At 66.4% G+C, this 57,012-nt stretch carries 49 protein-coding genes, 1 tRNA gene and 1 other RNA gene (1 of these 51 cut by a window edge); 21 read left to right on the top strand and 30 right to left on the bottom strand.

The features are described from left to right. The 3 genes in view from purL to purS are tightly spaced (at most 38 nt apart) and all read right to left on the bottom strand, a layout consistent with a single transcriptional unit that may run on beyond the window. Positions 1–1,880, bottom strand: partial view of a phosphoribosylformylglycinamidine synthase subunit PurL gene (gene purL / locus J2T21_RS07945; protein WP_307580494.1) — the 5' portion only. Its footprint begins 406 nt before the window's first position; the window shows 1,880 of its 2,286 coding nt (coding positions 1–1,880); the start codon lies at positions 1,878–1,880; its stop codon lies off the left edge, out of view. A gap of 38 nt (positions 1,881–1,918) precedes the next feature. After that, entirely contained in the window at positions 1,919–2,674 is a 756-nt protein-coding gene (gene purQ, locus J2T21_RS07940) for a phosphoribosylformylglycinamidine synthase subunit PurQ (RefSeq protein ID WP_307580248.1), read from the bottom strand. After that, positions 2,674–2,925 carry a phosphoribosylformylglycinamidine synthase subunit PurS gene (purS, locus tag J2T21_RS07935; RefSeq protein ID WP_071214694.1) on the bottom strand — a complete coding sequence of 84 codons (252 nt, stop codon included), beginning with the start codon at positions 2,923–2,925 and terminating at the stop codon, positions 2,674–2,676. The genes purQ and purS overlap by 1 nt, the downstream gene beginning before the upstream one ends. 201 nt (positions 2,926–3,126) lie before the next feature. On the opposite strand from purS, the gene J2T21_RS07930 reads away from it, so the two are divergent. Next, a complete protein-coding gene (locus tag J2T21_RS07930) occupies positions 3,127–3,528 on the top strand; it encodes a YchJ family protein (RefSeq protein WP_307580246.1) in 402 nt (133 codons plus the stop codon). A 129-nt stretch (positions 3,529–3,657) separates the two neighbouring features. Here J2T21_RS07930 and ald read toward each other — a convergent pair whose 3' ends face one another. Beyond that, entirely contained in the window at positions 3,658–4,776 is a 1,119-nt protein-coding gene (ald, locus tag J2T21_RS07925; protein WP_307580244.1) for an alanine dehydrogenase, read from the bottom strand. A 258-nt stretch (positions 4,777–5,034) separates the two neighbouring features. Here ald and J2T21_RS07920 point away from each other — a divergent pair, with 258 nt between their 5' ends. Further along, positions 5,035–5,976: an NADP-dependent oxidoreductase gene (locus J2T21_RS07920; protein ID WP_307580241.1), complete on the top strand. Its 942-nt coding sequence runs from the start codon at positions 5,035–5,037 to the stop codon at positions 5,974–5,976. 164 nt (positions 5,977–6,140) lie between these two features. Here the strand turns inward: J2T21_RS07920 and J2T21_RS07915 are convergent, their stop codons facing one another. The 3 genes from J2T21_RS07915 to J2T21_RS07905 form a co-directional block, all read right to left on the bottom strand. Next, positions 6,141–7,121, bottom strand: a complete 981-nt coding sequence (locus J2T21_RS07915; RefSeq protein ID WP_307580239.1) for a phospholipase D family protein — start codon at positions 7,119–7,121, stop codon at positions 6,141–6,143. 78 nt (positions 7,122–7,199) lie between these two features. Beyond that, on the bottom strand, positions 7,200–8,771 hold the full coding sequence (locus J2T21_RS07910; RefSeq protein WP_307580236.1) for a Na+/H+ antiporter: 1,572 nt from the start codon (positions 8,769–8,771) through the stop codon (positions 7,200–7,202). 154 nt (positions 8,772–8,925) lie between these two features. Then, positions 8,926–10,353 (bottom strand): CitMHS family transporter, encoded by a 1,428-nt coding sequence (locus tag J2T21_RS07905; protein WP_307580235.1) that lies wholly within the window; start codon positions 10,351–10,353, stop codon positions 8,926–8,928. A 200-nt stretch (positions 10,354–10,553) separates the two neighbouring features. On the opposite strand from J2T21_RS07905, the gene J2T21_RS07900 reads away from it, so the two are divergent. Together J2T21_RS07900 and J2T21_RS07895 are read left to right on the top strand one after the other, a co-directional pair. Then, on the top strand, positions 10,554–12,254 hold the full coding sequence (locus tag J2T21_RS07900; protein WP_307580233.1) for a sensor histidine kinase: 1,701 nt from the start codon (positions 10,554–10,556) through the stop codon (positions 12,252–12,254). Beyond that, positions 12,251–12,916, top strand: coding sequence for a response regulator (locus J2T21_RS07895; RefSeq protein ID WP_307580231.1), 666 nt, complete (start codon positions 12,251–12,253; stop codon positions 12,914–12,916). The genes J2T21_RS07900 and J2T21_RS07895 overlap by 4 nt, the downstream gene beginning before the upstream one ends. A 28-nt stretch (positions 12,917–12,944) precedes the next feature. Here J2T21_RS07895 and J2T21_RS07890 read toward each other — a convergent pair whose 3' ends face one another. Next, on the bottom strand, positions 12,945–13,436 hold the full coding sequence (locus J2T21_RS07890; RefSeq protein WP_307580229.1) for a hypothetical protein: 492 nt from the start codon (positions 13,434–13,436) through the stop codon (positions 12,945–12,947). Between the two features lie 48 nt (positions 13,437–13,484). Beyond that, positions 13,485–14,390 (bottom strand): 3-methyladenine DNA glycosylase, encoded by a 906-nt coding sequence (locus J2T21_RS07885; RefSeq protein ID WP_307580227.1) that lies wholly within the window; start codon positions 14,388–14,390, stop codon positions 13,485–13,487. Between the two features lie 317 nt (positions 14,391–14,707). On the opposite strand from J2T21_RS07885, the gene J2T21_RS07880 reads away from it, so the two are divergent. Beyond that, the gene (locus J2T21_RS07880; RefSeq protein WP_307580225.1) at positions 14,708–15,967 is read left to right on the top strand and encodes an HNH endonuclease; all 1,260 of its coding nucleotides are present in this window, start codon (positions 14,708–14,710) and stop codon (positions 15,965–15,967) included. A gap of 148 nt (positions 15,968–16,115) precedes the next feature. Here J2T21_RS07880 and J2T21_RS07875 read toward each other — a convergent pair whose 3' ends face one another. Then, the gene (locus tag J2T21_RS07875) at positions 16,116–17,402 is read right to left on the bottom strand and encodes an aspartate kinase (RefSeq protein ID WP_071214704.1); all 1,287 of its coding nucleotides are present in this window, start codon (positions 17,400–17,402) and stop codon (positions 16,116–16,118) included. A gap of 323 nt (positions 17,403–17,725) precedes the next feature. Between J2T21_RS07875 and J2T21_RS07870 the strand changes: the two genes are divergently transcribed. The 5 genes from J2T21_RS07870 (at position 17,726) to J2T21_RS07850 (ending at position 23,731) form a co-directional block, all read left to right on the top strand. Continuing rightward, positions 17,726–18,706, top strand: a complete 981-nt coding sequence (locus J2T21_RS07870) for an ABC transporter ATP-binding protein (protein WP_307580221.1) — start codon at positions 17,726–17,728, stop codon at positions 18,704–18,706. Further along, entirely contained in the window at positions 18,703–19,800 is a 1,098-nt protein-coding gene (locus J2T21_RS07865) for an ABC transporter permease (protein ID WP_307580219.1), read from the top strand. Before J2T21_RS07870 ends, J2T21_RS07865 begins: the two co-directional genes overlap by 4 nt. A 96-nt stretch (positions 19,801–19,896) precedes the next feature. Continuing rightward, positions 19,897–20,706, top strand: a complete 810-nt coding sequence (locus tag J2T21_RS07860) for an IclR family transcriptional regulator (RefSeq protein ID WP_307580217.1) — start codon at positions 19,897–19,899, stop codon at positions 20,704–20,706. Between the two features lie 176 nt (positions 20,707–20,882). Then, positions 20,883–21,227 carry a Rieske 2Fe-2S domain-containing protein gene (locus J2T21_RS07855; protein WP_307580215.1) on the top strand — a complete coding sequence of 115 codons (345 nt, stop codon included), beginning with the start codon at positions 20,883–20,885 and terminating at the stop codon, positions 21,225–21,227. Between the two features lie 11 nt (positions 21,228–21,238). Beyond that, positions 21,239–23,731 (top strand): GcvT family protein, encoded by a 2,493-nt coding sequence (locus J2T21_RS07850; protein WP_307580213.1) that lies wholly within the window; start codon positions 21,239–21,241, stop codon positions 23,729–23,731. Positions 23,732–23,759: 28 nt separating this feature from the next. Here J2T21_RS07850 and recR read toward each other — a convergent pair whose 3' ends face one another. The 5 genes from recR to J2T21_RS07825 form a co-directional block, all read right to left on the bottom strand. After that, positions 23,760–24,422: a recombination mediator RecR gene (recR, locus tag J2T21_RS07845; protein ID WP_071214710.1), complete on the bottom strand. Its 663-nt coding sequence runs from the start codon at positions 24,420–24,422 to the stop codon at positions 23,760–23,762. A gap of 99 nt (positions 24,423–24,521) precedes the next feature. Further along, positions 24,522–28,070 carry a DNA polymerase III subunit gamma and tau gene (locus J2T21_RS07840; RefSeq protein ID WP_307580210.1) on the bottom strand — a complete coding sequence of 1,183 codons (3,549 nt, stop codon included), beginning with the start codon at positions 28,068–28,070 and terminating at the stop codon, positions 24,522–24,524. Beyond that, on the bottom strand, positions 28,067–28,987 hold the full coding sequence (gene gluQRS, locus J2T21_RS07835; RefSeq protein WP_307580208.1) for a tRNA glutamyl-Q(34) synthetase GluQRS: 921 nt from the start codon (positions 28,985–28,987) through the stop codon (positions 28,067–28,069). The genes J2T21_RS07840 and gluQRS overlap by 4 nt, the downstream gene beginning before the upstream one ends. 63 nt (positions 28,988–29,050) lie before the next feature. Beyond that, positions 29,051–29,147: signal recognition particle sRNA small type (gene ffs, locus J2T21_RS07830), an RNA gene on the bottom strand. A gap of 70 nt (positions 29,148–29,217) precedes the next feature. Further along, on the bottom strand, positions 29,218–30,684 hold the full coding sequence (locus J2T21_RS07825; RefSeq protein ID WP_307580206.1) for an HNH endonuclease signature motif containing protein: 1,467 nt from the start codon (positions 30,682–30,684) through the stop codon (positions 29,218–29,220). Positions 30,685–30,961: 277 nt separating this feature from the next. Between J2T21_RS07825 and J2T21_RS07820 the strand changes: the two genes are divergently transcribed. After that, positions 30,962–31,046: transfer RNA gene (locus J2T21_RS07820), tRNA-Ser, on the top strand. Positions 31,047–31,196: 150 nt separating this feature from the next. Further along, complete coding sequence (locus J2T21_RS07815; RefSeq protein ID WP_307580204.1) at positions 31,197–31,979, top strand: response regulator transcription factor; 783 nt, start codon at positions 31,197–31,199, stop codon at positions 31,977–31,979. Here J2T21_RS07815 and J2T21_RS07810 read toward each other — a convergent pair. The 3 genes from J2T21_RS07810 to J2T21_RS07800 all read right to left on the bottom strand — a co-directional run bounded on the left by J2T21_RS07810 (position 31,969) and on the right by J2T21_RS07800 (position 35,594). Next, positions 31,969–32,373 carry an Hpt domain-containing protein gene (locus tag J2T21_RS07810; RefSeq protein WP_307580202.1) on the bottom strand — a complete coding sequence of 135 codons (405 nt, stop codon included), beginning with the start codon at positions 32,371–32,373 and terminating at the stop codon, positions 31,969–31,971. The two genes, J2T21_RS07815 and J2T21_RS07810, sit on opposite strands and share 11 nt — an antisense overlap. A 325-nt stretch (positions 32,374–32,698) precedes the next feature. After that, positions 32,699–34,465 carry a sensor histidine kinase gene (locus J2T21_RS07805; protein WP_307580200.1) on the bottom strand — a complete coding sequence of 589 codons (1,767 nt, stop codon included), beginning with the start codon at positions 34,463–34,465 and terminating at the stop codon, positions 32,699–32,701. 103 nt (positions 34,466–34,568) lie between these two features. Beyond that, positions 34,569–35,594 (bottom strand): isopenicillin N synthase family dioxygenase, encoded by a 1,026-nt coding sequence (locus J2T21_RS07800; protein ID WP_307580198.1) that lies wholly within the window; start codon positions 35,592–35,594, stop codon positions 34,569–34,571. A 180-nt stretch (positions 35,595–35,774) separates the two neighbouring features. Between J2T21_RS07800 and J2T21_RS07795 the strand changes: the two genes are divergently transcribed. Further along, positions 35,775–36,074: a type II toxin-antitoxin system VapB family antitoxin gene (locus J2T21_RS07795; RefSeq protein WP_307580196.1), complete on the top strand. Its 300-nt coding sequence runs from the start codon at positions 35,775–35,777 to the stop codon at positions 36,072–36,074. Positions 36,075–36,082: 8 nt separating this feature from the next. After that, positions 36,083–36,787 (top strand): LytR C-terminal domain-containing protein, encoded by a 705-nt coding sequence (locus J2T21_RS07790; RefSeq protein WP_307580194.1) that lies wholly within the window; start codon positions 36,083–36,085, stop codon positions 36,785–36,787. Here the strand turns inward: J2T21_RS07790 and J2T21_RS07785 are convergent. Together J2T21_RS07785 and J2T21_RS07780 are read right to left on the bottom strand one after the other, a co-directional pair. After that, complete coding sequence (locus J2T21_RS07785; protein WP_307580192.1) at positions 36,784–37,491, bottom strand: DsbA family oxidoreductase; 708 nt, start codon at positions 37,489–37,491, stop codon at positions 36,784–36,786. The genes J2T21_RS07790 and J2T21_RS07785 overlap by 4 nt on opposite strands. 307 nt (positions 37,492–37,798) lie before the next feature. After that, complete coding sequence (locus J2T21_RS07780; RefSeq protein ID WP_307580492.1) at positions 37,799–39,163, bottom strand: amino acid permease; 1,365 nt, start codon at positions 39,161–39,163, stop codon at positions 37,799–37,801. 340 nt (positions 39,164–39,503) lie between these two features. Here J2T21_RS07780 and J2T21_RS07775 point away from each other — a divergent pair, with 340 nt between their 5' ends. Continuing rightward, positions 39,504–40,172: a YoaK family protein gene (locus J2T21_RS07775; protein ID WP_307580190.1), complete on the top strand. Its 669-nt coding sequence runs from the start codon at positions 39,504–39,506 to the stop codon at positions 40,170–40,172. Here the strand turns inward: J2T21_RS07775 and J2T21_RS07770 are convergent, their stop codons facing one another. From J2T21_RS07770 to J2T21_RS07740, 7 genes are all read right to left on the bottom strand, one after another. Continuing rightward, positions 40,173–41,384, bottom strand: coding sequence for an MFS transporter (locus tag J2T21_RS07770; RefSeq protein ID WP_307580188.1), 1,212 nt, complete (start codon positions 41,382–41,384; stop codon positions 40,173–40,175). 195 nt (positions 41,385–41,579) lie between these two features. After that, the gene (locus J2T21_RS07765) at positions 41,580–42,224 is read right to left on the bottom strand and encodes a hypothetical protein (RefSeq protein WP_307580186.1); all 645 of its coding nucleotides are present in this window, start codon (positions 42,222–42,224) and stop codon (positions 41,580–41,582) included. 259 nt (positions 42,225–42,483) lie between these two features. Next, positions 42,484–44,118, bottom strand: coding sequence for a malate synthase A (aceB, locus tag J2T21_RS07760; RefSeq protein WP_307580184.1), 1,635 nt, complete (start codon positions 44,116–44,118; stop codon positions 42,484–42,486). A 134-nt stretch (positions 44,119–44,252) separates the two neighbouring features. Continuing rightward, on the bottom strand, positions 44,253–45,554 hold the full coding sequence (aceA, locus tag J2T21_RS07755; protein ID WP_307580181.1) for an isocitrate lyase: 1,302 nt from the start codon (positions 45,552–45,554) through the stop codon (positions 44,253–44,255). A 384-nt stretch (positions 45,555–45,938) separates the two neighbouring features. Continuing rightward, on the bottom strand, positions 45,939–46,676 hold the full coding sequence (locus tag J2T21_RS07750; RefSeq protein WP_307580179.1) for a dTMP kinase: 738 nt from the start codon (positions 46,674–46,676) through the stop codon (positions 45,939–45,941). Between the two features lie 57 nt (positions 46,677–46,733). Continuing rightward, complete coding sequence (locus J2T21_RS07745) at positions 46,734–47,108, bottom strand: PH domain-containing protein (RefSeq protein WP_307580177.1); 375 nt, start codon at positions 47,106–47,108, stop codon at positions 46,734–46,736. Positions 47,109–47,155: 47 nt separating this feature from the next. After that, positions 47,156–48,145 carry an ArsR/SmtB family transcription factor gene (locus J2T21_RS07740; RefSeq protein WP_307580175.1) on the bottom strand — a complete coding sequence of 330 codons (990 nt, stop codon included), beginning with the start codon at positions 48,143–48,145 and terminating at the stop codon, positions 47,156–47,158. Positions 48,146–48,238: 93 nt separating this feature from the next. Here J2T21_RS07740 and J2T21_RS07735 point away from each other — a divergent pair, with 93 nt between their 5' ends. The 3 genes from J2T21_RS07735 (at position 48,239) to J2T21_RS07725 (ending at position 50,539) form a co-directional block, all read left to right on the top strand. After that, complete coding sequence (locus J2T21_RS07735) at positions 48,239–48,475, top strand: hypothetical protein (protein ID WP_307580173.1); 237 nt, start codon at positions 48,239–48,241, stop codon at positions 48,473–48,475. A 212-nt stretch (positions 48,476–48,687) separates the two neighbouring features. Continuing rightward, positions 48,688–49,812, top strand: a complete 1,125-nt coding sequence (locus J2T21_RS07730) for a YkvI family membrane protein (protein WP_307580171.1) — start codon at positions 48,688–48,690, stop codon at positions 49,810–49,812. A gap of 172 nt (positions 49,813–49,984) precedes the next feature. After that, entirely contained in the window at positions 49,985–50,539 is a 555-nt protein-coding gene (locus J2T21_RS07725; protein WP_307580169.1) for an amino acid permease, read from the top strand. Between the two features lie 16 nt (positions 50,540–50,555). Here the strand turns inward: J2T21_RS07725 and J2T21_RS07720 are convergent, their stop codons facing one another. Continuing rightward, the gene (locus J2T21_RS07720) at positions 50,556–51,389 is read right to left on the bottom strand and encodes a hypothetical protein (protein WP_307580167.1); all 834 of its coding nucleotides are present in this window, start codon (positions 51,387–51,389) and stop codon (positions 50,556–50,558) included. Between the two features lie 381 nt (positions 51,390–51,770). On the opposite strand from J2T21_RS07720, the gene J2T21_RS07715 reads away from it, so the two are divergent. Continuing rightward, complete coding sequence (locus tag J2T21_RS07715) at positions 51,771–52,322, top strand: hemerythrin domain-containing protein (RefSeq protein WP_307580165.1); 552 nt, start codon at positions 51,771–51,773, stop codon at positions 52,320–52,322. 127 nt (positions 52,323–52,449) lie between these two features. Here J2T21_RS07715 and J2T21_RS07710 read toward each other — a convergent pair whose 3' ends face one another. Then, entirely contained in the window at positions 52,450–53,472 is a 1,023-nt protein-coding gene (locus J2T21_RS07710; RefSeq protein WP_307580162.1) for an LLM class flavin-dependent oxidoreductase, read from the bottom strand. Between the two features lie 66 nt (positions 53,473–53,538). Further along, positions 53,539–54,723, bottom strand: a complete 1,185-nt coding sequence (locus J2T21_RS07705) for an MFS transporter (protein ID WP_307580490.1) — start codon at positions 54,721–54,723, stop codon at positions 53,539–53,541. Between the two features lie 209 nt (positions 54,724–54,932). Between J2T21_RS07705 and J2T21_RS07700 the strand changes: the two genes are divergently transcribed. After that, positions 54,933–56,246, top strand: a complete 1,314-nt coding sequence (locus J2T21_RS07700) for an MFS transporter (RefSeq protein ID WP_307580160.1) — start codon at positions 54,933–54,935, stop codon at positions 56,244–56,246. Continuing rightward, complete coding sequence (locus J2T21_RS07695; RefSeq protein ID WP_307580157.1) at positions 56,243–56,923, top strand: FadR/GntR family transcriptional regulator; 681 nt, start codon at positions 56,243–56,245, stop codon at positions 56,921–56,923. Before J2T21_RS07700 ends, J2T21_RS07695 begins: the two co-directional genes overlap by 4 nt. Positions 56,924–57,012: the final 89 nt, after the last annotated feature.

Here is a 57,012-nt window from a genome sequence, read left to right as displayed (position 1 = left end):
AGGTCGACCTTCGGCGGCAGGCCGCCGAGGTGCCCGCGGATGTTCGCGAATTCCGAGCCGTCCAGCTCGTCGAAGGTGGTGCCCAGCAGGTAGATGGCCTGTCCGTCGGCATCCGCGCGCCAGCCCGAAGGGGTGCGGCGTGCGACGTCGTCGAACTTGCCCAGCATCGCCACGACCGGGGTCGGGTGGATCGGGGTTGCGCCGGTCTGGTTGTACAGGGACACGTTGCCGCCCGTGACCGGGACGCCGAGCTCCATGCAGGCATCCGAGAGGCCGCGGATGGCCTCGGCCAGCTGCCACATGACATCCGGATCTTCGGGGGAGCCGAAGTTCAGGCAGTCGGAGACCGCCAGCGGCACGGCGCCGGAGGTGGCGACGTTGCGGTAGGACTCGGCCAGGGCCAGCTGCGCGCCGTGGTACGGATCCAGGAAGGTGTAGCGGCCGTTGGCGTCGGTGGCCAGGGCCACGCCCATGCCGGTTTCCTCGTCGACGCGGATCACGCCGGCATCGTCCGGGGAGGCCAGCGCGGTGTTGCCGCCAACATAGCGGTCGTACTGGTTGGTGACCCAGGACTTGGAGCACATGTTCGGGCTGGACATCAGCTCGACCAGTGCGGCCTTCAGCTCGTCTCCGGTGGCAGGCAGGTTGGCGCCGGCTTCCGAGGCCTTGAAGGTGTCGGCCTGCAGCGCATCCTGCCATTCCGGGCGGGCGTACGGGCGGTCGTAGAGCGGTCCGTCGTGTGCCACGGTGCGCGGGTCGACGTCGACGATGACCTCGCCGTCCCACTTGATGACCAGGCGGTTGGTGTCGGTGACCTCGCCGAGCCAGGAGTACTCCACGGCCCACTTGTCCATGACCGCCTCGAAGGCTGCCACGTTTTCCGGGGAGACCACTGCCATCATGCGTTCCTGCGACTCGGACATCAGGATTTCGCCCGGGGTCAGCGAGGGATCGCGCAGCAGCACGGAAGTCAGCTCGATGTCCATGCCGCCGTCGCCGTTGGAGGCCAGTTCCGAGGTGGCGCAGGAAATGCCCGCGGCGCCGAGGTCCTGGATGCCCTCCACGAGGGATCCCTTGAACAGCTCGAGGCAGCACTCGATGAGCACCTTCTCGGCGAACGGGTCGCCCACCTGGACGGCCGGGCGCTTGGACGGCTTGGTGTCGTCGAAGGACTCGGAGGAGAGGATCGAGGCGCCGCCGATGCCGTCGCCACCGGTGCGTGCGCCGAAGAGCACGACCTTGTTGCCAAGGCCGGAGGCGTTGGCCAGGCGGATGTCCTCGTGGCGCATGATGCCGACCGCGAGGGCGTTGACCAGCGGGTTGCCCTGGTAGACGGAGTCGAAGACGACCTCTCCGCCGATGTTTGGCAGGCCCAGCGAGTTGCCGTAGCCGCCGATGCCGGCCACGGCACCGTGGATCACGCGCGCGGTGTCCGGGTGGTCAATCGCGCCGAAGCGCAACGGGTCCATCACGGCCACCGGGCGGGCGCCCATGGAGATGATGTCGCGCACGATGCCGCCGATGCCGGTTGCGGCGCCCTGGTACGGCTCGATCATCGTGGGGGAGTTGTGCGACTCGATCTTGAAGGTCACGGCCCAGCCGTCGCCCAGGTTGGTCACGCCGGCGTTTTCGCCGATGCCAACGAGCATGTCCTTCTTCATTTCCTCGGTGACCTTGTCGCCGAACTGGCGCAGGTGGTTCTTCGAGGACTTGTAGGAGCAGTGCTCGGACCACATGACCGAGTACATGGCGAGCTCGGCGGCGGTCGGGCGGCGGCCCAGGACCTTGACGACCTCTTCGAATTCGTTCTGCTTCAGGCCAAGCTCGGCCCACGGAAGTTCGGTGTCAGGGGTGGCCGCGGCGTTGGCCACGGTGTCCATGTTGAACTTCTTCTGCTCTGCGGTCTGCTCTGCGGCGCTCACTTCTGGCCTCCAACAAGGTGGGTCAGGACGGAGGTGAAGAACCCAAGTCCGTCGGTTCCGGTGTGGTCGGGGCCGAATCCGGCCTCCACTGCGTGCTCCGGGTGCGGCATGAGGCCGACCACGTTGCCCGCGGCATTGGTGATGCCGGCGATGTTGCGGCGGGACCCGTTGGGGTTCCAGCCGACGTAGCTGAAGGCCACGCGGCCCTCGGCCTCGAGGGCGTCGAGGGTCTTCTCGTCGGCGACGTACTGGCCGTCCTGGTTCTTCAGCACGATGGTGATTTCCTCACCCAAGCCATACTGGTTGGTCCAGGCGGTGGTGTTGTTTTCCACGCGCAGGATCTGGTCGCGGCAGAGGAACTTCAGGTGGTCGTTCTTCACCATGGAGCCCGGCAAAAGGTGCGATTCGGTCAGGATCTGGAAACCGTTGCAAATGCCCAGGACCGGCAGCTTGGCATCGGAGTTCGCGGCGTCGATGATGTTGCCCATCATCGGTGCGAAGCGGGCGATGGCGCCGGCGCGCAGGTAGTCCCCGTAGGAGAAGCCACCGGGGATGACGACGGCGTCGACGTTCTGCAGGTCGTGGTCGGCGTGCCACAGGGACACGGCCTCGGCCCCGGTCAACCGGATGGCGCGAGCGGCGTCGCGGTCATCGAGGGTTCCGGGGAAGGTGATGACGCCGATGCGGGCGCCGTTCAGCTCGGGGACAGGCGTCGTGTAGTCGCCGATCAAGGGAAGTTCGGTTGCGCTCATTAGTCTGCGACAACCTCGACGTTGACCACGTCTTCGATGACCGGATTCGAGAGCAGGGTCTCGGCCGCGGTGCGGGCCTGGGCCAGGATCTCCTCGGTGACCTCGCCCTCAACGGTCAGTTCAAAGCGCTTGCCCTGGCGGACCTGGCTGAAAGCGGTGAAGCCGAGGCGGGGAAGTGCGCCAACGATGGCCTTGCCCTGCGGGTCAAGGATTTCGGGCTTGGGCATAACATCAACAACGATCCGGGGCATCCGGGTTCTCCTGTGCGCGAGGGGTGGTTAATCGCCCGCGGACGTGCCGTCTCACGCCAAGGGTGGGGGCGCTCCGCGAGCTTGCCTGCTAAGTCTACCGGCACGGGGTAGCTTGACGGATTTCGTGTCCGCGATTCGACGTTTTGCTGGAGGGGCGATAGGGAGGTATTTCGAGCTTCCTGCTGCCCTTAAGCTGGTTCAATGGAAAAAGACTCGCGATGCCCCTGCAATTCGGGGGAATCCTACGAATCCTGCTGTGGCCGATATCACCAGGGATTCAACAATGCCGACACCCCTGCCTGGCCCGGAACCGCTGTCGCGTTGATGCGCTCGCGCTTCAGCGCCTTCGCACTGGGCCTGCCGGAATTCCTGTTGGCCACCTGGCACCCAGACACCCGCCCGGCTGAGCTGGAACTCGATGAAGCCATTGTCTGGCAGGACCTGGACATCATCCGTACCGAGGCCGGCGGACCCTTCGACAGCAACGGGATTGTTGAGTTCGAAGCCCACTACCGTCTGCTCAACCAGTCCAACTCCCAGCACGAGGTCAGCGACTTCGTGCGCGAGGGCGGGCGCTGGTACTACCTGGACGGGGACGACTAGGGCGAGCGCGGGGCACGGCTGCATCACCCAGCCGCACCGCTACCCGCAACACTTACTCGCACTACTCACACCATCTACTTCAACCATGGTGTGAGTGGTGACAGTTGTAGTTGAAGTTGGTGGTGCTCGTCAGGCCCCGGCCAGCACGCTCTGGATCGACACGTGCCCAAGGCCCAGGGCCTCGGCCACCGGAGCAAAGACCACCGATCCGGCGTGCGCCATCAAGCCGTTGGCCAGGCCTTCGTCTTCGGCCATGGCCTGCTTCCAGCCCTTGTCCGCGATGCGCAGCGCGTAGGGCAGCGTGGCGTTGGTCAATGCTGCGGTCGAGGTCTGCGGGACGGCGCCGGGCATGTTGGTCACGCAGTAGTAGAGGGCATCGTGCACCTTGTAGGTCGGGGCCGCGTGGGTGGTGGGGTGCGAGCCCTCGAAGCAGCCGCCCTGGTCGATGGCGATGTCCACCAGCACCGAACCCGGACGCATCTTTTCGACCATGTCCAAGGTGACAAGCTTCGGGGCGGCGGCACCGGGGATCAGCACCGAGCCGATGACGAGGTCGGCGTCGGCAACCTCGCGGGCAATCGCATGCTTCGAGGAAGCCAGCGTCTTGATTCGGCCGCGGTAGTCGGTGTCGATCTCCTTCAGGCGTGCCAGGTTCACGTCGAAGATCGTGACATCCGCGCCGAGCCCCGCGGAGGCGGCCGCCGCGTTTTCGCCGGCGACGCCGCCGCCGATCACCACGACCTTGGCCGGACGGGTCCCGGGCACGCCACCCATCAGGATCCCGGATCCGCCCGAGGGCTCCTGCAGGGTGAAGGCTCCGATCTGCGCGGCCAGGCGTCCGGCGACCTCGCTCATCGGGGCCAGCAGTGGCAGGGCGGCGCCGCGGCGCACGGTCTCGTAGGCGATTGCGGTCGTACCCGCCGCCAGGATTGCGTCGGCGCATTCGGGGGAGGCTGCCAGGTGCAGGTAGGTGAACAGTACCTGGTCGGCACGCAGCAAGCCGTACTCGGATTCAGTCGGTTCCTTGACCTTGAGCACCATGTCACCGGCCGCCCAAGTGGTCTTCGCGTCGGCGGCGATCCGCGCCCCGGCCTCGAGGTAGTGGGCGTCCTCGATGCCCGACCCGGTCCCGGCACCTGCCTGGATGACGATCTGGTGGCCGTGCGCCACGAACTCCGAAACTCCGGCCGGGGTGATGGCCACACGCAATTCGTTGTTCTTGGTTTCCTGGGGCACGGCAATGATCATCAGAAACTGCTCCTGAGGTGTGTGGTGGCCCCCTTGCGGGGCGATTGAGTTGAGTCTAGGCCGCGGGTGGCGGAAAGGCCCGGAATCACGGGTATATGTCAGGGCGCTGGTGTTGCGGATCGGTCGATGATCCGTTGCGGTTCGGCTTCCCATGCCTATGCCGTTGCCCACGTGGCGCGGAAACCACGAATAATTCCGTCCCGGCCACGGTTGTCCAGGGGGAAGAACAACAGCCGAGAAGCGAAAGCAGGAAACACAATGGGTGAGCGCACGATGAAGGCCATGGCGTATGCGAGCTACGGCGGTGTGGAGAAGCTGGAGCAGCTCGAGCTTCCGTTGCCGAAGGTCGGTCCGGGAACGGTGCGGATCAAGATCAAGGCGGCCGGGGTGAACCCGGTGGACTGGAAGATCATGGCCGGATACCTCGACCCCATCATGGATGTTCACTTCCCGGCGGTCCCCGGCTGGGATGTTGCAGGAGTGGTGGACGCCGTCGGTTTCGACACCCCCGAGTTCAACATCGGCGACGAGGTCCACGCCTATGGCCGGCGCGATACCGTGGGCATCGGCTCCTTCGCGCAATACATCACCCTGCCCGCCGGGGCCGTGGCGCACAAGCCGAAGCAGCTCTCCTTCGAGGAGGCAGCCGCGCTGCCGCTGACCGGAGGGACCGCGCTGCGCGCCCTCGACGCGCTGGAGCTGGCCCCAGGGCAGACCCTGCTGATCCACAACGGCGCCGGCGGCGTCGGGCAGGCCGCGATCCAGATCGGACGGGCGGCCGGCGCCCGCGTGCTGGCCACCGCCTCGGAAAGGAACCACGAACTGCTCGCCTCCCTCGGCGCCGAACCGCTCACCTACGGGGAAGGCCTGGTGGAATCGGTGCGCGCGCTGGCTCCGGGCGGCGTCGACGCGGTGGCGGACTTCCACGGCGGCGCGCTCGAGGACACCCTGGCGGTGCTCAAGGAATCGGGAAAGCACGCCTCGATCGCCGACGGAACCGTGGGTGAACACGGCGGGCGCTACATCTGGGTGCGGCCCGACGGGCGCGAGCTCGCGCGGATCGATGAACTGGTCGAGGCAGGCAAGCTCTCCGTGCACGTGGTCTCCAGCTATCCGATGCAGGAGGCCGCGGCCGCCATCACGCAGAGCATGGGAGGGCATGCCGGAGGCAAGATCGTGCTGACCGAGTTCACCGACTGAAGCCAGGGCCTGCCAAAGCCACTCTTCGGTGCCAGATCAGTGAAAAGCGTTGGCTCGTGACAGGGCCCATGAGCCGTATTTGATGGTTGGGAAATCGGCATAGCGTCTTCGGTCGGCGATTGCCCGATATCTGGCGCCTGGTGCGTTCAGGTGTTCACTGAAGACTATGCCGTTTCCAGCCCATAATCGCGATGCCAAAGTTTGACAAGGCCGTTGCGAAGAGGTCCGTTCAAGTGAAATTTGCTGTCCTGGAACTCAGCGTCGTTCAGCTCAAGGGATAGTTTTTCAAGCACCTTGTCTACGGTTGAACGGCGTCTTGTGATCATCCCGCTGAACTGTCGAATTGGCTGTCCATAGATTTGTTCGTCTGGCTCTCTCAGGATGGAAATAGGTTCACCCAGGACCTTGGCCGGAGAACGGAAGGACTTGCCATTGTGAAGAATAACGATGTCTCCGGTCTCATAGCCACGGTCGAGTTCAGTTAGCTGCACCGTTGAATCGATGTAGAGCGTCTCCGGTGCAATATATTCATCGGTCGAGCCGAGAACGAATTCTTCTTCGTCATTTGTGAGATCACCGTCCCATTCAACTCGGCATAGATAGAATTTTTCGTTATTGTCACCGAACAACCCATTGCGTTCTGGCGGGCTAGTAACTCCTGTGATTTTGGGTCGGTCTGGGTTTGAATCGAAGATCCGCTTGAATTCGGGCAGTTCCTCGTGAAGAACTTGAGCGGAATGCTCTCCAAGAAGGGTGTCCATGAAGTCCTGCACTTGACGTCTCATCTTGACTGTCGAACTGACCATGCAGGCTTCTAGACAACGAGTTGAGGAGTTCTCTGACGCGTTTGCTGATCCGACGATGGTGTGAGTGTCAGTGGTTATGACTTTTGCGTGAAGCGCATGGGCGTTATGGACTTTCACCCCTGCGCCCATGAATTCTTCAAGGGCGTACGGGTTGGTCGCACCTGACCTGAGGCTCCGATCTGATGCGTTCACAATCAGGACATCGCCTGCCTTCAGCGGCAGAAGCCTGGGTGCTTCTTTGCCTACGTATGCGATTGCCGCCTGTATCTGACCAGTCGAGCCAGCAACAAGTTCGGTGATTTCGTCCCAGACGGAACCCCCATGAAATTCAAGTGTCATGGGTTCATAAGACCACAATTCGTCCACCCAGCATCTCGCAAAACACCACGCTGCTGACCACGTTCCGTTACTGCGCGCCTACTGGTCCAGCGTGACGGTGCGCAAATCCAGGCGGCGCAGCACCCGGTCCACGAGCTCGGGGTCGTTGCCCGGTTCGTTGCGGGCCTTGAGCATTTCCGAGCGCGCCGCATCCAGCGCCTCGCGCTGCACGTCGTCCATGACCGTGAGGATCTGCTTCAGGCGCAGCATCTTCTCCGGGTCCGCCTCGAGATCGGCCTCCAGGATGGTGTGCAGCGAGGACATGCGCCGGGCCAGCGCTTCGCGGCGCTTCTGCGGCAGCGCGGCCGCGGCGGCGGAACGCTTCATGGTCTCCAGCGCCACCTTCTCCGCGCGGCGTGCCAGCGAGCGCTGCGTGCGTTCCTCCGCTGCATGGTCGTTGGGCAGCTTCAGCGCACGCATCAGCGCCGGCAGCGTCAGGCCCGGCAACACCAGGGTGGTGATCAGCACGGCGCAGGCGGTGGCGATCACGAAGTTCCGGCCTTCCAGCGGCTGCCCGTTGGCCATGGTGGCCGGCAGCGCCAACGCCAGCGCAAGGGTCGCCAGCCCGCGCATGCCGCACCAGGACAGCACCAGCACCTCCTTCAGCGAGCCCGGGGTCCTGGACTTGCGCTCGGTTCCGCCGATCTTGAACATCGCCATCATCCACACGAAGCGGACCAGCACCACCGTGGCGCAGATGGCCGCGATGCCGGGGATGAACGTCAACAGGTTCGCCCCCTCGTCCTGGATGATGTAGCGCATCTCGATGCCGACCAGGCCGAAGGCGACCCCGGTGGTGAGCAACTCCACCACGTCCCAGAAAGCGGTGCGGGTCAGGCGTTCCTCGGAGTCCTGCGGGCGGGCGCGGCGGCCCAGCTCCAGCGCGGTGACCACCACGGCGACGACGCCGGAGAGGTGGACCTCCTCGGCCAGCAGGTAGACGGCGTAGGGTGCCACCAGCGTGGTGGCCGAGCGGGCCACCAGGTCCGGGACGAAGCGGTTCAGCGCCCCGACCAGCCAGGCCGTGGCCAGGCCCAGCACGATGGCCCCGGCCGCCCCGATCAGGAACTTCGGCACCACATCCCAGCCGACCTCGCCGCCGCTCATGGCCGCGGCAACCGCCGCCTGGAAGATCACGATGGCCATCGCGTCGTTGAACAGGCCCTCGGTCTGCAGCACCGTGAGAAGCCGGCGGCGCATCTTCACCTTGCCGGCGACGGCCTCGACGGCCACCGGGTCCGGCGGGGCCACGATGGCACCCAGGGCGATGGCCGCCGGCAGCGCCAGGGTCGGGACCATCAGCCAGGCGACTGACGCCACCGCGGCGGTGGTCGCAACCACCAGCAGCACCGCCAGCAGCACCAGCGAGCGCCAGCGCAGCCGGAAGATCGACCAGGAGCTGCGCTGGGCCGCGGCGTAGAGCAGCGGGGGCAAAAAGAGCGGCAGGATCAGCTCGGGGTTGATGTGGACCTCGGGAATGAAGGGCAGGAATGCCGCCCCGGCCGAGAAGACCAGCATCAGGATCGGGTAGGGCAGGCGGATGCGTTCGCCCAGGCCCGCCACCAGGACCGTCCCGAAGAGCAGCCCGACCAGCAGCAGCAGGAATTCCATGGGGGTGTGCCTCTTCCTCTTGATCCGTTCTTCCAGTTTTCCACACGCCCGTTTCGGGGACGTTAAGCGCGCAGGGCCGGCGGCACGCAAAGGGGCGGGGAACCGTTTCCGGTTCCCCGCCCCTGAAGGGATTGTTGCGTGGGTGCGGTGCTTCCTAGCCGATGCCGATGGCGCCGATGAGCACGCCCACGGTGAGCATCACCAGGGAGACGACCAAGGCGCGCCACAGGACCTTCTTGTGGTGGTCGCCCAGATCCACGCGGGACATCGAGACCAGCAGCAGGATCGCGGGAACCAAGGGCGACTGCATGTGCACCGGCTGGCCGGTGATCGAGGCGCGGGCCATGTCCACGGCCGGGATGCCGTAGTGGGCCCCGGCCTCGGTGAGCACCGGCAGGATGCCGAAGTAGAACGCGTCGTTGCTCATGAAGAACGTGGCGGGGATCGAGATGATGCCGGTCAGGATCGCCAGGTACGGGCCCATCGAGGTCGGGATGACGTCGACCAGCCAGGCGCTCATGGCATCGACCATGCCGGTGCCCGAGAGCACGCCGGTGAGCACCGCGGCGGCAAGCACCATGGAGACCACGGCGATGACCTCGGAGGAGTGCGAGGCGATCATCTTGGCCTGGTCCGAGATCTTCGGGAAGTTCACCAGCAGGGCCACGGCGGTGCCGATCATGAACAGGTAGGCCAGCGGCAGCACATCGGCGATCAGCAGCACGAAGATGGCAACCGTCATCGCGAGGTTGAAGATGAACAGCTTCGGGCGAAGGGTCTCGCGGGTCGGGTCCAGGGCCGTGCCGTTCATGGTGGGGGCCTCGCTGCCGTCGCCGCGCACGGCAACCTTTTCCAGCAGGGCGACGCCGCGGCCGCCGGCCGGGGTCTTGGTGCTGCCGGTGCCGGTGCCGGTGCCGCCGGTGCCGCCGGCCATGACCGAGCCCGGGCCCCAGCGCAGCGGGTCCTCGCGCTGCAGGCGCTTGCGCTCGGTGATGCCCATGGCCCAGGCGAAGCCGAAGACGACGACCAGTCCCATGGCCAGCGCCGGGATCATCGGGACGAACACGGCCGAGGCGTCAACGTGCAGCGCCGCGGCGGCGCGGGCGGTCGGCCCGCCCCACGGGACGATGTTCAGCGTGCCGTTGGTCAAACCCGCCACACAGGTCAGCACCACCGGGCTCATGCCCAGGCGCTGGTAGATCGGCAGCAACGCGGCGGTGACCACGATGAACGTGGTGGAGCCGTCGCCATCCAGCGAGATCAGCCCGGTGAGCAGCGCGGTGCCCATGACGACCTTGGCCGGGTCGTTTCCGACCAGCTTCAGGATGCCGTCGACCAGCTTGTCGAAGAGCCCCACATCGATCATGATGCCGAAGTACATGATGGCGAACATCAGCAGGGCGGCGGTGCCCGACATCGACTTCACGGCGTCCATGACCATGTCACCGAGTCCCAGGCCGGCGCCGGCAAAGAGGCCGAAGACGGTCGGGACGATGATCAGCGCCAGCAACGGGGTCATGCGCTTGGTCATGATGAGCGCCATGAACGTGGCGACCATCAGGAACCCGAGTGCTACCAGCATGGGGGATCTCCTTGGGTAGTGGTGTAACGCGAGTGTGGGGGGGTGGCGGTCTGCCGGGGGTGTGTTCACCGGTGGATCGCGCCGTGGAATACAACGCTACGTGGCGCGCATCACGGTGGTGTGGTTGTGCCCACAAACCCCGCTTCTTCCCCTAAAACCTTTTTTGCTCATAAAGCCCACGGAGGTCCTAAACTGTTTGCATGCCCCCAGCGCACAAGCCCTCCCGCGGTTTCGCCGCCCGCATCATGACCCTGCAGTTCGTTGTGGTGGGGCTGATGATCCTTGCCGCCGCGGCCGGCGCCATGTGGGTGACCGTCGAGCGCGTCAACGAACAGGCCCAGGAGCGCGCCCTGGCCATTGCGCGCACGCTGGCCGCCGACCCCGAGATCCGTGCGCAGGTGCGGCGCTACGCCGATGCGGAAACGCTGGACGCCGCGGCGCTGCGCACCGGGTACGTGCAGCAGGCGGCCGAGGGCGTGCGGGTGCGCACCGGGGCGTTCTTCGTGGTGGTCACCGAGGACCGCGGGATCCGCCTGGCGCACCCGACCCCCTCCCTGCTGGGCCAAAAGGTCTCCACCGAACCGGTCGCGCTGTCCGGGCACGAATCGGTCTCCCGCGAGCACGGGACCCTGGGCGAATCCGTGCGCGCCAAGGTCCCGGTCTTCGCCCCGGGCGATGCCACCGTAGTGGGCGAGGTCAGCGTCGGGGTGGGCGTCCAGGAGCTGGCCTCGCGGCTGCGCACCGCGGGGGCCTGGGTGCTCGGGCTGGGCCTCGGGGCCCTGGCGCTCTCCGCGGCGTCGACCCGCTGGCTGGTGCGCCGGCTCAAGGCGCAGACCCTGGGGCTGGAACCGGCCGAGATGGCGCAGCTGCTGAGGGACCGCGACGCAGTGCTCTACGGGGTGGCCGACGGGGTCATCGGCATCGGCCCCGACGGGCGGGTTTCGGTGCGCAACAAGGCCGCGCGGATCATGCTGGGGCTGCCGCACCGCCACGAGTCCTCCGACATCATCGGGCAGCCCTACACCGACGCGCGGCTGCCGGCACCGTTGGTTGCCGCGATCGCCGAGGGCACCGGCGCCACACTGCGCCTGGAAACCGAGCAGGCGGCGCTGGTCGCCACCGTGCACCCGGTGCGGCGCGAGGGCACCGACCTGGGGCAGGTGGTGCTGCTGCGCGATGTGACCACCATCGAAACCCTGGGCTCGCGGCTGGATGCGGTCCAGACCATGGCTTCGGCCCTGCGCGCCCAGCGCCACGAATTCGCCAACCGGCTGCACACCATTTCCGGGCTGCTGCACCACGGGGACGTGGCCGAGGCCCGCAACTACCTGGGCGAGGTCATTGAGTCCGGGCCGGTGCGCGAGCCGGTGCAGAACCTCGAGGCCATCGAGGACACCTACCTGCGCGCCTTCCTCGGGGCCAAGGGGGTCCAGGCGTACGAGCGCGGCGTGGTGCTGCGCGTGGGCAGTGCCAGCGCGCTCTACGGCAACCTCATCGATGCCCAGGACGCCACCGCGGTGCTGGGGAACCTGATCGACAATGCGCTGCGCGCCGCGGTGGAAGGGCCCGCCCCGCGCTGGGTCGAGGTCGATCTGCTTTCCGAGGGCGCCACGCTGCACCTGGCCGTCGCCGACTCCGGGGACGGGGTCGAGCCAGGGCTCGATGTCTTTGCCGAGGGAATCAGCACCGGCGCGCTGCCCGATGCCCCGGAACACGGCCAAGGCGTGGGGCTGCCGCTGGTGCGCCGGCTGGCCCGCACCCGCGGCGGCGAGGTCTGGATCGCGGACCCCGGCGGGCCCGGGAGCGCCGACCATGCGCACTCCGGGGCCGTCTTTGCCGCACGCCTGCCCGGGGTGCTGTCCACCGAGAACGGAACCACCGAAGGGAAGAACGGAAGATGAGCGAGAACACCGACTACAAGGTCCTGGTCGTCGACGACGACTTCCGGGTCGCCGCCCTGCACGCCGGTTATGTGGATGCGGTTCCCGGATTCCGCGCCCTGGCCCCGGTGCACGACGCCCGGATGGTTCCGCGTGCGGTGTCCGAGGGACAGCCGGATCTGCTGTTGCTGGATCTGTACCTGCCGCAGGGTTCCGGGTTGGACCTGCTGGCATCCCTGGACGTGGACGCGTTCGTGCTCTCGGCAGCAACCGAGGTCGACGCGGTGCGCACCGCCATCCGGCGCGGCGCGCTGGGCTACCTGGTCAAGCCCTTCGACCCCAAGGTGCTCGCCTCCCGGCTGCGCGGCTACGCCCGCTACCGCAGGCTATTGGATGGCGCCGCGGCGCTGGACCAGCAGGGCATCGACCGGGCGCAACGCGCGCTGCTTTCCGGGGAGGAGTCGGCCGGCGCCGTGGCCACCCCCACCGAGCAGGCGGTGCTGGCGGCCGTTGCCGCGGCGGGGGAGCCGGCCACCGTCATGCACGTGGTCACCGCCGTGGGGATCTCCCGGGCCACCGCGCAGCGCTATCTGGCCAACCTGGTGCAGGCCGGATCGCTGCGCCTGGAACTGGCCTACGGCAGCCGGGGCCGGCCCGAGCACCGCTACCTCGTGCAGGACTGAGCCCGCGAAGCCCTGTTCGGGGCCGGGGTCACTGCAGGGCGGGCTGGTCGACCAGCAGCGCCAGGGCCGCGTGCCAGTCGGCGATCCCGCAGCCGTCGCGCAGGTCGAAGCGGCGGTTCACCGCGCGCCCGTCCATCGTCCCGCTCACCACGGCCACCGCCGGTCCGCCGTATTGCATGGTGCACGCAACGTTGGCGCCGCGACGGGGGCCGGCGAGCAGATTTGGTTCCTTGGCCACCAAGGCGCAGGCCCGTGCCGCGTCCGGGTGCCGGCTTTCGGGCAGCGGGCCGGCACCCCGGCACAGCAGGCGGTAGTGCGCGCTCTCCACGGAGCCGTCGGCCCGGATCGAGACCTGCAGGTCGGTGGTCGGAGGGCCCGTGCCGGGCGAAGTGGAAGGTGCCGGCGGAGTGGCGGATTCGAACGGCGTGGTCCCGCCGCCGGTGGATCCGGCGCACCCGGAAAGCAGGAGCGCGGCGCCGACGAGCAGGGCCGTCGCCATGAAGGAAGACGTGGACCGCATGAACGAGCCCTCCCGTCTGGTGCCGGATTCGGTGGCTACCGGCCTATCTCAAGTCTGTGGCACCGGAAGCGATTGGGCAACGGCCAGCAGCCGCCCGCGCAGGACCTGGGAGCGGTCGGCGAACTCCTTTTGCAGGCGCACGTATTCGGCCTTGCCCGCGGGTGTTTCGATGCGGATCGGCTCCTGGCCCCAGTCCGCCAGGTCGTACGGCGAGGCCTGCATGTCCATGGTGCGGATGTCCCAGGCGAGTTCGAAGCAGTCCATGACCAGGTCGGTGGGAACGGCCGGGGTGAGCTTGTAGGCCCACTTGTACAGGTCCATGTTGGCGTGCAGGCAGCCGGGCTGTTCCAGGTCCCGCTGGGTCTCGCGGGTCGGCTGCAGCTCGTTGAGCGGCACGGCCTCGGGGGTGTAGAACCTGAAGGCATCGAAGTGGGTGCAACGGATCTTGTGTTCCTCCACCACCGCGTCGGTCCCCGCGGAGCCCAGCCGCAGCGGCAGGTATTCGTGGCGGATGCCGTTGTCCGCCGACTTGTAGGCCATGGCCCATTCGTGCAGCCCGAAGCAGGCGAAGTTCCCCGGGCGCGATGCCGTGCCGGCCAGGATGATCGCGGCGAAACGGATCGCCTCGGCTCGGGCGTCGGCGAATGCCGTCAGGTCCACCGTGTAGCCGCGCTCGCCGGAATCCGGGTCGATGACCTCTTGGTAGAACTTCCAATCCGCTCGTTCACGGGCCTTTTCCCCGGCCAGGACCACGCCGGGTCCCGGATGCCAGCGGTAGAGCTGTCCGGGCTTCTGCGTGTAATAGGTGAAGAGGAAATCCTCGACCGGATGCTTCTGCCGCTTCATCCGGCGCTCGGTGAACGGCTCGCCAAAGCGTTTGGCTCGCGCCTGGTGGGCGGCGGCCGCGGGCAGCCACTGCTCTTGAAGCAGCCAGGTCGGGGTGGAGGGAAGCATTCAACCATTGTCTCGCGCCGGGGCCGGGAAGCAGCAATTTCTGCGGCTTGGATGCCCATTCCCGGCCCGATTGTCAAGCCCTCCGCGCAGTTCTGGGGATAACCAAAAACCGATGCTGACATGGACTCTTGTGTCAGAATGGTCGCATTCCGGGTCTTCACTTTGCCGGTCTTGCGGCGTAGAATGGAGGTATGTTCGATGAATACCATAAAGGGGATTCGGAAGACGAACCTCCAAACGAAAACATTGCGCCGGCGGGCCCAACGCCCCCGGCACCTTCCGCCCTGCCGGCACCGGGACGGAGCCACGAGGACGACATGGCGTTCCTGAGGTATGTGCGAGACGGCCTGGCGGCCCTGGACTCGGGAGGCACCGCCAGGGAACACCACGAGAAGATCGGCATGGTCGAGGAGATCAAGGGCGCCGCGGCCGGCGCACAGGCCATGTCGGCGACCCTCATGGAGGCCGACGTGGTGGCCCTCAGGACCGAGGCCGGGGTGCGGGGAAACAACCCGGCCTACGGGGTCGGGTCACAAATCGCGTTGGCCCGCCGGGAATCCCCGGACCAGGGCCGGGCCTTCCTAGGTTTCGCGGACCGCCTGATCGCCGACCTGCCCTTCACCCTCATCGCCCTGCTGCGCGGAAAGATCAGCGAATCCCAGGCGCGGGCCATCGACCGGGAAACCCAGCACCTCCCCTCGGCGCAGCGCGAGGAAATCGATGCCGCCTTGCTGCGCAATCCGGAAGGACTGAAGGGGCTGTGCCCGCGCGCGCTGGTGGACAGGGTCCGCAAGTTCGCCTTCGAATACGACAGCTCCGATTCGCTGGGAAGACTGGAAGAGGCCAGGGCCGGGCGCTACGCGGCCGCGTTCCCGGCCCGCGACGGCATGATGCAGCTGGCCGGGCTGCTGCCCGTCGACGACGGGCTGGCCGTGCACCAGGCTCTGGACGAGGCGGCCAGGGAGATCAAGGCGGCCGGGGACCCCCGCACCCTGGCCCAGATCCGGGCGGACGTGCTGGTGGACCGGGTCACCGGGAGGAAGCCGGCCGAGGGCGTGAAGGTCGTCCTCCACCTGGTCATGAACGACCGCACCCTCTTTCAGGGCTCCAGCGAACCAGCCCACCTGATCGGCTATGGCACCGTCCCCTCCACCTGGGCCAGGATGGTGGTCGCCGGGCGGGACCCCCAGGACAGGGAACGCTACCGGGGGCTGGTGTCCCTCAAGAGGATCTACACCCACCCGGACACCGGGGCGCTGGTGGCCATGGACTCCAGGTCCCGCCAGTTCCCCACAGCCCTCAAGGACCTGATCAGCATCCGCGACAGGTACTGCCGCACCCCCTGGTGCAACGCACCCATCAAGCATTTCGACCACGTGGTCCAACACAGCCGCGGCGGCCCGACCAGCGAGGCCAATTCGGCCGGCAGGTGTGCAAGCTGCAACCAGACCAAGGAACAATCCGGCTGGGAAGAGCGCGTCGTGGACAGCGGTGGGCGGCACACCATCGAGATCACCACCCCGGTCGGGGCAACCTACACCTCCACCGCGCCGCCGCTGCCCGGCACCCCCGGCTGATCCCGGGAACCAACAACCACCCCGCACCACGCGCGCAGCATGCCGGGCCCCCTCACGCCCGCCAACGAAAACGGTCCGTGGCGCCGGAACACGCGATGACGCGTGCCCCGGCGCCACGGACCGCGTGGCGTTCAAGATCGACCGGGAATTAGCGGCCGGTACCGCCGTAGACGGTTGCTTCGTCCTCGGCATCAAGATCGAAAGCGGCGTGGATCGCACGTACCGCGTCGTCGAGCTTGTTGGCGTCGGTGACAATCGAAATGCGGATTTCAGAGGTGGAAATCATGTCCACGTTCACGCCGGCCTGGTGCAGCGCCTCGAAGAAGGTGAAAGAGACGCCCGGGTTCGACCGCATGCCCGCACCGATAAGCGAGAGCTTGCCGACGTTCTCGTTGTAGGAGATGGCTTCGAAGCCGATCTCCTCCTGCGCGGAACGCAAGGCTTCCTGGACATGCTTTCCATCGACCATCGGCAGGGTGAAGGAAATGTCCGTGCGACCCGAGCCGGAGGTGGAGATGTTCTGGACGATCATGTCGATGTTGGCGTGGGCGCCGGCAATGACGCGGAAGATCTGGGCGGCCTTGCCCGGAATGTCGGGAACGCCGACAATGGTGACCTTGGCTTCGGAACGGTCGTGGGCTACACCGGAAATGATGGGCTGTTCCAAGGGTTCTCCCTCTTGAATCTTGATCTGGTCATCGGGGCTGGGCAGGACCCAGGTTCCCTCATTGGTGCTGAACGAGGAGCGCACATGCAGCGGGACCCCGAAGCGGCGCGCATATTCAACGCAGCGCAGGTGCAGGATCTTGGCGCCCGAGGCGGCCATCTCGAGCATTTCCTCGCTGGAGATGGTGTCGATCTTGCGGGCCGCCGGAACCACGCGCGGGTCGGCGGTGTAGATGCCGTCGACATCGGTGTAGATCTCACACACGTCGGCGCCGAGCGCGGCAGCCAGGGCCACCGCAGTGGTGTCCGAACCGCCGCGGCCCATCGTGGTGATGTCGTTGGATTCCTTGCTCATTCCCTGGAACCCGGCAACGATCGCGACGTAGCCGCGGTCGATGGCACGACGCACGCGCTGTGGGGAAACCTCGATCACGCGGGCCTTGCCGTGAATGGAATCGGTCATCATGCCGGCCTGCGAGCCGGTGAAGGACGCGGCCTTGGCGCCCAGTCCGTCGATGGCCATGGCCAGCAATGCCATGGAGATGCGTTCGCCGGCGGACAGCAGCATGTCCATCTCGCGGGCGGGAGCCTCTTCGGTCAGTTGGCCGGCAAGATCGAGCAGCTCATCGGTGGTGTCGCCCATGGCGGAAACCACCACGACGACTTCGTGGCCGGCGGACTTGGTGTCAATAATCCGACGGGCAACGCGTTTGATGCCTTCGGCATCCGACACGGATGATCCGCCGAATTTTTGGACAATCAGGCTCATGCGTCAGCACACTCCATGGGACGGGAAATAGGTGGACTTCAATCGGCGCAGCCGTGGCCGGCACCGCTTCCATATTAGCCATTGTGATGCACCGGAGCTCCAATGCGTGACCGTTCTAGGTCATATAGCGGGGTTTGGCTGGTCTATTTGCTCGGTTGGATATCGCGCAGGTCACCCCGTGTGAAGGAGCGTGGTGATTTTGGGGCCCGAAGAATGCTATTTGGTAACGGAATGGATAAACGCGTGACTTGCCTAGTCAGACTGCGTACCTTGGGAGGATCGGGCCCGGGGGAGCCATCGGAACAAGTACAGGGTGGGATCTCATGGAATCAGCTGTCACGGTCCCAGGCCGAGCGCCGGGGCAACGGCAGGATCTAGGTTCGGGAATCACGGCCACCGGCCTGGCCCGCTCCTTTGGGGCGGTGCGGGCGGTGGAAAACATTGATTTCCATGCTGCGCCGGGAAAAGTCACGGCGTTGATCGGACCCAACGGGTCGGGCAAGACGACATTGCTGCTGATGCTGGCATCCCTGCTGCGCCCGGATGCCGGAAGCATCCGCATCCAGGGCATCGACCCGACGGCAGATCCCCGCGCGGTGCGCGCCGTCCTGGGTTGGATGCCCGACACGCTGGGCTTCTGGGAGTCCCTGACCAGCAGGGAAATCCTCACCACCGTCGCCGCCCTGTACGGGATCGGCAAGGCGCAGGCCAGGGTGCGAGCCGCGGAGTTGCTCGAGGTCGTGAACCTCGGGGAGCTGGCCGACACCCCGGCCCGGGTCCTCTCTCGCGGGCAGGCCCAACGGCTCTCGCTGGCGAGGGCATTGGTCAACGACCCGTCAGTGCTGCTCCTTGACGAGCCCGCCAGCGGGCTGGACCCGGGAGCACGCGTGCAACTGCGCACGCTCGTGCGCCAGCTCGCAGACAGCGGGAAGACCGTGGTGATCAGCTCGCACGTGTTGGTGGAACTCGATGAAATCGCCGACGCGGCGGTGTTCCTGTCCCGGGGCAAAACCGTGCGCAGCCAGAGTCTTGCCGAAGCCGGGGCGCAGAGCCGCGGCTACACCATCGCCAGCCTGGACCTGGAGATGCTGCGCGTCGCCTTGGCGGAAGCCAACTTCGAGGCGGCGTATCGCGGCAACCTGGAAAACGGCGGGGGCAGCGCCAAGCTGAAGCTCACCGGGGAAGTCCAGGCCGGGGAGCTTCTAGGCAGGCTGGCCGGTGCAGGGGTTCCCGTCACGGCATTCGCCCCGACTTCCGGCCTTCTCGAAGAGACCTACCTGAGCCTTGAGGATGAAATGCCATGAGTATCTCCACGTCCCCGCGCGTACGAAGCGCCGCCCCGGCACTGGGCTACCTTGCGGGCATCCGCACCGTCTTCGGCCTGGAGATCCGGCAGCGGATCCGCAACCGCGGCTGGTACATCATGCTGGGCATTTGGTTCGTGGTGGTCGCCGCCGTCGTGGGCCTTGCAGCCCTGAGCGTCGGGGAAGACGGATTCGGTGCCGGGCAGGTGATGTTCGAGTTGGTCATCGCGTTCGTCCTCTTCTTCGGCATGCTCATCGCCCCGGCACTGAGCGCCAACTCGATCACCGGGGACCGGGCCAACGGAACCCTGGCGATCCTGCAGAACACGCTGCTCACCCCGGGGCAATTGCTCTGGGGCAAGTGGCTGGCCTCGTGGGTGGCATCGCTGGGGTTCCTGGTGGTCACGATCCCGTTGATCGGCTGGGCGATGACCTACGGAGACGTGTACCTGCCGGCGGCGCCGGTGCTGCTGGCCATGCTGGCGGTCGAACTGGGCATCGTTTGCGCGATCGGGGTCGGGGTTTCTGCGCTGGCCAACCGCACGTTATTCGCCGTCATGGTCACCTACCTGCTGGTGGCGTTGCTCGGGCTCGGGACCTTGATTTCCTACGGGCTGAGCATGCAATTGGTGAAGACCGACGTCAATGTCTCCAACCAGGTTTGGCCCGAGACGTACATGAACGGCGATTTCCCGGGGGATTGGGACGAGAACAACTACACCTGCGAAGACCGGACCTACGTGCAGGAAACCTTTGCCACCGAACGCATCACCTGGCTGCTGGCGGCCAACCCGTTTGTGGTGGTCGCCGATGCCGCACCGCGGTCCCCGGCCCCGGAGGATTCGTCGATGTTCGCCGAGGCCGGCCCGATGGGGGCCATCAGCGAGGGCGTGCGCTACTCGCAGGCGGGCCCGGAATTCCAGATCCCGTGCCTGAACGGGGTCAAGAACACCGCGTTGCCCCCGACTCCCGCGCCGTTGTGGCCGCTGGGCCTTGGCATCCAGGTCCTGCTGGCGGGAGGCATCGTGGCCGCCGGGCGAAACCGCCTCAGGACCCCGGCGGGCAAGCTCGCCGCGGGAACGCGGATCGCCTAGCCGCCCGGCCCCGGACGCGGGGCCCGACGGCCCGGCCAGCGCTACGCTGGAGCGTAGCGACCAAAGAAACTAACCGGCACGAAGGACGGAAAAGCATTGGCAGTCGACGAACCGCAAGGCACCGAAACGGACGGCGACGATGCCGTTCCCGGCGGCGTCCAATCGGTGGACCGGGCGCTGGCGATCCTGGAGATCCTGGGCCGGGACGGAAGCTCCGGAGTGGGCGAGGTCGCCGAGGAACTCGACATCCACAAGTCCACCGCTTCCCGCCTGCTGAGCTCGCTGCTGGCCCGCGGCATGGTGCAGCAGAACACCAACCGCGGGAAATACGAGCTGGGGTTCGGCATCCTGAAGCTTGCCAGCTCCATTCCCGGACGGCTCTCGCTGGTGGGCGAAGCCCGCCCGGTCCTCGAGGGGCTGGCCGAGGAGTACAAGGAAACCGTCAACCTCGCGGTCCTGCGCGAGGAATACGCGGTCAATGTCGACCAGGCCATGGGCCCCTCGACCCTGGCGACATACGACTGGCTCGGCAGCCTCACCCCGCTGCATGCGACCTCCAGCGGGAAGGTGCTGCTGGCGGCACTGGGGGCCGACGAGCGCGGACGGATCCTGAAGGCCGCCAAGCTTCCCCAGCGCACGGCCAAAACCGTCCGCACGCGCACCGCCTTGGAAAAGGAGTTGCTGCAGGTCGTGAAGAACGGCTTTGCGCAGGCCCGCGAGGAATTCGAGATGGGCATCAACTCGGTTGCGGTGCCGGTGCGCAACCACCTCGGGGCGGTCGTGGGGGCCGTCAGCATCTCCGGCCCGGCCTTCCGCTTCGACCCGGAAAAGCAGCCCGGCCTGCTGGAGGGCCTCAAGCGGGCCGGGCTGGAGATCAGTGCTTCGCTGGGCTACACGGACCGCTGACGTCCCGGCCGGGTTCTTCGGTTTGGCGCTTCGGCTCGGCGCTCCGGGTCGACCCTTGACTTCCGCTCGTGGCCTGCGCCACTGTTGTCGCACGGGGCGAAGGCTGCTGATCGGTGCGAAACACCGACAGCCGCCGAAAATGCCCCGGCCGAAGAGCCAGCAAGGAGTGAAACAGGATGCACGGCGCCTGCCCGCTGACCCAACTGGCCCGTGGATACGCACTGCGGCTTGACACCTCGCCCCCGATCACCGTGCTCCACACGGAGGAAGGCGAGCTTTTCGAAATCGACGACACCTGCACGCACCAGGACGCCCCGCTGGCCGACGGCCGGGTCGAGAACCGCGAAGCCGAATGCCCGCTGCACGCCTCGAAGTCCAGCCTCCGCACCGGGGAGGTTGACCAGCCCCCGGCCAAGCGCCCGGTGCGGGTCCGCGAAGTCACCGTCGTCGACGGCATCATCATGGTCGCCGAATCGGATGCGGCCCCGAATCTCCCGCCGGGCATCAGCCTCGTCGGATAAGGAGCGCCACCATGAACCAAGCACCGAACGTCGTGATCATCGGGGCCGGCATCGTCGGCGCGAACCTGGCCGATGAGCTGGCCGTCCGCGGCTGGGTGAACACCACCGTCATCGAGCAGGGCCCCCTGCACCTGGCCGGCGGATCCACCTTCCACGCCCCCGGCCTGGTCTTCCAGACCAACCCGTCCAAGTCGATGACCGAGTTCGCCGGCTACACCGTCGAAAAGCTGCTGTCCCTCACGAAGGACGGCGTTTCCTGCTTCAACCAGGTCGGCGGGCTGGAAATCGCCACGACCCCCGCACGCCACGAGGAGCTGGCACGCCGGCACGGATTCGCCACCTCCTGGGGGCTCGAATCGCGGCTCATCGACGCCGCCGAGTGCAAGCGGCTCCACCCCCTGCTGGATGAGCATGCGGTGCTGGGCGGCTTCCTGGTTCCCTCAGACGGCCTGGCGTCCGCGGCGCGGGCGGTGCAGCTGCTGATCAAGAAGTCCACCGCGGCCGGGGTGCGGTTCCTGGGCAACACCACGGTCACCGGGATCGAACAGGCCGGCGGCAGGGCCACCGGGGTCCGGATCGGGGAAGACGAGGTCATCGAGGCGGACATCGTGGTCTCCTGCGCCGGGTTCTGGGGACCTGCCATCGGGGACATGATCGGCATGCACGTGCCGCTGCTGCCGCTGGCCCACCAATACGCCACCACCGACGCGCTGCCGGAGCTCGCCGGACGCAACCCCGGCCCCCACGGGGCCTCCCTGCCGATCCTGCGCCACCAGGACAAGGACCTGTACTACCGCGAGCACGGCCAAAGGCTCGGCATCGGCTCCTACGCCCACCGCCCCATGCCGGTGGACCTGGCCACGCTGGCGAAGGTGCCGGCCGAGGACATGAGTGAACACGAGATGCCCTCGCGGCTGGACTTCACGGAGGCGGACTTCCTGCCCTCCTGGGAGGACTCGAAGGCGCTGCTGCCCGCATTGGGCAAGCGGTCGATCGAGGACGGGTTCAACGGGATCTTCTCCTTCACCCCCGACGGCGGGCCGCTGGTGGGTGCGGCCCCGCAGCTTGAGGGCTTCCATGTGGCCGAGGCCGTCTGGGTGACCCATTCGGCCGGCATCGCCCGGGCCATGGCCGAGTTGCTCATCGACGGACAGTCATCGATTTCCCTGCACGAGGGAGAGGTGACCCGCTTCGAGCCGGTCCAAACCACCAGGGAATACATCTCGGAGACGTCCCAGCAGAACTTCGTGGAGATCTACGACATCCGCCACCCGCTCGAGCCGCGCACCTCGCCCCGCGACCTGCGCTCGGCCCCGTTCCGGGCCCGCCAGGAAGAGTTGGGCGCGTTTTTCCTGGAATCCGCAGGCTGGGAACGGCCGCATTGGTTCGAGGCCAACCGGCAGTTGCTTCAGGCGCTGCCCGATCAGTGGCGCTCCCCGGCGCGCGACGCCTGGTCCGGCCGGTTCCACTCGGAGATCTCCGCGGCCGAGGCCTGGCGGACCCGCACCGCGGCGGCCATGTACGACATGACCCCGCTCAAGCGCCTCGAGATCACCGGGCCCGGCGCCCTGGCGCTGCTGCAGCGCCTGAGCACCGGCAACATCGCCAAGAAGCCAGGCGCGGTCACCTACTGCCTGCTGCTGAACACGGACGGCGGGATCCGAAGCGACGTGACGATCGCGCGGCTGGGGGAGGACCGCTTCCAGCTGGGCGTGAACTCAAACATTGACCTGGACTACTTCACCGTCGAGGCGCGCCGCCAGGCAGCCGCGGACCCGGGCGCCTGGGCTCACGTCAGTGACATCACCGGTGCCACCTGCTGCATCGGCCTGTGGGGGCCGCTGGCCCGCGAGGTCATGGCCAAGGCCAGCGGGGACGACTTCTCCAACGAGTCGCTGAAGTACTTCCGCAGCAAGGAGGCCGTCATCGGCGGCATCCCGGTCACCGCGATGCGGCTGTCCTACGTGGGCGAGCTCGGCTGGGAACTCTATGCCGGCGCCGAGACCGGGCAGCGGCTTTGGGACGTGCTCTTTGCGGCCGAGGCCGAACACGGGATCATCGCCGCGGGGCGCGGGGCGTTCAACTCCCTGCGCCTGGAAAAGGGCTACCGCCTCTGGGGCACCGATATGACCCCCGAACACCACCCGTTCGAATCGGGCCTGGGCTTCTCCATCGCCAAGGACAAGACCGGGTTCGTGGGGGCGCAGGCCGTGGAAGTGCTGCGCAACCGACCCCCTGCGCGGGCGCTGCGCTGCCTGACCATCAACGACGGGACCTCGATGGTGCTGGGCAAGGAGCCGGTGTACGTGGACGGCGCCCCGGCCGGCTACGTGACCAGTGCCGCCTACGGCTACACGGTGCGCACGCCGCTGGCCTACGCCTGGCTGCCGGCCTCCATGATGGAGGGGGACCAGGCCGAGATCGAGTATTTCGGCCGGCGGATACCGGCGACGGTTGCCGCGGACCCGCTCTTCGATCCGGGGATGGAGCGCCTGCGCGGGTAGGAGGCACCCGAAAAACGGGTCCGGAAGGTCAAGACGCGGAGACCGGCTCCTGGGAGGGCGGGGCGGTGCGCACCAACGGGGCGGCGGGGGCCGGCTGCGCGGTGTTGCGCCGCCCCTCGATGGCGCGGGCCAGGGTGACTTCGTCGGCGTATTCGAGGTCCCCGCCGACCGGCAGCCCGGAGGCCAGCCGGCTGATCTTGATGCCCAGTGGGCGCAGCGTGCGCACCAGGTAGGTGGCCGTCGCCTCGCCCTCCAGGTTCGGGTCGGTGGCCAGGATGATCTCGGTGATGCGTTCGTCGCCCAGCCGGGCGATCAGCTCGCGGATGTGCAATTGCTCCGGGCCGATGCCGTTGATCGGGTTGATGGCCCCGCCCAGCACGTGGTACCTGCCGGTGAAGGCGCGCGAGCGCTCGATGGCGATGACGTCCTTGGACTCCTCGACCACGCAGATGATGTCGTCCCCGCGGCGTTCGTCGCGGCAGATCGAGCAGGTCTCCGACTCGGAGACGTTGAAGCACACGGTGCAGAACTTCACCCGTTCCTTGACCACGGAGATGACCTGCGCCAGGCGCTTCATGTCCTCCGCATCCGCCTCGAGGATGTGGAAGGCAATGCGCTGGGCCGACTTCGGGCCGATGCCCGGAAGCCTTCCCAATTCGTCGATCAGTTCCTGGACTGCGCCTTCGTACACTTGGATTCACACTGCCTAATCTTGCTGTTCGCTGCGACTTTGTTGCGTGCACCAGACACTACACACCGGCCCCGACGCTTGGTCCCGGCCGGCGGGCCGTCATCGGGGCCGGTTGGGGCGCTCGAGCACGTTGCCCTGCGCATCGCGTTCCTCGATGACCATGCCCTTGAGGATGCGCTCGATGGCGGGAACACCGATCAACGAGGAATCCTCGATCTCGATGTCGTCGTCGCTGGGGACGAACTCCGTCTCTTCCAATTCTACCGGTGCAACCGGGGTCGGGCGCTGGTCCGCAACCGGCGTTGGCCGCGGACGGGCAAAATCCGGGGCGTCGTCCGGGTTTCCCCAGGCGCCGGCCGACGGATCGGTGGTAATCGGGGCATGCACGGGAGCCGGATGCGAATCGGTGATCCCCGCGGCGCGGTTCATCAGGCGCTGGTAGCGGCTGAGCTTGCCGCCGTTGGCGGGCACCGGGGCTCCGGGTTCCTCTGCCGCCGGGACGGGAGCCGGAACCGGCATGCCCCAGGTGGCGGCCGATGCGCCGGGGGGAGGTGCGACCGGGCGGTCGGCAGCACCCAGGGACGGTGCCGGGGCCACGTAGCCCTTGGGCGTCGCCGGGGGCGGGGCCGCGGGCAACGAGGTGCCGGCCGCTGTCGAAGGATCGTCCTCGACGGCGGGTCCGGCAACCGGGGTTCCCAGCTCCCCTTCCCAGTCGGGCACCGGCACGGAGGAAGCATCCCAATCGCCGCCGCCGTCATCCCACGGTTCCGAATCCCAGGCGGGTTCCGGTCCGAAGCCCGGGTCCTCGGAGGAGGCAGCCGGGATCGGGGGCTCGGCCGCCGGGGGTTGGGCCGGTGCCGGTGCCGCAGGCGCGGCAGTGGGCGGCGCGGCAACCGGCGCCTGGACGACCGGCTGCGGTGCTGTCGGTTGCTGAACGACCGGCTGCGGTGGCGCCGGTGCGGCCGACACCACGGAGGGCGCGGGCGCGGCGGGAGCGCCCTGGAGGGCAGTGGCCGGTGCGGCACCCCAGCCGGGTTGGCCGGGCGCGGGCGCACTGGAAGGGGAAGGGGCGGTGTGCTGCTGTGGTGCGGATTCAGCTGGACCAGTGGTCACCGCCGGCTCGGGCCGGCGATCAACTTTTGGGCCAGAACCACCCGCGGGTGCGGAGCCTCCCTCTGCGATGACCAACTCTATGTTCACGCCGAGCACCTTCTGGATGCTCTGCCCCAGGATCGCAACGTTGTCCGCCCGCGCGGTGAATGCGGTCATGGCGCCGGTGTGCGCGAAGCTCACGGTCAGCGTGCGGCCGTCAAAGCCGGTGACCGAGGCGTTCGGCGCCACCATCATCCAGACGAACCGCTTGTTGCTCTTGAGCTCTTCCAGGATGTCGGGCCAGGCACGGCGGAACATTTCGACCGATCCGGCGCCGCCGGAGTGCGCTGCCGGGCCTTGGCCCTGCTGCGGCTGTGCGGCCGGTGGCTGCTGCTGCCGTGGTGCCTGGTTTTGCTGTTGCTGCTGCGGAGGCATCTGGCGCGGCGGCTGCCCCTGCTGTTGTTGGGTTGGGGCCGGCTGCTGCTGGGGTTGCTGCCCGGGGGCCTGGTGCTGCTGCTGAGGCTGGCCCTGCTGCTGCGCGGGGTATTGCTGCGCATTCTGCGGCCGGGGGGCAGCCTGTTGCTGTTGCTGTTGCTGTTGCTGTTGCTGTTGCGCGGCCGCGGCACGTTCCTGCGCGGCACGTTCCTGGGCCTCGCGTTCCTGCGCGGCTCGCTCGGCGGCGGCTCGCTGTTCTGCGGCAGCCCGTTCCTGGGCGGCACGCTCTGCCATGGCCTGCTCGGCCGCGGCGCGCTCCTTTGCGGCCTGCTCTTCCTTGACCTTCTTGGTGAAATCCGCCATGGCTTGGTTTTGCTGCAGCGGTGCGGGTTCGGGTGCCGGTGCCGCGGGCTCGCCCTCGGTCTCCGGCGCGCGATCGGGCAGGATGCTGAACGGCGGCACATTGGCAGGTGGGTGCACCGGGGTGCCCTGGGAGGGTGAAACCGGCTCGGTGACGGGGTTGACGGGGCCCTCGGGCACCGGTCCCCAGGTTCCGCCCCAGTCGGGGGAGTGCCCGGCCGGTTCCTCGGCGGCCGGAGCTTCCGCATCGGGAGCTTCCTCCACGGGCGCGGACGGGGCCGGCGCCGCAGATGTTTCCGGTGCGGGTGCAGCGGCGGCGGGAGCGGTCGAAACCGGCGCTTGGGAGGGCTCGTCGACCGGCTGGACCACAACTTCCGCTGGCACGGACGGCGCTGGCGCGGCTTCGCTTGCAGCCGGGGCGGCGGTGACTGCCGGTGCTTCGGCGGCGCCGCCTTCCTTCTGGGCCCGCGCCGCACGCAGGGCCTCGCGGACCGCGGCCGCGCCCTGGCCCGAGGATTCGCCCTCGAAGCCGGCGGTGGAACCGGCATGGCCCGGCTGGCCGGAATCGCCGGCCGGCATCGGCGGAAGTTCGTCGCCGGCGTAGGCCAGGCGGCGTTCGATCCGGTCCATGCGCGCATTGAAACCACGTTCGGTGGCGTCCGAAGCCGGCAGCAGCAGACGGGCGCAGAGCAGCTCGAGGTGCAGGCGCGGCGACGTTGCACCGGTCATCTCGGTCAGGCCCGCGTTGGTGACATCGGCCCAGCGGCTGAGCTCGGCCTGGCCGAGTCCCGCGGCTTGGGCCTGCATGCGGTGCAGCTGGTCCTCGGGCAGGCCGCGAATGATCTGGGCGGCGTTCTCGGGAACCGCGCGCACGATGATCAGGTCGCGGAAGCGTTCGAGCAGGTCCTCGACGAATCGTCGCGGATCGTGCCCGGTCTGCACCACGCGGTCCACGGCGGCAAACACGGTCGCGGCGTCGCCGGCGCCCAGTGCGTCGACGACGTCGTCGAGCAACGTGGCGTGCGTGTAGCCAAGCAGCGACACCGCCAGCTCGTAGTCCAGGCCGTTGGGCCCGGCGCCGGCGATCAGCTGGTCGAGCACGGACAGCGAGTCGCGCACCGACCCGCCGCCGGCGCGGATGACCAGCGAGAGCACGCCGGGGGCCACGGAGACGCCCTCGGCGGTGCACAGGTACTCGAGGTACTTGATCAGCGGCTCGGGCGGGACCAGCCGGAACGGGTAGTGGTGGGTGCGCGAGCGGATGGTGCCAATGACCTTGTCCGGCTCGGTCGTCGCAAAGATGAACTTGATGTGCTCCGGCGGCTCTTCGACGATCTTCAGCAGGGCGTTGAAGCCCGCCGAGGTGACCATGTGGGCCTCGTCGATGATGAAGATCTTGTACCTGTCGCGCACCGGGGCGAAGGTCGCGCGCTCGCGCAGGTCGCGGGCGTCATCGACGCCGCCGTGGGACGCCGCGTCGATTTCGATCACGTCGAGGGAGCCCGGGCCGCCGCTGGCCAGCTCGATGCAGCTGGGGCAGGTGCCGCACGGGGTCGGCGTTGGGCCCTGGGCGCAGTTTAGGCAGCGGGCCAGGATGCGGGCGGACGTGGTCTTGCCACAGCCGCGCGGACCCGAGAAGAGATAGGCATGGTTGACCCGGTTCTTTTCCAGGGCCGTCATCAGCGGCGTGGTGACATGTTCCTGCCCGATCACGTCCGCGAAATTGTCTGGACGGTAGCGACGGTAAAGAGCTGTACTCACGAGGGCCACCCTATCGGTTTTCCGGATGCATGCGCACCCGGATCGGTTGTGAAGACCCACGGTTGCGTGGGCAGCAGTGCTGGATCGAAGACCGCCAACGCAGCGGAGAGCGAGTCGCCGGGCAACCCCAACGAGGCGAGGATCATGGCGCGGGCCGCCGCGGCGTCGATGCCCACGCTGGCAAGCCGGCCCAGGGTCACCGACCCATCGCGCTTGGCCAGGCGCTTGCCGGCCGCGTTCAGGGCCAGCGGAACATGGGCGTAGGCCGGAGGTTCGGCGCCGAGCATCCGGGCCAGGTAGGCCTGCCGCGGGGCGGAGGAGAGCAAGTCGTCGCCGCGGACCACCTGGTCGATGCCCTGGGCCGCGTCGTCGACGACCACCGCCAGGTTGTAGGCCGGGACCCCGTCATTGCGCAGCACCACGAAGTCATCCACGACCCCGGTGTATTGGCCGTGCAGCACGTCGGTGACGGTGAAGGTTTCGGCCTCGGTGCGAAGCCGCCAGGCTGCCGGGCGCAGCCCGCGCTTGGCGGCGCGTTCGGCATCGGTGAGATCCCGGCAGGTCCCGGGGTAGGTTCCGGGTGCGGCGTGCGGGGCGCTGGAGGCCTCGGAAATGTCGCGCCGGGTGCAGAAGCACTCATAGAGCAGGCCGCGGGCCCGCAACGAGCCAAGGGCCTCGGCATAGAGGCCGGAGCGCTCGGACTGCCTCACGACTTCTCCATCCCAGGTGAGCCCAATGGCGGCGAGGTCGGCAAGCTGGAGTTCCTCGGCGCCGGCACGTGCACGGTCGAGGTCCTCGACGCGCATGAGGAATCCGCGTGAGGTGGAGCGGGCGAAGAGCCAGGCCAGGATCGCGGTGCGCAGGTTGCCCAGGTGCAGTTCTCCCGAGGGGCTGGGAGCGAACCGTCCGGAACCCATGGACCTACTCCCTTTCGACTCCCGGATTCGAGGTGCTTGGGTCAACACTCGATGCGGGAAAATAGTAAAGGCCCCTCATGCACCTGCCAGAGCCCATCTACCCTTGCTACCTTCCGGTCCTGGGGGAGTTCAACAGGATGACACCACATGAGGGGCCGTCAAATAGTCTACCCGAGACAGGGCCCAGGCCCGAAATCCGCATGCGTCGGTCGGCACATGTATTCCTGCTTTCACGGCTCGGGGGAGTCGTCGCCGATCCCCGGGATCTTCTCTGACTCGTTCCAGCCCAACAACCGCTTGGCCTGCGCATCGATCGTGGTTCCGGGAAGCATCAGCTGGATCGGCGGCGCTTCGGGGCCCAGGGGGCGGGGGTACAGCAGCCCGTCGGGCAGCTCCAGCTGCGTCAGTCCGTGCGGGGTGCGCCATTGCAGTGACCCGTTGCCCAGGTATACCGCCTGCCAGCCCAACACATGCTTGTAGATCTGGTGCCGCTTGCACAACAGCTGGGCATTGCGCGCCGAGGTTCCGCCTCCGGTTGCCCAATCGTCGATGTGGTCGAACTCGGAGAGCTCCGGGGCCCGCCGGCACCCGGGAAACCGGCAATGCTCGTCGCGCACCCGCAGGAAATCACGCAACGCCTTGGAGGGCTTGTAGCGCTTGCGGCCCAGGTCCAGGACGGAACCGGTCCACGGGTCGGTGAGAATGGGCCGCAGCGACGGCGCCGTGGCGGCCAGCCGCACCGCGACACCGAGCGGTATGGGTCCATACCCCTCAAGGTTGGCGGTCCCGCGCTCCGGGTTGGCCAGCAGCTCCAGCGCCGGGATTGTCAGCCCCACAAAGGGCGGAGGCTTCTTCGTGGGCTGCCCGGGCCAGCCCTCGAGCAGCGAATCCCTGAACACGTCGGCACGCAGCTGGCCCAGCGCCCGGTCCGCTTCACCCGGGAGCAGCATGTTGGCGTGAACGGAGACGGTGTTGTAAATGGCCAGCACGTCCTCGGCGGGCAGGTAGGCCTGCAGCACAGCCATCCCGTCTTCTTCGGGCCACCACGCCAGCGAACGCCCCGTCTCCGCCCGCGACCTGCGGTCCGCGGCCGGTTCCGGATGCATGCGCTCCCGGGTGCGCTTGATGCGCAATGCCATGGCCGCGTCGGAGGCTGTGGTGGCGGTGGGAAGCAGGCTCGCCTCGATCTGTTGGGCCGTTGCGCGTGGGATTCCGCGGGTCTGTTTCACCAGCGCGGCGGCTGTGCGTGAGGTGATGGAGCCGCTGTACAAGGCGAAGAGGGAGGCTTCGTGCACGGTCCGCAGGCCTTCGGCGGTGGCCAACCTGTTGAAGGTGGAATGCTCCGAGGTCCTGGTGACCAGGGCGGCCTCGGCCACGAAGGAGGACCGGTTCAGGTCCTGGTCCAGCCGGGAGAGCGGGTAGCCGTGTTCCTCGATCTCCCGCTTGTAGTCAAAGAGCGTGGGGTTCTCCTCCGACAGCGGGGTGGGCATGCCGCGCTGCACCATCTCGGAGGTGTCTGCCAGCAATGTGGACTCCAGCCCGTCGATCATGGCGCGGATCCGGCTTAGCTCGCCCAGCTGGTTCAGGCCCTGTGCCGGCGTGCGCGGGGAATGGGTTGATGTGAGCTTCGCTACTGCCCGCATGAGGGGGTTCCGTGCCAGGAAGTTCTCCGCAAGGGTGCTCCAGATGCCGTCCATTCCGGCATAGTAACGAGACCCGGCAGGCGGCACGCCGCCTCCCTCGGGCCCTGAATTGCTCTGGTGCGCCGCAAATTTTCCCATGTTCCAGTTCACCCCGTCGCGGACTTTCCCGCTCCCGGCCCCTGCCGGGCTGTGGAGTGCGGCAGGGGCCATCCGGGGGTGTGCGGGAAGGGAATTCGGGTTGCGCCAAGAACCTTTGGGGGTGGGCTTCGAGCGTCGATTAGTTGTCATCGAAATTGTCCGCTATGCTGGAACCTGCTCTTTGGAGCAAGCTGGAGGATTCGCCTAGCGGCCTATGGCGCACGCCTGGAACGCGTGTTGGGTTCACGCCCTCGGGGGTTCAAATCCCCCATCCTCCGCGGATACGGTATCGGTCTTGACTTGAGAAATCTCGTCAAGGCCGATTTCGTTTAAGCTGCACCACTTGATCGGGAAATCGTTAGACTAACGACCAGTGCATTGGCGAAAGTTGATGGCGCCAATCGAATGTAGCTGAAAAGGTGAACAAGTTGACCGAACGCCGTATCGCAGTGGTCGTGGAAGACGACGCCGACATCCGGGGACTGCTCGAGGTCGTCCTGCAGCAATCCGGGTTTGACGTCCATTCCACCGACTCGGGGGTTACCGGCATGAAATTGGTGGAAGCCCACCATCCCGATCTGGTCACCTTGGATATCGGTTTGCCGGACATTGACGGGTTCGAAACCGCCCGCCGGATCCGCAGCGTCTCCGACGCGCACATCCTGATGCTCACCGCACGGTCCGACGAGATCGACACGGTCTTGGGGCTGGAATCAGGTGCCGACGAGTATGTCACCAAGCCGTTCCGACCTCGTGAGCTGCGTGCCAGGGTCGACGCAATCATGCGCCGGCGCACCAGCCCCAACAGCACAGCACACGACGCCACGCCCGGTGAAAACCGACCTCCGGCCCAGGCCCAGGACGAGGCGGCCACCGACGAGGCCCACCTGCGAAGCCTCAACGGATTGGTGATGAACGTGGCCACCTACTCGGTCCACGTTGACGGGGATGCAAAAGTCGTCACGCCGACGGAGTTCACGCTGCTCGAATCGCTCCTGGGTGCGAAGGGGCACATCCGTACCAAAACCGATCTAGTGAGGCGGTTGCGCAACGAGGATTCCGATGCCGGTACCTACGTCTCGGCCTCCGATGAGCGGTCCGTGGAGGTGCATGTGGGGAATCTGCGGCGCAAGCTGGGAGACTCCGCCCAGGAACCGCGCTGGATTGAAACCGTGCGCGGGGTTGGTTACCGCGCGGTGGCTAGGCGCTAGCCGACCCCAGATATGCCTTGAGCGCGCGCTCGGCAAATCCGGGTTCGCCCAACACCGCAAGGATCGTGATCCCTGCCCGCTCGATGCGGCCAATGAGTTCGCCCTGGGTTTCCCGCTGGTCGTCCCTGAAAGCATCATGCAGGAGAAAAGCCAGCCCGGCCAGGCCGTGGGCGCCGGCCATGGTTGCCGCGGACTTCAAGGAGAGCGCGGCATCCTGTCCCGCGGTTTCGTCGTGCAAGGAATGAGCCTGGTTCAACCGTGTGATTCGCAGGGGCAGAAGCGTCTTGAATTGGGCAATGAACTCGTCGACGGATTGCGGCCCCAGTTCCGAGCACAATTTTCCCAGGGTCTGCGTACACACAGCGTCGTCTGGGGAAATGGGCGGGAACTTCATGGTCCCATCATGCTGCGCGAAGCTCACGAACGGGCCCCAAAATCGCTCAAGACCACCTCAAGGAAGTCTCCAAGATTTTTGAGGATACTGTGCGGCAATATTGCCTGCGTTTGGACGAGAAATTGATGTTGTCAAGGAATAGTGTTGATTGCTGGAGGATCGGGGGAACCCGTGCCGCCGGCAAACGGGGAAAGTGATGAGTTCCCGGATACCAATTCAAGGTTCTTCACTCGCATCATGGGGGCGTGAGTGGAACTCGACGAACCTGGCAAAGTGTGAGTTAGAGGTGCACCTCGAACTCACACTTTGTTTTTAAGCCGCAGTTTCAGCGGCGAGAGTCCGGGTGCACGGACGGAAAGCCCAGCGGGCGGACCGAGGATCCCGTGCCGGAGTCCGGGGACTTGCGCGGCAAGGTGACGGTCATGGTCGTTCCCGCGCCCAGCTTGCTCTCGGCCGTGATCGTCCCGCCATGGGCATCGACCAGTTCGTGGCTTATGGCCAGTCCAAGACCGACACCAGGCAGCCCGGAGCGCCTGGCCCTGTCGGTGCGGAAGAAGCGGGTAAAGAGGCCCTGGAGGTCCATATCGGACATCCCGTGCCCGGTGTCGATGACCCGGAGCGAGATCTCCTTGTTGTTGCAGTTCATCTCAACCGTGACCGAGCCCCCCGCGTCGGAGTACTTGATGGCATTGGACACGAGGTTGTCCACCACCTGTCCCAGTCGCAACGGATCTCCCAGCACGGCCTCGTGGCAAAGGTTTCCCTCGAGCAACGCGATCCCCGCGGTTTCGGCACGCGGGTACAGCGACTCGATCTGGGCGTGGATCACCGCTCCGAGGTCCATGGCGACAATATTGACTTGGTGGTGCCCGGCTGCCGCGGTGAGCAGGTCGTTGACCATGTGCAGCATCCGCTCGGAATTCCGTGAGATCACATCCACGGAATGCTTTTGGGAGTGGTTCAGGCTGGCATCGTCCTGGAGCAGTTCGAGGTAGCCCAGGATCGAGGTCAGTGGGGTGCGAAGTTCGTGGCTCACGTTGGCCAGGAAGCGGTCGCGGGTCTTTGAAGCCTCGATCAGCGGAGTGATGTTCTTGAACATGGTCACCGCCCCGTCGTAGGCACCGTCTTCGCCAAAGAACGAGCGGGCCGAGGTGGACAGGTACATGGGGTTGGAGAGCGGACCCATCGCAAATAGTTCGTCGGTGAATTCCTCTTGGCGGATCGCACGGATGACCGGCCGGTCACGGGGATCCAGGAGCTCGCCGGCCGGCTCATAGTCGGGGGAGACAGCGCGTATCAGCAGCTGGGACTCGTTGGGATTGGGATTGCCCTCCGGGGTGGCATGTCGGTGCTGGAAGCGTTGGACGTCGTTCATGAACACGTCGTGGCCGTCGCGATCCACCACGACGACGCCGACGTTTGCCGCATTGAGCACGGCGTTCAGCAGGTGGGTCTGCCGCCTGCTGGTGGCCAGGGTCGCGCGCAGCTGCCGTTCGGCCAGCGTGGCGTTGTATGCGGCGATGACCGTGGTGGTGGCCAGGGCCAGGATGGCCAATGGCACGAGCATCGGCCTGGACATTGCCTCCAGGGAGAAGGCAGTGCCGTGGTGCCACAATTGCAGCCAGGTCGCTGCCAGCGGCACGACGAACGAGAGCAGCAGCGTTGTGCGGGGGATGACACCGGACCAGGCAAACCAGAAGACCGGGAAGGCAATGAACAGGCTGACCCCGCTGAGCCAGGGATAGGCGCCGATCGCCATCAAGGTTGCCGACACCAACCCGAGTGCGGGGATCGAGAGGTATGACTGCGGGCCGAGTCGCGTCCACGGTAGGGTCCAGGCCAACACGCTGTTGAGCAGTGTCAACAGCACCCCTGCCACGAAATGCCCGTCCCCGTAGATTTCCCCGGGGGCCGTGATGGCCGCCAGGATGCAGCTGATGGCCACCGCCAGCAGCATGGGCGTTTGCGACCAGCCGGCCTTCCGTTGCAGCGGAAGGTCGGCAAACGGGACGCCCTTGGTGACAAGCCGGGAGATCAGCGACGGCAACCGGGCTTCCGTGTGGCGCCGCCGGCCCGTATTCGTGGCACTCATAGGTACAGCATAGGTTCCGCCCCAGCCTGTCCGTGGACTTGGGGCCAGACCGCGCAGGATGCGGACGGCCAAGTCACCCGTTGCATGCCCGCATGCGGAAGGTCTACTTCACCAGGTTCGGGTAGTGCGCCTTGGCGGTCTGCGGGTGGGCGCGAAGCCAGCCCTTGAGGACGTTGGCGCCGTAGGAAGCCAGCATCGGGTTCTGCGGGTCGTCGGAAACGCCGCGGGCCTCGGAGGCAAGCTCGTCCGGCAGCGGCACGGTGTTGATGACCGAGTCCAGGCGCGGGGAGTAGAAGAAGGGGACCGAGTAGCGGTCCACCCCTGCCGGTGGAGCGGTGACCCGGTGGATGGTGGCCATCAGGTAGCCGTTGGTGGCGACCTCGAGCATTTCGCCGATGTTGACCACCAGCGCGCCCTCGATCGGCGCGACCTCGATCCACTCGTCCTGGCCGTAGGGCTGGACCTGGAGCCCGCCAACCGCGTCCTGCAGCAACAGGGTGATGAAACCGTAGTCGGCGTGCGCGCCGACGCCCTGGGTTCCGGCACCGGGGACGATCCCGCCACCGACGTAATGCACCAGCTTGCCCATCCAGGCCGGGGTCTCGGCGAAGGGCTCGTCGAAGTATTCCTGGGGCAGGCCCAGGCCGACGGCCAGTGCGGAGAGCAGCTCGGCACCGACGCGGTTCATCAGCGTTGCCCATTCCATGGCGACGGTTTCAAGCTTCGGGAACCCGGCAGGCCACTGGTTCGGCCCCTGCAGGTTCAGGTAGGGCGCATCGGCCGGCACTTCGGCGAGGACCTCGCGCTCGGGCCCGTAGTCGATTTGTTCACGCGAATCGGCACGGCCGCGGGTGATTTCGGCACCCAGTCGGGTGTAGCCGCGGAACTGTGCCGAGGTGCGGTTGTCCAGTTCCAGCTTCTGCTCGACGGGCAGGGCGAAGAACTCGGCCAGGGTCTTGAGCAAGTTCTGCGTCGTGCCTTCGCCGGCGCCGAAGCCGGTGATCTGGAAGAAGCCCACGCGGTGGGCGGCGTCGCGCAGGGCCGTAATGAAACCTTCATCAAAACTGCCATCGGCGCGACGTGCGGTAGACATGTCTAGGACCGGAACGGTGGTGAGAACTGTACTCATGAATCAAGAATGCACCCGGTCGGCTGGTTTGTGACAGCGCAGGTTACGTCCCGTTCCGTAGTGTGAATCCATGCGTCGGGACCCTTGACTCGGGCTGTTAAACCGCCTATGAAATCCGCGACTCGCACAAAAAACCGTCGATCGGCCCAATTGTCGCCAGAAGTTTCCTAAGCTGGTCAAGTGATCTTCAAATCTGTCGGCGATTCGCGCCCATACCCGGAACACGGCTACCTCACCCCGAAGGACTGGTCTTCCGTTGCGCCCATGCAGGTGCGACTTGACGAGTTGGTGACCACCAAGAGCACCTTGGACCTGGCCGCGTTGCTGGCCGAGGACTCCACATTCTTCGGGGACCTGTTCCCGCATGTCGTGCAGTGGAAGGGCACCCGCTACCTGGAAGACGGACTGCACCGCGCCGTCCGCACGGCCCTGCACCAACGTTCGATCCTGCACGCCCGCGTGCTGGTGCTGGAAGACTAGGGGAGACCTTGGCGCGGAACACCGATCCAAATGATTGGCACGGCCACCGAATCATCTCCGAAGACCAGTTGGCGAGTCCCGAGTTCACCACGGATGCCAGGATCAAGAAGCGGCGCACCATCCGCCACGGAATCATCCTCACGTTCATCCTGCTGGTCCTGATCGCATCCCTGGTCCTGGCCTACATGGTCAACACCCGGTCGCTGATCATCGATGCGCTGGAGCCCAAGCCGGTTGCCGAGGCCCCGGTTGCGGTGAGCGAGGCCTGCCCCACCACGAAGTTCAATTATGTCGACCCGGGCAAGATGAAGGTCAACGTCATGAACGCCACGCAGGTTTCCGGCTTGGCCGGTGCCACGGCAACGAAGCTGAAGAAACGCGGATTCAAGGTCGGGGACGTGGGCAATGCGCGCCTGTCCAATGTCGAGGTGGTGGGCGCCGTGACCTCCGGGCCCGACGGCTACGCCCAGGCCATGACGGTGCAGCGGAACATCAAGGACCTGACCTACGTCTACGATCCCAAGCGCCCGGGGACGACCGTTGACTTGGTTGTTGGCACCAAGTACAAGGACCTGGTCAAGGAAAAGTCGGTCAACAAGAAGCCCGGGAAGCTTGGGTGCACCCCGCCGAAGCCGAAGGACGATGCAAAGACGTCGACGGCCCCGAAAAAACCGGAACCGTCGACGGAGCAGAAGGACAACCAGGGGGATTAGTTGCAGCCCTCGGGACCGCACGCCTCACCGTCGGGTGAGGGTGTGCCGAGCATCTGCAGGGACTCGCCTCCGATTTCCTTCCAGACCTGGTTCAGGGCCTGCTCAAAGACCTCCGATGGTTGGGCACCGGAAATCCCGTACTTGTCCTCCAGGACGAAGAACGGCACTCCACTGACACCCAGCTCGCGGGCGCGCAGACCATCGGCCCGCACCGAATCGGCGTACTTGTCCCCGGCGAGCACCTCGGCTGATTCCGCCGGGTCGAGGCCCACGGAATCGGCAATGCCCTGGAGCGCCGCGCGGCTGCCTGTGTCCACTCCCTTCTCGAAATGGGCCGAAAGCAGGGCTTCCTTCATCTCGTTGCCGAGGTTGCGTTCCTTGGCCAGGGCCAGCAGGCGCAAGGCGGTGAAGGAGTTGGCCGGACGCAATGCCTCGAAGTCGTAGTCCAGGCCCTCCCCGGCGGCCTGGGCGGTGACATGCTCAAGCATCCCGGCGACCTGCTCGGCGGGCAGGCCCTTGGCCTTGACCAGGTAGTCCACTTCGCTGCCTTCGTAGTGGTCGGGCAACGAGGGATCCAATTGGAACGCATGCCATTTCACGTCGACCTTGTTCCCAAAGGGAAGAGCCGCAACGGCCTTCTCGAATCGGCGCTTGCCAATGAAGCACCAGGGGCAGGCAATGTCGGAATAAATGTCAACGCTCAAGCGGGTTTCAGTCATGTCTGGGGCAACAGCCGAGCCGGGGAGCGTATTCCCCGCAACGCTCGGGCCACAGAGGGGTATTCGTCACCAACCCCCGATCGGCGCTGGATGCCGCTGGCACTATCGGAAGCGAGGCTGGCTTCGGAATCCCGGGCCCGGGAGATTCGCGGATTGGCTGCCGCCCGGCCGGAAATGCAGGTGCGCGAATAGAACTCCCCTGGCGGAATGGATCGCCAAAATGCATGAGGGCCCCCGGGACCACTCATTGAGCGTCCGGGGGGCCGCCAAGGCAACCGGGAAGCCCTTTCCGTTAGTGCGAGTCAGCCGACACGTATTCGCGACCGGTTTCGTCGACGAGTTCGGCACGCTCATGGCCCTTGCCGCGGACCCACGCCTTGTAGGCGACGAAGAGGAATGCGATCCACACGGTGCCCACGACCAGGGCCACACGGGTGGCGGGCATGATGCCCAGCAGCACGATCACAAAGCCCATGAAGCCCAACGCCACGTAGGACGCGGCCGGCCACCAGGGAGAAGGGAACTCCGAGGCAGGCAACCCCTCGCGCCTGATGGCCCGTTTCATCGCGATGTGCGAGAGCAGGATCATGACCCACACCCAGACGGTTGCGAAGGTCGCGATCGAGGCGATGATCAGGAACAGCGACTCGGGCAGCAGTGCGTTGAGCACCACGCCGGCCAGCAGCACAATGCCCATGGTCAGCACGGTCATCCACGGCACCCCGTTGCGGGAGATCTTGGCGAAGGATGCCGGGGCGTGGCCCTGCTGGGCCAGCCCGAACATCATGCGCCCGGCCCCGAAGATATCGGAGTTGATGGCCGAGATCGCGGCGGTGATCACGACGGCGTTGAGGATATGTGCCGCCGCGGGAATGCCCAGGGAATCGAAGATCTGCACGAACGGGCTGCCCTCCGAGCCAACCTGGTTCCAGGGGTAGATCATCATCAGCACGCCCAGGGTGCAGACGTAGAAGAGCAGGATGCGCACCGGGACGGTGTTGATGGCCTTGGGCACCACGGACTTGGGGTTCTCGGCCTCGCCGGCGGTGATGCCGATGGTCTCGATGCCGCCAAAGGCAAACATCACGATCGAGAAAGAGGCCAGCAGGCCCCAGAAGCCGTTGGGGAAGAACCCTCCGGCTGCAAGCAGGGTGCCGATCCCGGGGTTTGCCTCGGCGGGCAGCCCGAAGCCGAAGAGCACAATCAGCACACCTCCGGCGATCATCGCGATGATGGCGGAGACCTTGATCAGCGAGAGCCAGAACTCTGTCTCGCCAAAGACCTTGACCTTCATCATGTTCAGCGCGGCTATGAAGAAGACCACGGCCAGGATCCAGATCCAACGCGGCACATCCGGGAACCAGAAGCCCATGTAGATGCCGAACGCAGTGACGTCTGCGATAGCCACGATCGCCATCTCGAAGGCAAAGGTCCAGCCGGTGATGAACCCCGCGAACGGGCCCAGGTACTTGGAGGCATATTGGCCGAAGGACCCGGAGACCGGGTGCCGCACCGCCATCTCGCCCAATGCCCGCATCACCATGAAGACGGCGGCGCCGCCGATCATGTAGGCCAGCAGGACCGCCGGTCCGGCGGCCTGGATGGCGGATGCGGAACCATAGAACAATCCGGTGCCGATGGCCGAGCCAAGGGCCATGAATCGGACGTGGCGGACATTCAGGCCGCGGGCAAGCGCCTGGGCAATTTGGGGCACGGAAATAAACCTTCGGTTGGAAAGGGGGCTTATCCAATGATAAGTGGGCAACCCGAATCGGTAGTGGTTCGGTGGCGTGGATCACCCCGCAGTCCGGCGTGCCCGTGGGGCGGCGAAAAACCTGGAAACGCGGCCTGAGTGCGTCGAGGCGGCCCGGTTTGGGCTGGTCAATAGACTGGGTGGGAGCCGGAAGCGATATTGCGCGCACGCCGGACCCATGATTTTGAGGGTGCCCCAGCCCGGAGCGTTGCTTTGCGCCGGGGCACGGATGAGGAGAATACACGTGGCGCGGTCTTTGGGATGGCGGGGAGTCGCCTATGCCAGTGGACTAACCGCAATTGCCGGATTCGTGGATGGCGTGGCATTCATCCACTTCGGGGGATACTTTGTCTCGTTCATGAGCGGGAACTCGACGCGTTCCAGCGCTGGACTCGCCGAAGGAAACTACTTCGAGTGGGCGTTGGCCATCGGGCTGGTGGCCAGCTTCGTGCTGGGCGTGGCCGCGGCAACCCTGGCCAGCCAGGTGCCTTCGGTGCACCGGCGCGGAGCGGTGCTCTCGGTGTCGTCGGTCTTCCTGCTGGCCGCGGCCTTGACCACGTTCGGATCGCTCCATGCCGTATGGACAGCGGTCTTGATGGCCATGTCCATGGGGGCGATCAACGCGACCTACACGCGCCGCGGCGAAGTCAGCGTGGGATTGACATACATGACCGGGGCCCTGGTGAAGATGGGGCAGCACCTGGCTGCGGCACTGGTCGGCGGCCCCAAGTGGGCGTGGCTGCCCTACGGCGCGCTCTGGGCCATGATCACGCTGGGTTCCTTCGTCGGGGCATTCCTCTACCTGCAGGTGGGGCTGCTGATCCTGTGGGCAGCCGCGCTGGCGTTGGTGGTGTGGACGATCGTCGCGTTCGTGCGCGACAGCCCGGGGCGGATTTTCCGCATCCGCCGGTGACTAGACGGCGTTCCCCCGGGACCCGCGCGCGTGGCGGCCGTGGACTTGGAAGTACATGCCGATGCCCAGGACCGAAAGCACCGTCAAGGCACCGAACATGCCGGTGTATCCCAGGTGGGGGATGACCAGGCCCAGTGCCACCGGACCGAAGCCGATCCCGACATCCAGCATGAGGAAGAACGTGGAGGTGGCAATGCCCAGCTCGGCCGGAGACACCGCGTTCACGGCAATGGCCTGCGCGCAGGGCATCAGCGCGCCGAAGCCGAGGCCGGTCAACGCGGCGGCCGAGACGACGCTCAGGTTGCTGGGATCGAAGGCCAGCGCCGCCATGCCCAGGGCGAAGATGACCAGCAGCGGATACATGATGGCGTTGTCGCCCCGCCTGTCCTGGATGCGCCCGGCAAAGAGCCGGGAAACCAACACGGTGATCGCGTAAACGACGAAGAACCAACTCGCGGCCTCGGCCATCGAGCTCGAAATCAGGAATGGGGCCAGGAAGGAAATGATGCCCGAATAGGCAACGCCGCAGACCAGGATCACCAGGGAAATCGGCAGGGCCGCCGGGCTGACGATGGAACGGATGAAGCTTCCGCGACGCACATGCGACACGTGCCTCTCGGTGGTCGGCCGAGGCTCCGGCATGCGGATCAACAGGCAGATGAGCAGTGCCGCCGCAGAGGAAATCGAGCAGAACACGAAGACCGAGGTGTAGTTGCCGTTTGCGGCCAAGAGCACGGCCAGGAACGGGCCCACGGCCGTGGACAGTGTGGTGGAGAGGCCGAAGTACCCGGTTCCCTCGCTGCGCCGTGCCGACGGGATGATGGATTGGACCGCGGTGGCAATGGCGGTGTTCCCCGCGCCGAACGCCATTCCGTGGACAAAGCGCACCACCAGTAGGAGCCACAACGTACCGCTGAAGAGGTACATCATCGAGGCCAGGACGAAGAGGCACAGGGAGATGACTGTCAGTCGCTTTCGCCCCAGGACCTGAAGCAGCTTTCCCGCGAAGAGCCGGGCGGTGACCGAGCCGATGACGAAGATGCTGGCGGCCAGGCCGGCTGCGCTGTCGGAGGCCTGGAACCTGTCCACGGCGTAGAGCGCCATGGAGGTCATCAGAAGGTAGAAGACCATGGAAATGAAGAGGTTCGCGAGGCCTGCGAGCAGGAAATCCCGGGTGAAGAGTTTCGCTGGGGGATCGTGTGGCTGGCTCACCGGGCTCCTTCTTGGGTTTTCCTGCTTTCGGTCCCGCATCGGGGCCTCCTGCCATTATCGGCCCCGTGCCCGGCGGGTTCGGGCATTTGAGGAAGCGGAGGGTGGTGTCATTGCCGACAACCCCGTGAGGTAGCCGTCGCTTTTTGGCCGGGCGAAGCGGTCACCGTTGGGAAAAATCCGAAGAAAGGAGAACGCCTATCGTCCCAGGTGCCAGGAGTAGGAAGCATCGTCCCAATTCATGGTTGATGTGAATACATAGCCGCTTTCGGTTTTGTCCTTGTTGGTCTTGTTCACTGCTATGCATTCGAATGTGGTTGTCAGACTGGTGAGGTCATCAAGAGATCCCCCGCCTGTGGGAGTGCAACTTACTCGCTTGATCGGGCCGGTTAACGTGCCCTTCTTGACACGGGTCTTGGCATCTTTTTCGATACTGGATTCAAGTTCTGAAACGTAGACTTTGCGCACCGCTCGCTCTACGTCTTCAGAAGCGGCCGCGGCCGAAGCTGATGCTGCCAGTTCCGCGGATGCCGCGGCTGCAGCTGCGGACGAACTTGCTGCTGCCGACGAAGCCGCTGCTACTTGCGAAGCCAAAGCCTCTTCCGCGGCGTTCTTGGCGGATGCCTGTTGGGTAAGGAAGATGGCGAGGACTATTCCGACCACCACTAAAACCGCAGCAATTGCTCCCCAGATGATTTTGGGGGAAAGTGAGCTTTTCTTGCCAAAAGGCTTCCCACAATTAGGACAGAAATTACCCGAGACAGATGACTGGACGCTGCAAAAGCGACAAATGCGGTTCAGGACCGAATCATCGACCGAACTATCGGCATTGTTATCGTCCACGTGGAGGCCCCTGTTTTTCTTTTAGAGTGAATAAGTTGGTCAATTAGGAAATCGCCAGCTTCTATCATGCCAGTTCACAGGAAAACACATGGGCTTTGGCAGTGATCGACAATTTCAGGGGCAGAAAAACGATCGTCCCCGCCATGGGCAGCTCTGCCGGTGGGGACGATCGAAGGCTATTTAGTTGTTGCTTGGTGGCGGGGACCAGGGGGTGTTCGCGTCGTTGCGCTTGCCCCCTGCCCCCGCCGCCACAGCGGATCTAGGCTGCCGGTTCGAGTGCCTTGGCCTCGCGCAGGTAGCGGTTGTATGCCTGGACGGTGAGGAAGGTCGGGAAGTCCTCACGCAGGGCGCAAGCCTCGAAGATCTCGCGGGCGTCGTCGAAACGGTCGCCTTCGAAGCGGGAGAGCTTCTCGAATTCCTCTTCGGTCAGCGCCTCGACCCAGTGGCGGGAAATCAGTTCCCCCTCGTCGGTGATGGCTGCCTGCTGGATCCATTGCCAGATCTGCGAACGGGAGATCTCGGCGGTGGCGGCGTCCTCCATGAGGTTGTGGATGGCCACGGCGCCGTTGCCGCGCAGCCAGGCTTCCATGTAGCGGATGCCGACCTCGATGTTGTTGCGGATGCCGCCCTCGGTGATCTTGCCCTCGGTGCCGGCGATGTTCAGCAGTTCCTTGTCGTCGGGGATGACGTCGTCACGGGTGTTCCCGCGCTGGTTCGGCTTGTCGCCGAGCACCGAGTCGAAGACCTCCCGGGCCACCGGGACCAGGTCAGGGTGTGCCACCCAGGAACCGTCGAAGCCGTCGTTGGCTTCCCGGGTCTTGTCGGCACGGACCTTCTCGAAGGCCACGGTGTTGATGGCCTCGTCCTTGCGGTTGGGGATGAAGGCAGCCATGCCGCCGATGGCCATGGCACCGCGACGGTGGCAGGCACGGACCAGCTGCTCGGTGTAGGAGCGCATGAACGGGGCGGTCATGGTGACCATGCCGCGGTCCGGGAGCACGAAGCGCGGGCCACGGGAACGGAAGTTCTTGATGATGGAGAAGATGTAGTCCCAACGGCCGGCGTTCAGGCCTGCCGCGTGGTCGCGCAGCTCGTAGAGGATTTCCTCCATCTCGAAGGCCGCGGTGATGGTCTCGATGAGCACCGTGGCGCGGATGGTGCCCTGCGGGATGCCCACCAGGTCCTGGGCCAGGATGAAGACGTCGTTCCAGAGGCGTGCCTCGAGGTGGTTCTCGATCTTCGGCAGGTAGAAGTAGGGGCCGCGGCCCTGGGAGATCAGGCGCTGGGCGTTGTGGAAGAAGTACAGGCCGAAGTCGACCAACGCACCGGAGACCGGCTTGCCGCCAACCAGCAGGTTCTTCTCCGGCAGGTGCCAGCCACGCGGGCGAACCACGATGGTGGGCATGTCGGTGAGCTTCTCGCCGTCCAGCTTGTATTCCTTGCCCTCGGGCGAGGTGAAGTCGATGTTGCGGTCCAGCACGGAGCGCAGGTTCAGCTGTCCGTTGATGACGTTGGACCAGCTGGGGGTCGAGGAGTCCTCGAGGTCGGCCAGCCAGACCTTGGCGCCGGAGTTCAGTGCGTTGATGGTCATCTTGCGGTCGGTGGGGCCGGTGATTTCCACGCGGCGGTCCTCCAGGCCGGGAGCGATGGGGGCAACCTGCCAGGTGGCGTCGTCACGGATGTGCTTGGTCTCGGGACGGAACCTCGGGTCCGAGCCGTTGGCGATCCGCGCACGGTTCAGCTGGCGGGTCTGCATCAGTTCTGCGCGGCGTCCGTCGAATGCCTTGTGGAGCTGGGCCAAGAAGTCCAGCGCCTGGGGGGTGAGGATCTGTTCCTGCCGGCGGACGGGGGCAGCGACCAAAGTAATACCGTTCAGGGTGATTGGATCGTTCATGGCTGTGACTCCTTCTTGAATCAAGATTTTGGGTGGCGGTGTGCCGGGGGAAATCGGGGAAAAACGTGTGGCCCGGTGGGCCGGCTGTCTCCAGCCGGCCCACCGGAACCGCGGCGGCAACCGCCGAGGTTTGTTTAGTGGAACTGTCCGGCTTCGGTGGATCCCACCAGGGCCAGGGTGGAGGCGTTCGGGTTCAGAACGGTTGCAATGTCGTCGAAGTAGCCGGTGCCCACTTCGCGCTGGTGCTTGGTTGCGGTGTAGCCGCGGGCCTCGGAAGCGAACTCGCGCTCCTGCAGGTCGACGTAGGCGGTCATGCCTTCACGGGCGTAGCCGTGCGCAAGGTCGAACATCGAATGGTTCAGGGCGTGGAAGCCGGCGAGGGTGATGAACTGGAAGGTGAAGCCCATGGCGCCGAGTTCGCGCTGGAACTTGGCGATGGTTGCATCGTCCAGGTGCTTCTTCCAGTTGAAGGAAGGGGAGCAGTTGTAGGAGAGCATCTGGTCCGGGAAATCTGCCTTGACCGCCTCGGCGAACTTGCGGGCAAGTTCCAGGTCCGGGGTGCCGGTCTCCATCCAGATGAGGTCGGAGTACGGTGCGTAGGCCTTGGCCCGGGCGATGCAGGGCTCGATTCCGTTGGTGACCTTGTAGAAGCCTTCCGCGGTGCGCTCGCCGGTGACGAATTCCTTGTCGCGGTCATCGACGTCCGAGGTGATCAGGGTGGCTGCCTCGGCGTCGGTGCGGGCGATGACGACCGACGGGGTGTTGGCGACGTCGGCTGCCAGGCGGGCGGCGTTCAGGGTGCGAACGTGCTGCTGGGTCGGGATGAGGACCTTGCCGCCGAGGTGGCCACACTTCTTTTCCGAAGCGAGCTGGTCTTCCCAGTGAACGCCCGAGGCGCCGGAGGAGATCATCGACTTCATCAGTTCGTAGGCGTTCAGCGGGCCGCCGAAGCCGGCCTCGGCGTCTGCCACGATCGGCACGAGCCAATCCTCAACACTCTTGATGCCTTCTGCATGCTCGATCTGGTCGGCGCGAAGCAGTGCGTTGTTGATGCGGCGGACAACCTGCGGAACCGAGTTGGCCGGGTAGAGGGACTGGTCCGGGTAGGTGTGGCCGGAAAGGTTCGCGTCTGCGGCGACCTGCCATCCGGACAGGTAGATGGCTCGCAGGCCGGCCTTGACCTGCTGTACTGCCTGGTTGCCGGTCAGGGCGCCCAGTGCGTTGGTGTAGCCGCCGGTCGGGGCTTCCTCGGTGAGCTGCTTCCAGAGCTTTTCGGAGCCGCGGCGGGCCAGGGTGTGCTCTTCCTGCACCGAGCCCTGCAGCTTCACAACGTCTGCTGCCGAGTAATCACGAGTAACGCCGTTCCAGCGGGGGTTGGTTGCCCAATCCTGTTCGATTGCTGCGATACGGTTTTCGGTCGAGTTCTGCTCGGTCATTGCCTTCTCCTTGCTGGTTGCCGGTGCCGGCTCGGGATCATCTTCGCTGGTGATCCCGGTAGGTTGTTCCGGCGTTCTTTCTGCGTAAGAACTACATTTCCGCACTTTGCCAGAGTCGGCTAGAGGGTTTTGATGGAAAGATTTGCGTTTCTTCGCGAAATCTAAAATTGCAGCTGTCCGGGCGCTGAACCGGGCCAGAAAGCCGGAAATGGGTTGGAAGCTGCGGAAACCACGGAAGAAGCCCGGGTCTTTTAGGCGCCCGGGAAATGAAGATTCATCGCGACCCATGCCAACACGTACAAGCGGTGGTTGGAGCGGTGCATCACCAGGGTAGGCGGATGGCCTGCCGGGGGTCGCGGAAGAGGCGGCGTGGTGCCGACTGTCTCAAGCGGGGCGAGTCACGGCCCGCATGGCATCGGCTGCCACCTGCTGGGGCGTGCCTGACCCGTCGACGATGTGCCAGCCCCTGGCCAGCGCAATCTCCAGGTAGGCCTCGCGCGACGAGCCCAAATACGCCATGGTCTCGCTGTCCTCCCCGCGCCGCAGGATCCGGGAGTATGCGACATCGGCAGGGACGTCGATCAGGACGATCGCATCCGGGCGCGGAAGCCGGGCCAGCATCCACGGCAAGACGACACCTTGGGGCAGTCCGCGGACGGAGCGCAGGACCAGTTGGCACGCCACGTGGCGATCCATGACGGTGGTTCCATGGAATCCGGCGGCACGGGTGTGGGCAATCAGGACATTGACGCACCGGACGACCGATTCAAGTCGATTCGCCCAAGCGGGTGTCAACGCCGTCCCGAACCGGGCTGCCACCCTGGTCATCCAACGGCGCCCGGCCGGGTTTCGCAACAGCTGGGCCCGGGCCCCGGAATTCCGGAGGGAAGCCACCAGTGCTGTTGCAGTGGTGGTTTTGCCTGCCCCGTCGATCCCCAGCAGCACGATCGTCCGGTGGCGCGACGAATCACCGGAAAGGGTGTCTGCGTCCCGAGGTTCCGGTCGGTCGGCAAGCGCAAGGCTTGTGGCCGTGCGGGAAGAAGGCAAGGGGCTCCGATGGTTGGTTCGGTGGGTTCTTTCTTTCAGTTCCAACGAACAACGCAACCGATTCGATGCCAGCATCGGCCTGTGTGTTTCCGGTTAATCGCAAAGACCGGACGGCACCAAGGGCGCGTTGCGCTATAGAACGTGGGAGGCGACGAGCTGCGAGAGCACACGCACGTCGACCTTGCCCTTGAACTCGAGGCGGACCTTGCCCAGACCGCTGAACCACAAATCAAGTTCGGCATCGAGGTCGAAGGTCCCGGCGGTTTCCACGGAGAACGCCTGGACCTTGGAATACGGCAACGAGGTGTAATCGCGCTTCTTGCCGGTGAGGCCCTGGATGTTCACCGCGACGAGCCGCTTGTTGGTGAAGACCACGTAGTCGCGAACGCCCTTGAAAGCGGCAAGCAGCTCCTCGCCCTGCACAAAGAGCGGAGTGACTTCACCCGCCACGTCGTTCGGGTTGCACGGGCTGAGCTTGAACACGGAGGCATTGTTGAAATCGATCATGACCCGACCCTACCCAGCCGGGGCGACAGGCCGGGAACGACCCGTTGCTACGCCCGGGCCAGCAGGTCCTCGCCCAGGCCTGCCCGCCGGTAGAAAACCTCGCGGCCGGCACGGATGGTGTCGGTGAGTCCCGAAGCCTCCAACACCTTCAGGTGCCCGTTCACTGTTCCTGCCGCAAGGTCCAGGGCGCAGGCCAACTGGGTGGTGGTCATCGGGAGGTCGAGCTGGGCCAGGATCGTCGCACGTGTGTGGCCGAGCAGCTTGGCCACGGGGGAGTCCTTCACCTGGCGGCTGTTCTCCCACAGCCGGCCAACCCCGCGCGGGGCGTAGGTGAGCGTGGGGACAAATGGTTCGACGTCCAGGACCAGGGTGCGCGGCCAGACGAATGCGCTGGGCACCAGGATCAGCCCGTTGCCCGGCGCGGCATGGTGCGAGCCATCGCAGTTCGCGGTGATCTCCAGTCCGTCGCGGGTGCGCCGCACGCTGGGGTGCAGGGTGTCGAAGACCTGGTGGATTCCGTGTTCTGCCAGCAGCGCCAGCCTGTAGTCCAGATCCGCAAGCAGCATGGCGCGCAGTCGGGGCCAAAAGGGTTCAAGAGCAGACTCCCAGTACCAGCGCAGGGCGTCGACGAGACGAGTGATTCCGGCTGTCGGTTCATCGCAGAAATCGCTGATCGTCTCCAGCCTGGTTTCGTCCCGCTCGACTGCCATCAGGTAGCTGAGGTCGCGGACCCAAAGCTCCGGCGGCACGGCGGCGACCGCCGTGAGCCCTGCCTCGAAGGTGTCCTGCCGCAGCGGGGTGGGCGTCAGGGAATCGGCAATGAACCCGGTGGGGCGGATCAATGTGGTGAGTAGTTTCAGGTGGTCTTGTTTCGCGGGGTCCCTCGAAGCCAGGATGCGCGAGGTCGCCTCCGTGATCCAGGGCCGGTGCAACCGGGTTCCGAGCTGCAGGGCACGCATGCTGGTGACGGTTTCCCACAGGGGCGAGACGGTGAAACGCACCCGGGTCAGGTCCTCGGCCGACAGTCTGATCTGCATGACACCGAGTCTAGGCTTGCGGCGGCGTCGAGGTAAGGATTCGGAAATGGCCGAATGGTGGTCAGGCGGTGCCGGTCGTTTCAGGCTTGATGCATGACTACTTCAACCGATGCCTTCAATGTCCAATCGGCCTTCGACAATCGTGCAGGTGCCCGCCATCTGGCCAGGAAACGCACCTCTCGGACGACTGCGGCGGCCCATGCGGCGCCGCGCCGTCGACTGGTCTTCGGCCCGCTATTGGTGTTCTCGCCACGCCAGGAGGAAATGCTGCGGGAAAACCGCGAACGTGTCTGGCTCGAACTCCACTCGGTGGTGGCCGGGCGGTTTTGACCAGCGGCATCGGTGCCGAAGAACTGCACCGTGTCCCCAGTGACCCAATGCCTCCCAACCCAAATCCAGACTCAATCGGTGTGAGGCCCGTCATAATGCTTTCGCTTGTTGACTAGGTCACATTTGAGACATAGCGTTCTATGGAAATTGATATATCAGTGAGCGGCGCACCTCTGGTGGCGTCGGCGAGAACCACGGGAGACAACAGCAACATGCCACAAAAATCCCCCACCCGGACGCATCTTGATACGACCGAAAAGGCGAGTTTCCTGCGCGTCCTCACCTATGCCGGGGCGATCGTCGCGTTCCTCATTGGCTCTGGGTTCGCCACCGGGCAGGAAATCCTGCAGTACTTCACCTCCTACGGATACTGGGGCGTCTTCGGCACCGGGTTGCTGGTCCTGGTGCTGATGACCTATGTGGCCGTCGAATTCTTCGTGGTCGGGCAGGCGAAGAAATTCGACCGGCCGTCACGGATCTTCCACTACTACTGCGGCAAGCATTTGGGGACCTTCTTCGACTACTTCTCGATCCTGTTCGTTTTCCTGAGCTTCACCGTGATGGTTGCCGGCGCCGGCGCCGTCTTCGAGGAGCACTACGGGATGTCGCGATACGTCGGCGGCATCGGACTGGCGGTGGTCGTGGGCGTCAGCGTGTGGTTTGGGCTGAAGTCCCTGGTCGATGTCATCGGGAAGATCGGTCCGGTGATCGTCGTGGTCGCCATCGCCCTCGGGCTGTTGGGAATCTTCCGCAACCCGGGCGGAATCGCGGAGGGCAACGCCCTGCTTTCGGGTCTTGACTTGACCCAGGCTTCCACGAACTGGTTCATGGCCGGCCTGTCCTACGTGGGTTTCTGCATGCTCTGGCTCGCGGCCTTCCTGACCGCGCTCGGCAAGACCGCACGCAACCGCAAGGAAGCGTCCTCCGGGGCCTTGGTCGGGTCGATCGCGTTTTCGGTGGCCTGCATCATTGTTGGCCTGGGCCTGCTGGCGAACATTGTGCGAGTCGGCGGGACCGAGATCCCGATGCTCGTGCTGGCCAAGGACGTGAGCCCGGTGCTTGCCGCCGGGATCTCCGTGATGATCCTCGCGGGCATCTACACGACCGCGGTGCCACTGCTGTGGACAGTCTCCTCGCGCTTCTTCGCGGACAAGACGCCGCGCTTCAAGTACCTGACCATCGCGCTGGCGGTGGTTGGCACCGTGATCGGCCTGGTCCTGCCGTTCTCCCAGATGGTCAACATCGTCTATGTCGTCAACGGCTACGTCGGGATCCTGCTGTTGGTCCTGATGCTGGTCAAGACCGGAACGCGTCTGGTGCGGCGTCAGCCGCTGTGACCCGGCGCGGCCGTCCGCTCCGGCATCAAGGTCGGCCGGCGTCCTTGGCGTATCGTGTCCGTCTCGAGTCGGTTGGGCTGGCCGCGCGGGCCGGGGCGGCCGGAGTGATCACCGTCGTGGTGCTCACCTCGGCGACCTCCAGCGCGAACTCGGGGATCTGTCGACCTCCCGCATGATCCACGGCTTGGCCAAGGAAGGCGACGGCCCCAAGGGCCTCGCGAGGCTCTCCCGCACCAAGGTTCCGCGCAATGAGCTGCTGTTCTCCTGCATGTTCCTGCTCTCCGGCGTGGCGCTGCTTTACGCCGAGGGCGGCGTGGCCGAGGCGTTTACCCTGGTCACCACCACCTCTGCCCTGTGCTTCATGTTCGTCTGGCCGATCATCCTCATCAGCTGCCTGGTCTACCGCAAGCGCCGCCCGCAGCTGCACGCGACCAGCAAGTTCAAGATGCCCGGCGGAACGTTCATGCCCTACGTGCTCCTCGCCTTCTTCGGCTTCATCCTTTGGGCGCTGGCCACGCAGGCCGACACCCTCGCCGCGCTGCGCTTCACCCCGCTCTGGTTTGTGGGACTGGGGATCGGCTACGCGATCCTGCACAGCAAGCCCAAGCACACCGAGCTACGGGCGCTGCATGAGGCCAAGGTTGTCCGGGAGCGCATGCTCGCAGCGTCGTTCAGTGCCGGCCCGGTCGCAGAAGCAGCGGTGCTGAAGGAACCCGCCGCGAAGTAGCATCGCGGCCCCGGCGTCATATGGCCGCGTGCCGGCCCGTCCCGGTTTCCGGGGCGGGGACGGGGTTCCAGGTCCTTCGGGTCTCGAGGTACCAGAAGTACAAGAAGAGTGCGATTTCGTACCATTCGACGAAGAAGACCGCCTGCCTGACCCCGAGCGCGGCCAACACGGCCCACGCCACCACGCCCAGCGCCATCAGGACCAGCAGCCCCGCATAGTGGCCTGCCCGCCCGCCGCTGGTGTCGGTGTCACCAAGCCTGCCGCTGCCCAGGTGGCTGGCGATCGCGATGCCCATGCTGGCGAGCAGGAGCAGGGCTGCGGCAAGGTGGACGCCGACGAAGTCCCTGCCTTCGAGCGTCCGCCACAGCAACAGCACCAGGAACCCCGCCAGCAGCAGCGTGCCTGCCACGGCCAGCCAACGTGTTTCCGTGCGTTGCAGCAATGAGCGCGGCGACCAACTGCGGGTCTTCCACTCCAGCCACCCGAATGCCACCGCCACGACCAGCACCGCAACCACGGAGACCTGGATGGATTGGATGAGCTCGCGTGCCGCGGCGGGGTCCAGGGTGCCAAGCGCCTGGCCCAGCCCGGCGGGGACGAGGGCCACGAACATCGCGTAGAAGCCGGCGAGGTTCAGCGCCTGGTCCTCCAAGGGCGGGCCCTTGTAGACGACCAGCAGCACGCCGGTGGACACCATCATCGCCACGAACAGGTTCCGGGCCGGGCCGATGTAGTAGGAGCTGATGGAGTCCCCGATGGCCCCGGTCCACCAGGCATACAGGGCGATGGCCACCAGGAGCAGCAGCGGAATGACCAGGAGCATCAGGCGCAGGTAACGCAGTGTGTCCAAGCCGTGGTTCTCGTCGACAGGAGTGTGCATGCCTGATTGTGCAACACCAAATACCCCACTGGCTAGGGCGGGCATGCGCCGGGGCGAAGCAGCGCCAGCCGGGTTGCGGGCGCAGCGCGAGGACAGGGCCGCCCGGGAGCGCATGCGTGCTGCGTCATTGAAGGGCCGGACGCGTCGTCGGGGAAGCGAAGCTGAAGGAGCCGGTCACCGGGTTGCAACAGAGGCGATCCGGTGCCGTCCAACGCGGGACGCCGTCGCGGGCAACGGCCTTGCCCCGGATCCACGTCCGGGTCTCTCTGGCGTTTGGGTACCGCACGGGCAATACTGGGTCCGAGCGGGTGTTTGGCTGCGTGAGCCCGCCGGCAAATGAAGGGAAGCACCATGACCCCCGGGAAACATGAACACGGCAAGGCAGGGGCATCCGCCGCGGAGCACGGACACCATGCCGGCGACGCGCGGCTGGCCGACGAAATCCGTGTCCACCACGCGAGCATGGTCGCGGAACTGGAGCGGATCACCGCCGCCCTGCGGGAAGCCGGGCCGGGGCATGAGGCTACCGCCCGCGATCAGGTCCAACGGTGGTACGCGGACGTCCTTGTCCCGCACGCCGACGAGGAAGAGGCCACCACCTACGCCGCGGCCGGGGAACTGGCCGAGGGCAGGCTGCTCATCGAGGGCATGGTCCAAGAGCATGTCCTGATCAAGCGTCTCGTCGGGCATTTTGGCCGGAGCGAGGGAGCAACCGCGGCCGCCTACGCCACCGCGGTCCTCGAGGCCTTCGAGAGCCACCAACGCAAGGAAAACGAGCTGATCCTTCCGCTGCTTGTGCATTCCCCGGCGGTCTCGCTCACCGAAGTCATGGGAGGCGGGCACGGCCACCAGCTGGACGGAGGCGACAAAGCCGCCGAGCACGGCGGGCACGCCCACCACTAGGTGCTTCCGGCATGGCCGTCGACGGGCGTTGGGCGCCGTTGGGTGGGCGGCCACGCCCGGTGGTGCACCGGCCGGTTCAACCCGGCACAGGCAGGCACCTTGGACCGGGCACTTGTCCCCGGAAGGCTCAGCGCCAGCCGAGCTGTGGCGCGACCTGGGTGAGGATCGCTTCGATCACGTGGGCGTTGTACTCGACGCCCAGCTGGTTCGGGACCGTGAGCAGCAGGGTGTCTGCCGCGGCGATGGCTTCGTCCTGCGCCAGCGTGGCGGCCAGCTCGTCTGGTTCCCCGGCGTAGGACCTGCCGAAGACCGCGCGCGTCTTCGCATCGATGTTGCCGACCTGGTCGGAGCTGTGGCGGTCGCGGCCGAAGTACTGCCAGTCGCGCTCGTCCGTCAGCGCGAAGATGCTGCGGCTGACCGAGACCCGCGGCTCGCGCTGGTGGCCCGCCTCCTTCCACGCCTGCCGGTAGAGCGCGATCTGCTCGGCCTGCTGGACGTGGAAGGGCTTGCCGGACTCGTCGTCCTTGAGTGTGGAGCTTTGCAGGTTCATGCCCAGCTTCGCGGCCCACACGGCCGTCGCATTGGAGCCGGAACCCCACCAGATGCGTTCGCGCAGGCCCTCCGAGTGCGGTTCCACGCGCAGCAGGCCCGGAGGGTTCGGGAACATCGGGCGCGGGCTCGGCTCCGCGAAGCCCTCGCCGGTGAGCACCTCGAGCAGGCGTTCGGTGTGCCGCCGGCCCATGTCCGCGTCGGACTGGCCCGCCGCGGGGGAGAAGCCGAAGTGGCGCCACCCGTCGATGACCTGCTCGGGCGAACCGCGGCTGATGCCCAACTGCAGCCGTCCGCCCGAGATCAGGTCGGCGGCGCCGGCGTCCTCCGCCATGTAGAGCGGGTTTTCGTAGCGCATGTCGATCACCCCGGTGCCGATCTCGATGCGGCTGGTCCGCGCCCCGATCGCTGCGAGCAGGGGGAACGGGGAGGCGTGCTGCTGGGCGAAGTGGTGGACACGGAAGTAGGCGCCGTCGGCGCCGAGCTCCTCGGCCGCCACCGCAAGGTCGATGGCCTGCAGCAGCGAGTCGGACGCGGTGCGCGTGGCCGAGGACGGGTGGTCGGTCCAGTGGCCGAATGACAGGAATCCGATGTTCTTCACACCGGTGGCCAACGCGCCGCCCGCCTGCGCTATTCCCGGCATGGCGGCGGGCGGGGCAGCACCGGCTTAGCGTCGCTCGGAGAGCCGCACGGCCAGCAGCGAACCGACGCTGAAGGCGAGGGTCGCGGCAAGCACCAGGAACAGCGGTACGGTCCAGGATCCGGTGGCGCCGTTCAGCCACCCGGCCAACGGCGGGGCGCAGGTCGCCGCGAGGTATCCGCTGCCCTGGATGCGGGCCGACGCGGTTGCCACGTCGGCATTGTTGTGGGCGACCCGGGGGATGATCGAGAAGATCGCCGTGAACCCGCCGCCCTGGGCCACCCCGCCGATGACGGCCCAGAGCACGAAGTACTCGGGGGCGGCAAGAAGTCCAATCGGCAGCGTGGCCCAGCACAGGGCGATGGCGGCCGTGGCGATCCAGAGTTTTGTGCGGGCGGCCAGCAGCGGAACGCCGAACGCCCCGACGACGGCCGCTATCTGGAAGAGGGAAGCCGTTGCGCCGGAGGAGGCCGGAGCCAGTCCGCGGGTGTCGGCCAGCAATAGGGGCAGCCAGGCGGTCGTGGCGTAGTAGGCGGCGGACTGGCCGCAGAAGGCCAGGACCAGCAGCCCGACGACGCGCCGGAAGCGGGTCCGCTCGGCCGAGCCGCGTGCGGTGGCGGCAAGTGCGCCGGGCCCGTCGGACAAGGCGGGGGCCGCGGGCGCCGGCGATGCCGCGGCCTCGCGGGGCGTGGGTGCAAAACGCCCGCGCCGTTGGCGCAGCAGCCAATAGGCCAGCCCTGCGGCGGTCACCACGCCCCACGCCGCGATCGCCCAGCGCCAGCCGACGAGGGCAGCCAGCGGCGCGGTGCCCAGCAGCGTGGCCATGGAGCCGATGTTCATGGTGGCCGAATAGGCGCCGGTGGCGGCGGAGATCCGGTTGAACGGGACATCCCGGCGGATCAGCACGGGGACGGCGATGTTCCCCAGGGTCATGGCCGCACCGATCAACACGGTTCCGGCCAGCACCACCGGTGCCGGTCCGATCGAGCGGATGACGGTTCCGGCCAGCACCCCGGCCAGGCACAGGATGATGGTGGCCTCGGGGCCGAAGCGGCGGATGCTTCGGGTGGCCAGCGGTGTGGCGAGCGCAAACAGCAGCACCGGCAACCCGGTCAGCAGCCCGGCCCCGACCGCGCTGAGCCCGGTGCCGGCGGTGATGTCGGGGATCACCGCGGTGGGGGCGATGATCGGAGCACGCAGGCTCAAGGCCACGACCACGATGCCGGCGATGACCCATGGCAGGGTCGTGCGCGGTGAAGGACGGGGATGCGTGGCGGGCTCCTCTGAATCGCGGAGGTGGAGCGCAAAGTGGTGCGCATGGTGCTGCCGCCAGCCTATCGGAGCCCGGTGCCGGTCATGCCGGATTGTTGGAAAGGCCACGAAATTCACCGTAACAAACATCAGACGTCTAATGTTTAACCATGAATTCAGAGAGCACCCGCCAACCGTCCGCCCCGCCGCAGGCCCTGGAGGATGTCGCCGGCGAAATGGTGGCGGCGGAGGCCGCGGTGGGTGCCCCGGTGTCGGGAACGGCCCCCGCAAGGTGGAATCGCTGGTTTTCCGCGGCCTTGGCCGTGGCGGCCGTGGTGCTGGTGGGCCTGAACCTGCGCGCCGGGATCGCCTCCGCGGCGCCGCTCTTCCACGACCTTGAGGACCTGCTGGGGTACGGCACGCTGGTGGCCTCGCTGCTGCCGACCATCCCGGTGTTGTGCTTCGCCTTCGCCGGGGCGGGGACCGCCTGGCTGGTCAAGCGCACCGGACTCGAACGGGCCATCGGCGTGGCCCTGCTGCTGCTCACCCTGGGCCTGGCCGTGCGCGCCTTCGAATCCACTTGGCTGCTGCTGGCCGGCACCGTGCTTGGCATGTCCGGGCTGGCCATCTGCAACGTGGCCATGCCCTCCTTCATCCGCGAACACCACCCGCACCGGACCGCATCCATGACCGCCACCTACACCGTCACCATGTCGGTGGGTGCGACCAGCGCCGCGGCCTTCAGCGTGCCGATTGCCGCGCGGCTGGGCTCCCCGACCCTCGGGCTGGCCGCCTGGGCGGTTCCCGCCGCACTGGCGCTGCTGGTGTTCCTGCCGCTGGCCATCCGGGGGAGCCGCACGGACGGACCCGCGGGGCCGCACGTTTCCCCGTGGCCGATGCTTGCCACGCGCAAGGGCCTGCTGTTCACCTCGGTCTTCGCCGTGCAGGCATTGCTGGTCTACACCCTGCTGAGCTGGTTGCCGCACATCCTCATCTCGCGCGGCTCCGACCCCGCCACCGCCGGCTTCATGCTGGGCCTGGTCCAGGCCGTCAGCATTCCGACGGTCCTGCTCTTGCTGTGGATGGCCTCGAAACCACGGCTCTTGCGCCCCGCCTTCATCCTGACCTGCGGGTCCGCCGTCGCCGGATTCACTGCCCTGCTGCTGCTCCCGGTCGAATTCTCCGTGATCCCCGCGGTGCTCACCGGACTGGGGCTGGGCATCTTCCCGCTGTTGATGCTGATGATCAGCCGCAGCGGCGAGAGCGCGGCGGAAACGACGGCCCTGTCGACCTTGGCCCAGTCCGTCGGGTACCTGGTCGCCGCCGCAGGCCCGTTCGGGCTTGGCCTGTTGCAGGGCGTCCTGGGGTCCTGGACGGTTCCGCTGGTCATCCTCGTCGGGGTCACCCTGGTCCAGTTCTTCCTGGGATACCGGCTCGGCGGAATCGGACGGAAGCAAGGCACCCCGGTGGAGGTGCGGGCATGAGCACCCCCGGGGCGAGGCTTCCACTGGCCGACGAGGTGGTTGCCCGGCTGCGCGAGGCCGTCGCGTCGGGCCGCTGGGCCGTGGGAACGAAAATCCCTTCCGAACCCGAACTCATCGCCGAATTCGGTGTCTCCCGCGGGACCCTGCGCGAAGCGGTCAAGGCGCTGGCCCACGCCGGCTTGTTCGAAGTGCTGCGCGGCGACGGGACGTACGTGCGGGCCACCAGCGAAATCAGCGGCACCGCCCAGCGGGTCTATCGCGAGCACGCGGACGAGGACGTGCTTCAGGTGCGCTTCGCCCTGGATACGCAGGCCGCCCGGCTTGCCGCCGGCGCGGCAGATGCCGCGGTGGTCGGCCTCCTGCGCGCGCTGCTGGTGCGCCGGCGCGAAAGCTGGGAAGCCGGGGACTACGAGGCATGGTCGGCCGCGGACTGGGAATTCCACCTGCGCGTCGCCGAGGCTTCCGAGAACACGCTGTTGCACGAACTCTACGAGAGCTTCGGGGACGTCTTCCACGGGACGAAGATGGTGCAGCGGCTCGAAGCCGGCTTTGACGGTTGCCTGGCCGCCGGGCACGAGGAGCTGCTCGAGGCGATCGAGGCAGGGGACGGCGACGCCGCCGTGCGCACCGTCATCGCGAACCTCGACTATTGCATGGGCTGGATGCCCGGGCGATAGCCGCAGGCACGGCGGCGACCGGCAGCTATCCGTGTTCACCCGAATTGGTGTTGTTCGTTGTCAGCGCTCGCCGTTTGCTGCTTCAGGTT

Source organism: Paeniglutamicibacter psychrophenolicus (genome assembly GCF_030812255.1).
GTDB lineage: Bacteria > Actinomycetota > Actinomycetes > Actinomycetales > Micrococcaceae > Paeniglutamicibacter > Paeniglutamicibacter psychrophenolicus_A.
This window is presented reverse-complemented; position numbering and strand designations above follow the sequence as displayed.

What these genes read in the sequence shown, in the direction of transcription:
- J2T21_RS07880 (WP_307580225.1), top strand. Translation starts at nt 14,708, where the DNA reads ATGGCGTTCCTGAGGTATGTGCGAGACGGCCTGGCGGCCCTGGACTCG.
- ald (WP_307580244.1), bottom strand. Translation starts at nt 4,776, where the DNA reads ATGATCATTGCCGTGCCCCAGGAAACCAAGAACAACGAATTGCGTGTG.
- J2T21_RS07725 (WP_307580169.1), top strand. Translation starts at nt 49,985, where the DNA reads ATGATCCACGGCTTGGCCAAGGAAGGCGACGGCCCCAAGGGCCTCGCG.
- purQ (WP_307580248.1), bottom strand. Translation starts at nt 2,674, where the DNA reads ATGAGCGCAACCGAACTTCCCTTGATCGGCGACTACACGACGCCTGTC.
- J2T21_RS07850 (WP_307580213.1), top strand. Translation starts at nt 21,239, where the DNA reads ATGAACCAAGCACCGAACGTCGTGATCATCGGGGCCGGCATCGTCGGC.
- J2T21_RS07900 (WP_307580233.1), top strand. Translation starts at nt 10,554, where the DNA reads ATGCCCCCAGCGCACAAGCCCTCCCGCGGTTTCGCCGCCCGCATCATG.
- J2T21_RS07895 (WP_307580231.1), top strand. Translation starts at nt 12,251, where the DNA reads ATGAGCGAGAACACCGACTACAAGGTCCTGGTCGTCGACGACGACTTC.
- J2T21_RS07915 (WP_307580239.1), bottom strand. Translation starts at nt 7,121, where the DNA reads ATGACACTTGAATTTCATGGGGGTTCCGTCTGGGACGAAATCACCGAA.
- J2T21_RS07715 (WP_307580165.1), top strand. Translation starts at nt 51,771, where the DNA reads ATGACCCCCGGGAAACATGAACACGGCAAGGCAGGGGCATCCGCCGCG.
- J2T21_RS07825 (WP_307580206.1), bottom strand. Translation starts at nt 30,684, where the DNA reads ATGGACGGCATCTGGAGCACCCTTGCGGAGAACTTCCTGGCACGGAAC.
- J2T21_RS07745 (WP_307580177.1), bottom strand. Translation starts at nt 47,108, where the DNA reads ATGATCGATTTCAACAATGCCTCCGTGTTCAAGCTCAGCCCGTGCAAC.
- J2T21_RS07870 (WP_307580221.1), top strand. Translation starts at nt 17,726, where the DNA reads ATGGAATCAGCTGTCACGGTCCCAGGCCGAGCGCCGGGGCAACGGCAG.
- aceA (WP_307580181.1), bottom strand. Translation starts at nt 45,554, where the DNA reads ATGACCGAGCAGAACTCGACCGAAAACCGTATCGCAGCAATCGAACAG.
- J2T21_RS07730 (WP_307580171.1), top strand. Translation starts at nt 48,688, where the DNA reads ATGCCACAAAAATCCCCCACCCGGACGCATCTTGATACGACCGAAAAG.
- J2T21_RS07875 (WP_071214704.1), bottom strand. Translation starts at nt 17,402, where the DNA reads ATGAGCCTGATTGTCCAAAAATTCGGCGGATCATCCGTGTCGGATGCC.
- J2T21_RS07865 (WP_307580219.1), top strand. Translation starts at nt 18,703, where the DNA reads ATGAGTATCTCCACGTCCCCGCGCGTACGAAGCGCCGCCCCGGCACTG.
- J2T21_RS07735 (WP_307580173.1), top strand. Translation starts at nt 48,239, where the DNA reads ATGACTACTTCAACCGATGCCTTCAATGTCCAATCGGCCTTCGACAAT.
- J2T21_RS07780 (WP_307580492.1), bottom strand. Translation starts at nt 39,163, where the DNA reads ATGGCCCTTGGCTCGGCCATCGGCACCGGATTGTTCTATGGTTCCGCA.
- purS (WP_071214694.1), bottom strand. Translation starts at nt 2,925, where the DNA reads ATGCCCCGGATCGTTGTTGATGTTATGCCCAAGCCCGAAATCCTTGAC.
- J2T21_RS07885 (WP_307580227.1), bottom strand. Translation starts at nt 14,390, where the DNA reads ATGCTTCCCTCCACCCCGACCTGGCTGCTTCAAGAGCAGTGGCTGCCC.
- J2T21_RS07910 (WP_307580236.1), bottom strand. Translation starts at nt 8,771, where the DNA reads ATGGAATTCCTGCTGCTGCTGGTCGGGCTGCTCTTCGGGACGGTCCTG.
- J2T21_RS07695 (WP_307580157.1), top strand. Translation starts at nt 56,243, where the DNA reads ATGAGCACCCCCGGGGCGAGGCTTCCACTGGCCGACGAGGTGGTTGCC.
- J2T21_RS07890 (WP_307580229.1), bottom strand. Translation starts at nt 13,436, where the DNA reads ATGCGGTCCACGTCTTCCTTCATGGCGACGGCCCTGCTCGTCGGCGCC.
- J2T21_RS07805 (WP_307580200.1), bottom strand. Translation starts at nt 34,465, where the DNA reads ATGAGTGCCACGAATACGGGCCGGCGGCGCCACACGGAAGCCCGGTTG.
- J2T21_RS07920 (WP_307580241.1), top strand. Translation starts at nt 5,035, where the DNA reads ATGGGTGAGCGCACGATGAAGGCCATGGCGTATGCGAGCTACGGCGGT.
- J2T21_RS07905 (WP_307580235.1), bottom strand. Translation starts at nt 10,353, where the DNA reads ATGCTGGTAGCACTCGGGTTCCTGATGGTCGCCACGTTCATGGCGCTC.
- J2T21_RS07930 (WP_307580246.1), top strand. Translation starts at nt 3,127, where the DNA reads ATGGAAAAAGACTCGCGATGCCCCTGCAATTCGGGGGAATCCTACGAA.
- J2T21_RS07855 (WP_307580215.1), top strand. Translation starts at nt 20,883, where the DNA reads ATGCACGGCGCCTGCCCGCTGACCCAACTGGCCCGTGGATACGCACTG.
- J2T21_RS07810 (WP_307580202.1), bottom strand. Translation starts at nt 32,373, where the DNA reads ATGAAGTTCCCGCCCATTTCCCCAGACGACGCTGTGTGTACGCAGACC.
- J2T21_RS07740 (WP_307580175.1), bottom strand. Translation starts at nt 48,145, where the DNA reads ATGCAGATCAGACTGTCGGCCGAGGACCTGACCCGGGTGCGTTTCACC.
- aceB (WP_307580184.1), bottom strand. Translation starts at nt 44,118, where the DNA reads ATGAACGATCCAATCACCCTGAACGGTATTACTTTGGTCGCTGCCCCC.
- J2T21_RS07750 (WP_307580179.1), bottom strand. Translation starts at nt 46,676, where the DNA reads ATGCTGGCATCGAATCGGTTGCGTTGTTCGTTGGAACTGAAAGAAAGA.
- J2T21_RS07700 (WP_307580160.1), top strand. Translation starts at nt 54,933, where the DNA reads ATGAATTCAGAGAGCACCCGCCAACCGTCCGCCCCGCCGCAGGCCCTG.
- gluQRS (WP_307580208.1), bottom strand. Translation starts at nt 28,987, where the DNA reads ATGGGTTCCGGACGGTTCGCTCCCAGCCCCTCGGGAGAACTGCACCTG.
- J2T21_RS07800 (WP_307580198.1), bottom strand. Translation starts at nt 35,594, where the DNA reads ATGAGTACAGTTCTCACCACCGTTCCGGTCCTAGACATGTCTACCGCA.